Genomic DNA, 57,671 nt, shown 5'->3' with positions numbered 1-57,671 from the left:
CACAGATCGTCGACCGGCTCGGGGTGACGCTCTGGCTGGTGCTGTTCGGGATGTTGATGGCCATCGTGGTGGCGGTGCCGCTCGGCACCGCCGCCGCGGTACGCCACCGCAGCGTCGGCGGACTGCTCCTGTCCGGGCTCAGCCAGCTCGGCGTGGCCGTGCCGGCCTTCCTCGCCGGCATCCTGTTGGTGTTCCTGTTCGCCGTCACCTGGCAGGCGCTTCCCTCCGGCGGCTACACCCCGCTGCGGGAGGACCCCGGCGCCTGGTTCCAGCAGCTGCTGCTGCCGTCCCTGTCCCTCGGCCTGGTGCAGGGTGCGGTGCTCAGCCGATACGTCCGCTCCGCGGTCCTGGACGTCATGCGGGAGGACTACATCCGCACGGCCCGCGCCAAGGGCCTCGGGCTCTACCGGGCGCTGTGGAAGCACGGCGCGCGTAACGCCGCGATTCCGGTGGTGACCGTGCTGGGTCTGCAACTGGCCACGCTGCTCATCGGCGCCGTCGTGGTGGAGCGGGTCTTCACCCTGCCTGGCCTGGGCAGCCTCCTGCTCGACGGGGTGGCCAACCGGGACCTGCTGCTCGTGCAGGGCACCGTCATGGTGCTCGTCGTCGCGGTACTCGGCATCAACTTCCTGGTCGACGTCCTGTACGCCCTGCTCGACCCGAGACTGCGGGGGGCCCGATGACCGCACTGGACAACCTTCCGGCCACGCAGCGCGGCCGGCGCCGCCGGCGACGCGTCAACCCCAGCATGATGGTCGGCGCCACCCTGGTGACGCTGGTGGTGCTGGCCGCCCTCACCTCGTTCATCTGGACGCCGCACGACGCGCTGCACGTCGACGCGGCCCACCGGCTGGCACCAGCGTTCAGCGACAGCTTCGTCCTCGGCACCGACAAGTTCGGCCGCGACGTGGCAAGCCAGCTGATGGTGGGAGCCCGCACGACCCTCTTCGTCGGGATCGTGGCGGTGGGCGTCGCCGCGATAATCGGCACCCCGCTCGGCGTCCTCGCCGGCATGGCCGGCGGCTGGCTGAGCGAGGTGGTCATGCGGGCCAACGACCTGCTCTTCGCCTTCCCCGCGCTGCTGCTCGCGATCATGCTCGGCGCGGTCTTCGGCGCGAGCACCCTCACCGCGATGATCGCGATCGGCGTCGCGACGATCCCCGCGTTCGCCCGCGTCGCCCGCGGCCAGACCCTCGGCGTCATGCACACCGAGTACGTCCTCGCCGCCCGCGCCGCCGGCCGGTCCAGACTCGCGATCGCGCTGCGCCACGTGCTGCCGAACATCGCCAGCATCCTCATCGTTCAGGCATCGGTGTCGTTCGCCATCGCCATCCTGGCCGAGGCCGCGCTGTCCTTCCTGGGCTTCGGCACCCGACCACCCACCCCCTCCTGGGGCCGCATGCTCCAGGAGTCGCAGGAACTCCTCTTCTCCACGCCCCGGCTGGCGTTCCTGCCCGGGCTCGCGATCGCCCTCGCCGTCCTCGGCTTCAACCTGCTCGGCGACGGGCTCCGCGACTGGCTCGACCCCAAGCTGCGGGAGCACCGATGACGGCCGCGGCGCAGGCACCTGGCACGGGAACCGCGACGGACGCGGTGCTGACGGTCGACGACCTGGGCATCGAGGTCGGCCCTGTCCCGCTGGTGGAGGACGTGACCTTCAGCATCGGTGCCGGCGAGCGGGTGGGCCTGATCGGCGAGTCCGGGTCCGGTAAGTCCCTGACCGCGCTGGCGCTGATGGGCCTGCTGCCCGAGGGCCTGCGGGCCACCGGGTCGATCCGCCTGCAGGCAGTGCCCGACAACCTGCTCCGGGCCGGCGAGCGTCAACTGGCGAAGGTCCGCGGCAGGGCCGTCTCGATGGTGTTCCAGGAGCCGATGACGGCGTTGAACCCGGTGATGCGCGTCGGCGACCAGGTCGCGGAAGTGATGCTCCTGCACGGCACCCGGGCCAACCGGGCCGAGGCGGCAGCGGCGGCGGTCGAGCTGCTCGACCGGGTACGCCTGCCCGAGCCGAGGGCGACCGCCCGGGCCTACCCGCATCAACTCTCCGGCGGCCAGCGCCAACGGGTCATGCTCGCGATCGCCCTGGCCAACGATCCCGCCCTGCTGATCTGCGACGAACCCACCACGGCCCTCGACGTCACCGTGCAGGCGCAGATGCTCGACCTGATCCTGGAGTTGGCCGCGGAGCGGAACACCGCACTGCTGTTCATCACCCACGACCTGGCGGTGGTGGCCACCGTGTGCCAGCGCGTCCTGGTCATGTACGGGGGCCGGGTGGTCGAGACCGGAGAGGTGTACGAGGTGTTCACGGCACCTCGACACCGCTACACGGAAGGGTTGATCGCCGCCTCCGACCTCACCGTCGTCGACGAACGGGGACGTCTGAGGACGATCCCGGGAGCGGTGCCCAGCGGCGGTGAGTTTCCGGACGGATGCGTCTTCCGCACCCGGTGCCCCCGGCGGACCGCCCAGTGCGAGCGGACACCGGAGTGGTCCGGCACACCCGCGCGCGGCTACGCCTGCTGGCACCCGGTAGGGGAGGAGCGATGACCGAGACCCCGCACGTCGGCACAGTCAGTCCGGACCATCTCCCGGGGAACCCGGCGCCGGCACCCGCGAGCACCGGAGCCGACCTGGTGATCAGCGCCCGGCAGGTGGTCCGCCGCTACCGGCGTCCCCGCCGGTCACTGACCCGGCCCGGTCCGGTGGTGGAGGCGCTACGTGGCGTCGATCTCGACATCGCTTACGGGCAGCGGGTCGGCATCGTAGGTGAATCGGGCTCGGGCAAGTCCACCCTCATCCGACTTCTCGCCGGCCTGGACCGCCCGACCTCCGGCTCCATTCGCTTCGCCGGACGGGACATCACCCGGCTGCCGGACCGGTCACTGAAGTTCCTCCGCCGGGACCTGCAGATGGTCTTCCAGGACCCGATGGGTTCACTCGACCCCAGGATGACGGTCCGCGACATCATCAGTGAGCCCCTCGTGGCGCTCGGCCACCACAACCCGAAGGCGCGGGTCGCGGAACTGCTCGACGCCGTCGGGCTGCCCGCCGCCGCCGCGAACCGTTACCCGCATCAGTTCTCCGGCGGCCAACGGCAGCGAATCTCCATCGCCCGAGCCCTCTCCCCACACCCGAAGGTCCTCGTCGCCGACGAGCCGGTCAGCGCACTGGACGTCTCGGTCCGGGCGCAGATCCTCAACCTGCTCATGGACCTCGTCGACGACTTCTCACTGACGCTGGTCTTCGTCTCCCACGACCTCTCGGTCGTGCGGCACCTCTGCGACACCGTCGTCGTGATGCACAACGGCGAAATCGTCGAACGCGGCCCCACCACAACCGTGTACGAGCGCCCGACCCACCCCTACACCCAGGCGCTGCTCGCTGCCGCGCCCACCCTGCAGAAAGCCCTCGCCGCCCACGCGGCGAACAGAGACCGGAAGGAGCCGCAGCAACCATGAGCGTCTCGTCCCAGGTTGACACCATCCACATCGACGAGGAGGCCGTGGTCGCCTTCACCCAGGCTCTGGTGCGCATCCCCAGCGTCAACGATCCCGCCAACGGCCGGTCCGAGCAGCCCGCCGCCGAACTCGTCGCCGCCAAGATGCGCGAATTCGGGTGGGAGCCGCACATCTCCGAAGCCGCCCCGGGCCGTCCCAACGTGGTAGCCGTCGTGGACGGCGGCGGCGGTGCGGGACCCACCCTCATGTTCGAAGGCCACACCGACGTCGTCACCGAGGGTGCCCTCGACACCTGGACCGTCGACCCGTACGGGGCGGAGATCCGCGACGGGCGGCTCTACGGCCGTGGCTCGGCGGACATGAAGGCGGGCGTGGCCGCCATGCTGTACGCGGTGCGCGCCCTGCAGCTCGCCGGGCCGTTCCCCGGCCGGATCAAGGTGTGCGCACTGGCCGACGAGGAAGGGCTGATGCTCGGCGTCCATCACTTCGTGGACTCCGGGCTCGCCGCGGACGTCGACGCGGCGATCGTGTGCGAGCCGGAGGCCGGCGAAATCTGCCCGGTGTCCAAGGGCGCCATCCGCTTCCGGGTGGACTTCCACGGCCGGATGGCACACGGCGCCATGCCACAACACGCCCGCAACCCGATCCGCACGGCCGGAGCCTTCGTGCTGGCACTGACCGAACTGGAACGCGAACTCCAGTCCCGGCACGGCGTACATCCCCACCTGGGCCTGCCGTACATCACGCCGACGGTGGCCACCGCCGGCGACCTCGACCAGATCAACGTGATCCCGGCGTACGCGACCGTGGCGGTCGACGTCCGCACCGTACCCGGCGTGGACCACCCGTCCCTGATCGAGCGCGTCCGCGGCATCGCGGCAGCACTCGGCACCGACGAGGAGGTGCGCGCCGAGGTCGGTGTACTGGTCGACCGACCGCCGGTGGACACGCCCGTCGACGCCCCGGTGGTCGCCGCGCTCGCCGCGGCGCACACCGCGGTGACGGGGGAGGAGCCGACGTACGGGGGCGTGCCGGGCACCACCGACGGCACCATCCTCACCGCCCGTGGCGGCGTGCCGAGCGTCGTCTACGGCCCCGGCGGCAAGTGGATCGCCCACCAGGCCGACGAGTACGTCGAACTCGCCGAGATCGCCCAGTGCGCCAGGGTCTACGCCGAGGCGGCCCGCCGCTTCCTGCACGCACCCCACCTGGCCGGTACGCGGTGACCTCACCGGTTCGACCCGGGCCGCGCAACACCCTGACCGACGTCACCGGTCTCCGCGTCGGGCACCATCAGCGCACCGGCGGCGGCTGGCTCACCGGCACGACCGTCGTGGTGGCACCACCCGGCGGCGCGGTCGCGGGAGTCGACGTCCGGGGCGGCGGCCCGGGCACCCACGAGACCGACGTGCTCGATCCGCGCAACCTCGTCGAACGGGTGCACGCCATCGTGCTCGGCGGAGGCAGCGCCTACGGGTTGGCCGCCGTTCCCGGCGTCATGGACCGCCTGGCGGACGCCGGGATCGGTTTCCCCGTGGGCACCGAGCCCGGCCAGGTGGTACCGATCGTTCCCGCAGCGGTCCTGTTCGACCTCGGACGCGGCGGCGACTTCCGAGCCACCCCGGGCCCGGACTTCGGCGCCGCCGCCTACGACGCCGCGACCGAAGCCCCGGTCACGCTGGGCACGATCGGGGCGGGCACCGGGGCGGTGGCCGGCGGAATCAAGGGCGGCGTCGGCTCGGCCAGCGCGGTCGTGGCGGGCGTGACGGTCGGCGCGCTGGCCGTGGTGAACGCGGTCGGCTCGACGCTCGACCCCACCACCGGGGAACTGTACGGCACCCGGTTCGGCCTGGCCGGCGAGTTCGCCGGCCTGCGCCCGCCGGACCAGCGGGAGTGGGCCGCCGCCCTGGAGGCAGCCCAGGCGCCCGCCGCAGCCGGCCGCGGTGTCGTGGAGTCGTTCCACACCACGATCGGTGTGCTGGCCACCGATGCGACGCTGACCAAGGCCCAGTGCCAGAAACTGGCCGGCATCGGGCACGACGGCATGGCACGCGCCATCCGGCCGGTGCACTCGATGTTCGACGGCGACACCGTCTTCGCCCTGGCCTCCTGTGCCGGCCCCAGCCTCGACCCGCCGGCCTTCAACGCGGTGCTCGCCGCCGCCGCGGACGCGTTCACCCGGGCAGTGGCCCACGGCATCCTCGCCGCGGACAGCGCCGGGGGACACCACGCGTACGCCGACCTCTGCCCCAGTGCCGTCCAGCAATGGAGGAGACGATGACCGTGTTCGAGGCACCGTTCCCGGCCGGCCTGCCGATCGGTGACGGTTGGGCGCCGGCGCCGACCGCGCCCGTACGGTTCCCGTACGACGGGTCGCACATCGCCGAGGCGCCCGTCGGTGACGCCCAACTTGCCCGGACCGCGCTCGACGTCGCGGTGGCCGCCGCCGACACCGTGGCGCGTCTTCCCTCACACGTCCGCCGAGCGGCGCTGCTGAACACCCGCGACATGCTGGCCGCGCGGCGCGCCGAGTTTGAGCGGCTCCTGGTGCTGGAGACCGGAAAGCCGCTGGTCGACTGCCGGACGGAGGTTGCCCGCACCCTCGTCACGCTGGAGACCGCGGCCGAGGAGGTGGCCCGGCTGCACGGTGAGACGGTGCCGCTGGACCTGCTGCCGTCCGGCGAGGGACTGATGGGGTTCTGGACGCGCCGGCCGATCGGAGTGGTGGTCGGCATCGCGGGGTTCAACTACCCGCTGCTGCTCGCCACGCACAAGATCGCACCGGCGCTCGCGGCCGGCTGCCCGGTGGTGTGCAAGCCCGCGCCGCAGACGCCCCTGGCCACGCTCTGGCTGGTACACCTGCTGCGTGAGGCCGGCGGGCCGGTCGGGCTGCCGCCGGAGGCGGTGCAGCTCGTCACCGGTGGCGTGGACGTGGGGGAGACGTTGGTGACCGACCGGCGGGTGGGTGCCGTCTCGTTCACCGGATCCGCCGCCGTGGGCCACACCATCGCCCGTTCTGCCGCGCCCACCAAAGTCCTGCTGGAACTCGGCTCCAACGCGGCCCTCGTGGTGGCCGCCGATGCGGACCTGGCCGCCGCCGCCGACGCCGTGGTACGAGGCGGCTACTACGCCTCCGGCCAGGCGTGCATCTCCGTCCAGCGGGTGCTGGTGGAGGCGCCGGTGGCCGAGGAGTTTCTCGGGCTGCTGACGGACCGGGTCTCCGCGGTGGCCGTGGGCGACCCGCGTGACGAAGCCACCCGGGTCGCGGCGCTGATCGACCCGCAGTCGACCCGGCGGGTCCGGGACTGGATCGCCGAGGCGGTAGCGGCGGGCGCGAAGATCGTGGCCGGCGGTGACAGCGACGGAGGGGTACTTCGGCCAACCGTCCTCGCCGACGTGCCCGACGGCCTGCCCGCGTGGGACGAGGAGATCTTCGGCCCGGTGGTCTGCGTCCGCACGGTCGCGGACATCGACACGGCGTTCGATCTGGTGAACCGATCCCGATACGGCCTGCACGCGAGCGTCTACACCAGGTCCCTGTCGACCGCTTTCGCCGCGGTGGAGCGGCTGCAGGTGGGTGGGGTCGTGGTGAACGAGGTGCCGGGATTCCGCGCCGACAACATGCCCTACGGCGGGGTGAAGGACTCCGGCATCGGCCGCGAAGGCCCCCGTTTCGCCGTGGAGGAACTGACCGTGACCCGGATGGCGATCATCCGGCCGGCCTGAACCTCCGGTCGGCGCCTGATCCGCGCCGGCGGACCAGATGAGCAGATGCGGCAAAGATGAGGAGTTTGAGTGATGTCCGGGTACGACAAGCTGTTCCGGCTCGACGGCCGACGGGCTGTGGTGGTGGGTGCCGGCGGCGGCATCGGCCGCGAGTGCGCCCGGGCGTTGGCGGCGCACGGTGCCGAGGTCATCTGCGCCGACCGCGACGCGGAAGCCGCCGCCCTCACCGCCCAACTGGCCGACGGCTCCCCGTACACCCTCGACGTGCTGGATGCTCCCGCCGTCCCCCGGGCCGCGGCTGAGCTGGGTGACGTGGACGTCCTGGTCTTCACGGCCGCGACGAACGTCCGTAAGCGGCTGCTGGACTACTCCCAGGAGGAGTTCGACCGGGTGGTCGGCCTCAACCTTGCCGCCTCATTCGGGCTGGTTCGGGCATTCGGCGCGGGGATGGCAGCGCGGGGGACGGGCAGCATCATCGGCTTCTCCTCCATTCGCGCCTTCACGGTCGAGCCGGGCCAGGGCGTCTACGCGGCGACAAAGTCCGGTCTGGTGCAGTTGCTGCGGACCGCCGCCGCCGAGCTCGGGCCACGCAAGGTGCGGGTCAACGCGGTCGCCCCCGGTGTCGTGGAGACGCCCCTGACGGCCCAGATCAAGGCCAACCCGGAGTGGTACGACGCGTACGCCGCCAAGAGCGCGCTCGGGCGCTGGGCGCGGCCGGAGGAGATGGCGGGTGCGGTGGTCTATCTGGCCAGCGATGCCGCGAGCTTCGTGACCGGTACCTGCCTGGTGGTGGACGGCGGCTGGACCGCGGTCGACGGCCGTTTCGAGCCCCCCAACTAACCCGTTGACGCGGCCCCACCCGGTCAATGGCGGCTCGCCTCACCAGCGGGTCTTCCGTTCACTGCGGCTCGGGGCGCGTGTGGCTGGGCATGCCGTGCGAGGGCCACCGCAGCGGTGACCGCGAGCACGAAGCCCAGCGTCGCCACCGGCGCGAACCCGGGCCGGACCCGGTCGCCGAGCAGCACCAGACCGACCACCGCCGGGGCCACGGTCTGTCCCACGATGGCCGACGCGGAGGCGACCGTCACCGACCCGCGTTGCAGGGCTGCCGCATACAGCAGCAGCCCGTTCAAACCGGCGATCACCAGCACGTAGCTGGTCGGGTTGGTCACCACGGCGCCGATCGTGTCGACCCGGCCGAGCAGCCGGGCGCCAAGAGCCGCGGAACCGAAGGACAGCCCGGCCAGCATCCCCGGCAATGCGGGACCACGCATCCGAGGGCTGCCTAGATAACTGCCAACGGCCAACATGATCACGGCCCCGAGCAGGCACCAACCGGCCACCCTCGGCACCTGCGACGGCGGCCCCGTGACAGCCGAGATCACCAGCAGCACCAGTCCGATGATCACCCCGCCGATCGCGACCGCGTCCTGCGCCGACAATCGGACCCGCAGTACCAGCATGGCCAGGACCGCGACGATGCTGAGGTTCGCCGCCCCCACCGCCTGGACCGCGAAGAGCGGTACGGTCCGCAGCGCGGTGAAGGTGAGCCCGGACGATGCTCCGTCCAACGCCAGGCCCGCGGCGTACGGCCCGGTTCGCACCAACCGCCACAGCAGCCGAGGATCAAGGTGCTCGGTGGCCGCGATCCGGCGCGCCCCGATCGACTGCAGGGTCGCGGCGGTGGCACTGCACAACGCGGCGCCGAGCGCCAGCACGAAGCCAAAACCCATGATCGGCCCCCCGGGTCGTCGGTGCCGGAAACAGCCGGCGGGAGACCTGGGCGTACCCGCCTACGCGCCGGAATCGCGGGGAGGGGGCGACGGTCTCATCGGTCCCGAGTGCCACTGTCCCCGGAACTGGTCGTCAGCGGGGTATGGGTGCTGCTGGTCGCTTTGTGGCTGGCCGGCACCTTACGGCCCGGATCGTCAGCCGACGGTGAGCCGCGCGTCGGCGCGCGCCCGGCAGTACTGCACGTTGCCGATCTTGTTGATCGGGCTGTACTCCACCGAGTACCGGTCGATGCGTTCGTCGGAGAACGTCAGACCGTCGACGCCGTGCTGGCGTACGTAGCGTGCCACGCCGTCGTCACCGGTCCTCGCCTGGCCGACCACCCGCCCGACCGTCTGCTCGCCCTGCCGGCCGACCGCGATGAAGTAGGCGAGCTCGGCTCCCGCCAGCGGCCTGCCGTTCGCGGTCACCGTCGCGGTCAGCGTCAGTGGCGCGAGCGGGTCGGTGACCCGCACGTCCGGGATCGAAATGGCCATCACGGTGCAGGACCGCGACCCCGGCTCGGACCCGCACCCGGCCAACCCGGACACGACGAGCGTCACCACCAGCAGCCGTTCGCTCAATGCCATCTGGTCAGCATCCACCAGTCGACCAGACGTCGCCGGCGCGGTCCACCGACAGTGATCACAGGTTGGCGATCACGTCCTTGCCGTACGCGGACAGGGTTTTCTCCTTGTCGTCGTGCATCAGGTAGAGGGCGAAGTTGCTCACCCCGATCTCCTTGAGTTCCTGCAGCCGGTCGACGTGGGCCGACTCGGGCCCGAGCAGGCAGAACCGGTCGACGATCTCATCCGGCACGAAATCGGTGGACGGGTTGCCGGCCCGGCCGTGGTGCGCGTAGTCGTAGCCCGCACGGCCCCTGATGTAGTCGGTCAGCGCGGTCGGCACCACGCCGGAGTCGCCGTAGCGGGCGACCAGATCGGCCACGTGGTTGCCGACCATCCCGCCGAACCAGCGCAGCTGGTCCCGCTGATGGGCGAGGTCGGTGCCGACGTACGCGGGCGCGGCCACGCACATGGTGATCGAGTCGGGGTTCCGGCCGGCGGCGGTGGCCGCGTCGCGTACCGAGCCGATGGTCCAGCGGGCGATGTCGGGGTCGGCGGTCTGCAAGATGAAACCGTCGGCCTGCTCACCGACCAACCGCAACGCCTTCGGGCCGTACGCGGCCATCCAGATCTCCAGCCGGCCGTCCCGTACCCACGGGATGCGCACCGGCGTGCCGTGGTGTTCGACCTCCCGGCCCTCGGCCAGCTCCTTGATCACGTGCATCGCCTGGCGCAGCGTGGCAAGGCTCGCCGGCGGCTGGCCGATGACCCGCCGAGCGGAGTCACCGCGCCCGATGCCGCACACCGTGCGGTTGCCGAACATCTCGTTGAGGGTGGCGAACAGGGACGCGGTGACCGACCAGTCGCGGGTGCTCGGGTTGGTCACCATCGGTCCGACGATCAGGTGCTTGGTCGCGGCGAGGACCTGCGAGTAGATGACGAACGGCTCCTGCCACAGCACGCAGGAGTCGAACGTCCACCCGTAGCGGAACCCGTTGTCCTCGGCGGCGGTGAGCCCGGCCACGACGTCGCGGGCGGGCGGGTCGGTCTGGAGTACGACACCGAAGTCCACAGCTCCTCCTTGTCACACCAGGTACTGGCAGAGGTCCCGCTTGAGGAACCGGCCGTGCCCGGCCGCGCCGTGGAAGGCGTCGCCGTCGACGACGACCCGACCGCGCGACAGCACGGTGGCGACCTTCCCGGTCAGCTCCATGCCCTCGTACGCGGAATAGTCCACGTTCATGTGGTGCGTGCGGGCGGAGATGGTCTGCCGGGCCGTCGGGTCGTAGACCGTGATGTCCGCGTCCGCGCCCGGCGCGATGACGCCCTTGCGCGGGTAGAGACCGAACATCCGGGCGGGCGTGGTGGAGCTGATCTCCACCCAACGCGGCAGGGTGATCTCGCCGCGCACGACGCCCTGGTACAGCAGGTCCATCCGGTGCTCGACCCCCGGCATCCCGTTCGGAATCTTGGAGAAGTCGCCTCGGCCCAGTTCCTTCTGGTCCTTGAAGCAGAACGGGCAGTGGTCGGTGGACACCAGCGACAGGTCGTTGGTACGCAGGCCCCGCCACAGCTCCGCCTGATGCTCCTTCAGGCGCAGCGGGGGAGAGGCGACGTACTTCGCGCCCTCGAAGTCGGGCCTGCCCAGATCGTCCAGGGACAGGAACAGGTACTGCGGGCAGGTCTCCGCGAACACGTTCTGCCCGGTGTCCCGGGCGCGGGTGACCGCGTCGAGGGCGTGCGCGGCGGACAGGTGCACGATGTACAGCGGAGCGCCGGTGACCTTGGCCAGGGTGATCGCCCGCGAGGTGGCTTCGCCCTCCAACTCGGGCGGCCGGGTCAGCCCGTGCTGCACCGGGTCGGTGTGCCCACTGGCCAACGCCTGCGCAACGAGCTGGTCGATGGCGATGCCGTTCTCCGCGTGCATCATGATCATCGAGCCGGTGTCGCGGGCCTTCTGCATCGCCCGCAGGATCTCCCCGTCGGTGGCATAGAAGACCCCCGGGTACGCCATGAACATCTTGAAGGTGTTGACGCCCGCGTCGATGCAGGCCTCCATCTCCTTCAGCGAGGTGTCGTTGACGTCCGAGACGATCATGTGGAACGCGTAGTCGACCGCGCAGTTGCCGTCGGCCTTGCCGTGCCACTTGTCCAGCGCGGACAGCAGGGAGGTGCCCTTGGCCTGCACGGCGAAGTCGACGATCGTCGTCGTGCCGCCCCAGGCCGCCGCGACCGTGCCGGTCTCGAACGTGTCCGCCGAGAACGTGCCGCCGAACGGCATCTCCATGTGGGTGTGCCCGTCGATTCCGCCCGGCACCACGTACTTCCCGGCGGCGTCGATCACCCGCTCGGCGCCGGACGCCCACTGCTGCGCCAGCTCCGTGTCCGGCGCGGCGAGCGCCGCGATCCGCTCGCCCTCCACCAGCACGTCCGCCGGGTACGCCCCGGTGGCGTTGACGACTGTCCCGTTGCGGATCACGATGCTCACGGCGTCACCAGCGATTCGTAGGTCTCGGGCCGGCGGTCGCGGTAGAACGCCCACAGGTCGCGTACCTCGGCCAGCTTGTCCATGTCCAGGTCGCGGACGACGACCTCCTCCTCGGTGTCCGACGCGGCATCGCCGACCAGTTGCCCACGCGGGTCGACGAAGTAGGACTGGCCGTAGAAGTCGTTGTCGCCCAACGGCTCCACCCCGACCCGGTTGATCGTCCCGACGTAGTACTCGTTGGCGACCGCGGCGGCCGGCTGCTCCAGCCGCCACAGGTACTCCGACAGGCCCCGGCTGGTGGCGGAGGGGTTGAACACGATCTTCGCGCCGGCCAGCCCCAGGGCGCGCCAACCCTCCGGGAAGTGCCGCTCGTAACAGATGTAGACGCCGATGCGGCCCACGGCGGTGTCGAACACCGGATAGCCGAGGTTGCCAGGCCGGAAGTAGAACTTCTCCCAGAAGCCCTTCACCTGCGGAATGTGGTTCTTCCGGTGCTTGCCGAGGTAGGTGCCGTCGGCGTCGATCACCGCGGCGGTGTTGTAGTAGACCCCCGGCTGCTCCTGCTCGTACATCGGCACGATCAGCACCACGCCGTGCTGCTCGGCGACCTCCCGCATCAGCGCGGTGGTCGGCCCGTCCGGGATCGCCTCGGTGTACGAGTAGTAGTCGGCGTCCTGGACCTGGCAGAAGTACGGGCCGTAGAACAGTTCCTGCAGGCAGACCACCTGCGCGCCCTGCGACGCGGCGCGGCGGATCGCCTCCACCGCGTTCGCGATCATGGACTCCTTGTCACCGGTCCACTTCTGCTGCACCAGCCCGGCTCGAACGATGCTGCTCATCCAACCTCCCCCTTGACATGGCTGCCGCGCGGTGCCGACAGCGCCAGATAGACGACGAACGCGCCGACCAGACCGGCGACCCAGCTGTAGTCGTAGAGCGGCTTGAGGAACGGGATCAGCCCGTCGGACGGGAACGGGCCCTTGCCGGGCGCGGAGTAGGCGCCGCCCACGGCGAGGAGCGCGCCGACGACGGTCGCCACCAGCGCCCTCCAGCTCCAGCCGCCGGCGAACCAGTACCGGCCCTCGGGGCGGTACAGGGCGGGCAACTGCAGGCGGGTGTGGTGGCGGACCCAGTAACCGGCGATGAGCACGCCGGCGACCGCGCCGAGCAGGCCGCCGTAGAACCCGAGCCACACGAAGATGTAGATGTTCGGGTCCTGCACCAGCCGCCACGGCTGGATCAGGATGCCGAGCACCCCGGTGATCAGGCCGCCGGTCCGGAAGCTGATCAGTCGCGGCAGGGCGTTGGAGAAGTCGTACGCCGGGCTGACCGTGTTGGCCGCCACGTTCACCGACAGCGTGGCCACCACCACCGTGAACAGGCCGAGCGCCACGACCAGTGGGTTCTCGAACTTCGCGGCCAGCTGGATGGGGTCCCAGATCGCCTCGCCGTAGATCACCGCCGTGCCCGAGGTGATCACGATCGACAGGATGGCGAAGAACGACATCGTGGTGGGTAGGCCCAGGATCTGGCCGTACACCTGCTGCCGCTGGCTGCCGCCGAACCGGGTGAAGTCCGGGATGTTCAGCGACAGGGTCGCCCAGAACGCGATCATCGCCATCAGCGACGGCGCGAACAGCTTCCAGAAGTCGGCCCCCCAACCCAGCTTGGACGGCTGGGACAGGATCGGGCCGGGCCCGCCCGCCTCGACCAGCACCCAGATCAGCAGCGCGACGGCGACCACGATGACGAACGGCGCGGCCCAGTTCTCGAAGCGGCGCAGGGTGTCCATACCGCGCCAGATGATCGCCATCTCGATCGCCCAGAACAGCAGGAACGAGGCCCACAGCGTCCACGGATGGTCCATGACCTTCGCCGCGTCGACCCACCAGGAACCCAGCAGCTTGCCGGCGATCGCGTAGATCGCCTCGCCGCCGATCCAGGTCTGGATGCCGAACCAGCCGCAGGCGATGAAGGCGCGCAGCAGGGCCGCGAGGTTGGCGCCGCGTACGCCGTAGAACGCGCGGGCGAAGACCGGGAACGGGATCCCGTACTTCGTGCCCGCGTGGCTGTTGAGCAGCATCGGGATCAGGACGAGCAGGTTGCCCAGGGTGATCGTGAGGAACGCCTGAGCCCAGTTCATCCCGAGCTGGATGAGCCCCGCGGCGAGCAGATAGCTGGGGATGTTGTGCGCCATCCCGATCCACAGCGCCGCGAAGTTGTACGTGTTCCAGGTGCGCTTCTCGATGGGCACCGGGGCGAGTTCCTCGTTGAAGTACGGGCTGTCGGCGATGGTGGAGAAGTCGCGCAGCTCGACTCGGCCATCGGGATGGGTGATCTGGGTGCCCGGCTCGACCGTGGTGGCTTCGGGGGGCAGGGGTTCAACGGCCATCGGTGTCACCTCCCTGTTGCGCTGCCGCAACAGGCGCCGGGCAACCGGCGCGCGTGCTGCGGATGGGGGCGGAACAGCACGATCTCTATTTCGGAATGGTGAGTGCCACCGACCCGCCACCGGCAGTGGCAAAGTGTCCACCCTTGCCATGATCAGAGCGCACTGTGTCCACCGGCACGGCCGCGCCGATCATGTCAATCCGCGTGCCGGACGAATTCCGACCGCCTACCGGGTTCACCGTCCCGTCAGGCGTCGTCGAGGTCGTGCACCAGCAGCGCGACGTACAGCGACAGCACCGACTCCGGGTCCTCCAGCGACACCCCGAGCACCTGCGCGATCCGCCCCAGCTGCTGGTAGTACGCCGTCCGCGACACGTGCGCGGCGGCAGCCGCCGCCGACTTGTTCCCACCCTGCTCGCAGAAGCAGCGCAGCAGTTCCACCAGCCGGCTGTGGTGGTTGGCGTCCCGCGCCAGCAGCGGCCCCAGCTCGCGGTCCGCGAACGCCCGGACCCGCTCGTCGTCGCGCAACAGATGCAGCAGACCGCGCAGGCGCACATTGTCCAGCCGGTGGTAGAGCTGCGTGCCGGGACTGCGCAGGGCCGCCCCCGCCACGTGGGCGGCCTCGCCCAGGCTGCGGCCCACCTCGGCGACGTGCGACACGGTGGTGCCGACCGCCACCAGCACCGGACCGGCCGCGGAGCGGTGCACCTCCCGGGCCAACCGGCGCAGCACCGCGTCGACCCCGGCCTGGGCGGGCAATGACAACAACGCGCGCACCGTCGTGTCGTCCACGACCCCCACCAGGGCGGGTACCGGCACCCGCCGGGCCGCCGACGCGGTCGCCTCCGCGAGATCCCGCAACACCTCCTGGGTGGCCAGCGCGGGAGCCCGGGGCGCCACCGTCGCCGGCCGGATCGCCATCCCGACCAGCTGCCGCCGCTCGAGGCCGACCCCCAGGGCCGCCGCCCGGGCGGCCAGATCCGGCGGCGGTACGGCCTGACCGAGCAGCTGCGCGAGCAGCATGCGGTGCGTCTGCCGCTCCAGGCTGTCCCGGTCCCGCGCCACGAGCCGGTGCACCGCCAGCGCCGACGCGGCCCGCTCGGCGACCACCACGTCCCGGTGCGGCGGCGGGTCCGGCGACACCAGGACCAGCCGCCCCCAGTCGGCGCCCTGCGCGCCGACCATGGTGACCAGCCACCCGGCCTCCTCGTCGTACGCGGTCCGCTCCGGCGCGGCCACGGACCGGGACCGCCGCGCCCAGTCGGTCAGCAGCTCCGTGGGATCCCGGCCGGCCGCGTCGTACGCGAGCACCTCGTGCCCCAGCGTCTCCAGCACCACCGGCAGTCCCGAGATCCGGGCCACCTCGCGCAGCACCTCCGCCGGCTCCGCACCGGCCACCGTCAGCGAGGTGAACGTCTCGTGCACCTGCTCGGCCGCCCGCAGTTCGGCGAGCTGGGCGTCGACGATCAACGCCACCACCGCCTCGGTGACGGACACGAACGGCGTCTCCCGCGCCAGCGTGATCAGCGGCAGCCGGTGCCGGTTGGCCGCCGCCACCAGCGCCTCCGGCAGCTGGTCACGCCACCGTCGGACCAGCTCGATCACCAGCCCCGCCGCGTGCACCGCGGCCAGGTCGTCCACGTACCTCGTCAGCGCCGCGGCCTCCTCCGGCAGCGCGATGCCGGTGGTCAGGACCAGTTCCCCGCCGCGCAGCAGGTGCGCGATGTCGGACACCTCCGCGACGTGGATCCAGCGCACCCGGCCCTGCATTCCGGCCGACCCGGCCACCACCTGCGGTTTCCCGCGCCGGATCACCGGCAGTGCGATGGCGTCTGCGACGGAGGGATACATCGCGCCTCCTACGGAGGGACTGCACACAACGTAATGCCGACGTGACCAGAGCGGCACAACTTGTGCATAGCGGTTGCACAACGATTGCCGCCACACTCGCCCTGGGGACGAGTTACGGGAGGACGCGATGGCCCACCGCGAGCTGCTGGCCCGACACCGATCCGTGATGCCGAACTGGCTGGCGTTGTACTACGAGCAGCCCATCGAGATCGCCAGCGCGCACGGCCGCCGGGTGACCGACCGCGAGGGGCGAACCTACCTCGACTTCTTCGCCGGCATCCTCACCAACGCCATCGGCTACGACATCGCCGAGATCAGCGACGCGATCCGGGCGCAGGTCGACACCGGAGTGCTGCACTCGTCCACGCTGTACTTGATCAAATCGCAGGTCGAACTCGCCGAGAAGATCGCGAAGCTGTCCGGCATCCCCGACGCCAAGGTGTTCTTCACCAACTCGGGCACCGAGGCGAACGAGACGGCGCTCATGCTCGCCACCCAGCACCGCCGCAGCGAACAGGTGCTCGCCCTGCGCAACTCGTACCACGGTCGGGCGTTCGCCACGGTCGGGATCACCGGCATCCGCGGCTGGTCGGCCAGCGCGCTCAGCCCGGTCAAGGTGAGTTGGGTGCACGGCGGCTACCGCTACCGCAGCCCGTTCCGGGAGCTGTCCGACGCGGACTACATCCGGGCGTGTGTGGCCGACCTGCGCGAGGTCATCGAGACGACCACGGCCGGGGACGTCGCCTGCATGATCGTCGAGCCGATCCAGGGGGTCGGCGGCTTCGCCTCCCCACCGGACGGATTGTTCGGGGAGTTCAAGAAGGTGCTCGACGAGTACGGCGTCCTCCTCGTCTCCGACGAGGTGCAGACCGGCTGGGGCCGCACCGGCGAGCACTTCTGGGGCATCCAGGCCCACGACGTCGTACCCGACGCGATCACCTTCGCCAAGGGCCTCGGCAACGGCCTCGCGATCGGCGGCGTGATCGCCCGCGCCGACCTGATGGACTGCCTGCGAGCCAACTCGATCTCCACCTTCGGCGGCAACCCGCTGGCCACAGCCGGCGCGCTGGCGTCGCTGACCTACCTGCTGGAGCACGACCTGCAGGCCAACGCCGCGCAGCTCGGCGGCCGCCTGCTCGACGGCCTGCGCGCGGTCGCCGCGGCGCATCCCGTGGTCGGCGACGTGCGCGGCAAGGGCCTGATGATCGCGCTGGAGTTCGTCGGACCCGACGGCGAGCCCCACCCGGCGGCCGCGACCGCCCTACTGGAGGAGACCCGGGAGCGCGGCCTGCTCGTCGGCAAGGGCGGCCTGTACGGCAACGTCATCCGCCTTGCGCCACCGATGACCCTGACCGGGGCCGAGGCGGAGGAGGCTCTGGAGATCCTCACCCAGTCGATTGAGGCGGTGGCCAAGGAGGTGCAGCTGCGATGAGGACCACCCACTGGATCGGCGGCAAGCCGTGGCACGGTGTCGCCGAGCGCGCCGGGGACGTCTACGACCCCGCCACCGGCCGGGTTGCCGGACAGGTTGACTTCGCCACCGCCGCGGTCGTCGACGAGGCGGTCGCCGCCGCGCGCGAGGCGTTCACCCGATGGCGTACCGCGTCCCTCGCCCAGCGCACCAGCGTGCTGTTCGCCTTCCGGGAGCTGCTCCACGCCCGCCGGGCCGACCTCGCCGCCATCATCACGGCCGAGCACGGCAAGGTCCTCTCCGACGCGGCGGGGGAGATCCAGCGCGGGCTGGAGAACGTCGAGTTCGCCTGCGGCATCCCGCAGCAGCTCAAGGGCGGATACAGCGAGAACGCCTCCACCCAGGTCGACGTGTACGCCATCCGGCAGCCGCTCGGCGTGGTCGGCGTGATCACCCCGTTCAACTTCCCGGCCATGGTGCCGTTGTGGTTCGTGCCGAACGCCATCGCGTGCGGCAACACCGTCGTGCTCAAGCCGAGCGAGAAGGACCCGTCCGCCTCGAACTTCCTCGCGGAGCTGTTCGCGGAGGCCGGGCTGCCGGAGGGCGTCCTCAACGTCGTGCACGGCGACAAGGAGGCCGTCGATCGGATCCTCGAGCATCCGCACGTCAAGGCCGTCTCGTTCGTCGGCTCCACTCCGATCGCCCGCTACGTCTACGAGACCGGCACCCGCCACGGGAAGCGGGTGCAGGCGCTCGGCGGCGCGAAGAACCACATGGTCGTACTCCCCGACGCCGACCTGGACCTCGCCGCCGACGCCGCCGTCTCGGCCGGCTTCGGCTCCGCCGGCGAACGCTGCATGGCCATCTCCGCCGTCGTGGCCGTCGACCCGGTCGGCGACGAACTCGTTGCCAGGATCAGCGAGCGGGTGGCCGCCCTGCACGTCGGCGACGGCCGCCGCCCGGGCTGCGAGATGGGACCGCTGGTCACCGGCGCCCACCGGGACCGGGTGACGTCCTACCTGGACGCCGGCCAGGCCGCTGGGGCCACGCTGGTGGTGGACGGGCGCCGCCACCCGATCGACGGCGAACCCGCCGGCTTCTGGCTCGGACCGACCCTGTTCGACCACGTCGACACCGACATGTCGATCTACACCGACGAGATCTTCGGGCCGGTTCTGTCGGTGCTGCGGGTGCCCAGCTACGACGCGGCCGTCGAGCTGGTCAACGCCAACCCGTGGGGCAACGGCACCGTCATCTTCACCAACGACGGCGGCGCGGCCCGCCGGTACCAGAACGAGATCGAGGTCGGCATGGTCGGGGTGAACGTCCCGATCCCGGTTCCGGTGTCGTACTACTCGTTCGGTGGCTGGAAGGACTCGCTGTTCGGCGACGCCCACGCGTACGGGCCGGAGGGGGTGAACTTCTTTGTCAGGTCCAAGGTGGTCACGAGCCGCTGGCTCGACCCGTCACACGGCGGGGTGAACCTTGGCTTCCCCCAGGCCAGCTGACCACCGCACCCGCGTCGTCCGGCCGCCCGCACGGTTCACGATCTCCAGGGTCACGGCGGCAGAGGTAGAGCGTCGAGCCGTGATCCACACATGAATTCCCCCGGCCCGGGCGGTGACCGTCACGGGGCCGGCGACCATGGCGGCGATGCCGGCGCTACCTCCACGTGCGTTGCTCGTTGTGTTGTTCTTTCCGGCGCAGAGCCTCGCTGAGGTCGATGCCGTAGCGATTGGCGACGGCGCAGAGGAAGATGAGGACGTCAGCCAGCTCCTCGTCGACCGTGCCGACGATGGACGTGCTGCCGATGGGAAGCTGTTGATGCTTGCGGACTGCCTTGAACAGCTCACCGACCTCTTCGCCAAGCATGAGGCATTGGTCCAGCACCGTGCGGTCGGTGAAGCCGCGCTGCTTTTCCATGTCGGCGACATAGCGCTGAAGGTCGGGCAGCGTGGCGGTGCGGGGGATTGATTGCATCGGTCAGCCTCGCGAGGACGGTCAGGGTGTCGTGGACGCTACCAGGCGTGCAGGTTGCCGGTCAGCGTACGAGTGGCGTGTCGCTCGGCTGTCATCGTCGTAGCCTTGGCGCAGTGCGGCGGTGACGCATTGGGCTGCGCGGCGGATACCTGCCCGGTCTGCTGGGCTTGTGTGGCCGCGGACGAGGGTGAGGCCGACGGCCCGGATGCGGGTGTCCCAGCTCCATGTGCCTACGACGCGGCCGGCGAGAACGATTGTGGGTAGGGCCTCGCCGATCTGGTTGAAGGCAACTCGCTGGTCGAGCATGCCCAGGTATCGGGTGCGTGTCTCCGCGTAGGCCTTGAGGGCGACATCCTCGTGGGCGAGCAGGACCGGTTCGGCCGTTGGCGGTTCCCCAGCGCTGACCTGCTCGAATTCCTTGAAGCGGTTGCAGAACATGTACAGCGGTGCTGGGGACCACGGGGTGTGCAGCGCGATGAGTGGCTGTCCGATCCGGTCGAGAGCCGCGAGCACCCCCGTGCGGGACAATCCAGACCACCAGGTGACGTCGCGCAGCGAGGCTGGGCCGTAGCGATCGAAGTACGCAGCGACGAGCCGCTCGGTGGCTGTTGCCCGGTCGAGGTTCATGTCGAGGTCGGGGTGGGCGGCGGCGGTGAGTGCGAACGTGCGAAGTTCCCGGTTCCAACTGGAACTCCGGTTGCGGTAGGTGAACAAGCCGCGCTCCCAGCCGAGCTTGAGGGCCAGGCGGACCGCGACAACGGTGGTGACGCCGGTAGCGAGGCGCTCCTCGATATGGCGCGGGGCGAGGCGACCGTGCTCGGCGAGCAGTGCTTGGACAGCCGCGGTGGTGCGTGCGACGAGCTGAGTGGACAGGCCAGCGTTGCGGACTTGCCGCAGGGCGTCGCGCTCTCGGTAGTGCAGGGTCGCCCCGTGCGCCGCCGCCGCCAGATCGAGCGGGAGAGTGTGAAGCGTCTTCCGCATGCACCGGACCGTGGTGACAAGCTGATGGGTGGCCGGGTGCCACAGGCGCAACGCAACCTCTGGCGTGCGGGCCCGCGCCAACACTGTGGCAAAAGGAGACGACAATCGGGCGGCATGCAGCCCCAGGGCGGCCTCGGCGATCTCCGCCACGGTGGCGTATCGGTCGGCGGACCCTACGCCTTGGCGGCGTAGCAGCCACTGCCAGAGTCGGCCGGCCTCCTGCGAGTCGAGGCGATGGGTGGCCATGACTGCCGGTGGCACCTCACGCACCCACCGAAGCTAACACGGGCCTGCCCGCACAGGGGGTCAGGCTTGCCGCCCCCAGCGCTGCTCGACGAAGTCGCGCAGTAGCTCGTACGATCGCTGGGTCTCTTCCCATTGCGCGTTGGTTCCCCACCAGTGCCGGTCGTTGTGGTGGATGTGGAACTTCACCCACTCGCCGTCCCAGCCGGGCTGCAGATGGGTGCCGCGTATGTTGTGGGCGGCGGCTTGGTCATACACCTGTGTCCCTGGCAACGGCACGAATCGGAACAGCGACACCCGGGACAGCGCTGGTTCCAGTTCAGTCAGCAAGGAAATGGTTTCCTCGGTGCTGGCCAGGGTTTCTCCCGGATAGCCGTGGATGACGAAAACCTTGGCGGCTATTCCTGCCTCAACAGTCGCATGGACTGCCCGGCGGATCTGCTCACGGGTGGTGTTCTTCCGCATTGCCTCGAGGAGGGTTTCGCTGCCGGACTCCATGCCGTACTTGATCTCGATGCACCCGGCAGCGGCCATCTTGGCCAGCAGTGGACCGTCAACGGTGTCGACGCGGGACAGCGCGGACCAGCGCAGGCCCAGGTCGGCGATGGAGTCGCAGATGCCGCCCACCTTGCGCTTGTTGACAACAAAGTTGTCATCCACGATCGCGAACCCCTGAATTCCGTATGCCTCGATGAGGTGGGTCAACTCGCGCCGGGCGCTGGCCCCGCTGCGGTACTGGATTCGCGTCTGGCCCGCCGCGCAGAAAGAACACGGGAAAGGGCACCCCCGGCTGAACATCACGTGTGCCATCCGCAAATCGGTGCCGGCCAGCCGGTCGGTGAGGATCAGATCGTCGGCTGGCAGCAGGGACCGGGCCGGCAGCGGCAACTGATCGATGTCGCGCAGCAGGGGTCGGACGGGCTCCCGCCGCACCTCGTCGCCATCGCGCCACAGCACACCCGCTACCCCGTCGAAGCGCCTGTCCGGTGCGCGGGAGAGCACCTCGAGGATGCTCTCCTCCGACTCGCCTATGGCGGCAACGTCGGCTCGGAAGTCCGTCAGACTCATCTCTGGGTAGAAGTTGCAGTGCACACCGCCGACCATGACCAGCGTGTCGGCTCGGATGTGAGCAGCATCGCGGGCCGCCAGCATCATCCCGTACGTTGCGGACGAGGCGAGCGAAAAGCCGACGGCATCGCAGTCGGACAGGTCGGGACCAGTGTCTTCCGGCGTGACTTTGACAACGCGCACGCTGTGCCCTGCCTCTTGCACGACGGCGGCCAAGTAGAGCACGCCAAATGGCGGGAACTCCTTGCGCCCCTCTCGGAAGCGCGCCATGTCATACACCTCTGGATAGAGCAGTCCGACGTTCACCGCCCACGCTCCTCGTGCTCAAGAATCAGCTCAACCAAGTCGTCGGCCACGGCCGCGGCCTCAGCTCTGCCCACTTCGTGTGCGATCGCTGTGCACCCACTGCGCCGCAGGTCCTCTACGACCGCCTCGTACGCGGCGCGCTCGCGGTCATTGGCCCGCGAGTCGGGTGTGTGGAAACGGCTGTAAAGACCGCGGGCCGTGGCCCTCGCGGCGCACACCTCTGGATCACCAAGTAAGACGACCGTCAGGCCAGCCGGCGGCAAACCCTTGTAGATCGCCCGCACCTGATCGAGCGCCACACTGTCGTAAGGATCCAACACCAGCGAAGACGCCAGATACCGGTCACAGACCACAATGGCGCCGTGAGCTATGGCCGGACGGACTACGGTGCGTTCGTGGTGGTAGCGATCAGCTGCCACCAGCAGGGTGAGTTCCAGCCCTCGAAAATCGGACGTCCCGCCACGGGCCAAGGTGCCGATCTTGGATGTGGACGGGGTCCGGGTGAGCAATGTTTGCCGACCGAGGCGCTGAAGCCTGTCGCACACGAGCCGAGCGACGGTGCTCTTGCCGACTCCGCTCTGGCCTTCGAGGGCGACGACGAACCCTGACCGGACACCCATGCACCAAGAGTCACTCCTTCAATACCCTTTGTGAAGGTGGCTCAGGGTTTCGAAGTGTCCATCAGCTGACAGTCCGGAGCGTTCCGGTCACGGCAGCTCGTGGCGGCCTGCTCTGGGTAGGCGGATGACGAGCGTGTCCACGGGAATGCCCAAGCGGCATTCCACATGCGGAGTTGGGCCGGGATCCCCGTTGTCAGTCGCGGGCGGGTGACCACCCGTCGGCGATGAGCCGGGAGGTGTCGCTGGCGTCCTCGTCGTGGAAGAGCATTCCGTCCCGGTCCGCCGCGACGATCCGGTCGACGTAGACCCCGCGGCCCTGGCCGGAGCCGTCGGTGGTGCTGCGCCACCGTAGGTGGCTCGCCTGGTCGGGCAGCTCGACGGTGACCTGCCACCAGACCCGGCCGCCGTAGCCGGTGACCGTGCCGTCGCTGCTCCACCTCCGGTCCCCGTGGTGCAGCAGCATCCGCCCCGGAGCCCAGGTGCGCCCTCCGTCGGTGGAGACCTCGAACCGGGCGGTGTCGAATCGGGGCTCGGTGTCGTACCAGAGGAGGAAGCTCGCCGTCCCGCCCCGCGCCGCCCGGCGCAGCGGTGCGGTGAGCGTGCTCGTCGCGAGGTCGCGCGGGTCGGCCCGCCAGGCCTCGCGCGACCGGGGGCGCACGGGCATCGCCTCGGCGAGGTCGCGCGCGACCGCGCGCCGGGCGACGTTGTTGCTGCCCCAGCCGCGGTCGGGGTGCACCCGGTTGCTGAGCAGGATGACGAACGAGTGGGAGAGCGGGTCGATGACGATGGACGTGCCGGTGAAGCCGGTGTGCCCGAACGCCACGGGCGAGGAGAGCCCCATCATGTACCAGTGCTTGTTCAGCTCGAAGCCGAGCCCGCGGCGGCTCTCCGGATCGGCTGACTCCAGCGGCGCGTTGTAGTTGACCAGCATCGCCCGCACGGTGTCGTCCCGCAGGATTCGTTGCCCGCGGTACGTGCCGCCGTTGAGTAGTGCCTGGCAGAGGACGGCCAGGTCCGCCGCGGTGGAGAAGACTCCGGCGTGCCCGGCGACACCGCCGAGCGACCAGGCGTTCTCGTCGTGCACCTCGCCCCAGACCATGCCGCGCCCGGCGTACGGCTGGTACTCCGTCGCGGCGATCCGCGACCGCCGCTCCGGTCCCGGGTTGTAGCCGGTGCCGGCCATGCCGAGCGGTGTGGTCACGCCGTCGCGGACCAGTTCGGCCAACGGCTGGCCGGTCACCCGCTCCACCAGTACGCCGAGTGTGATCAGGCCGAGGTCGGAGTAGACGTACCGGGTGCCGGGCGGCGCGCTGAGCGGCGTGGCGAGCGTGGCGGCGAACCGCTCGGCCGGTGTCGGGTACCTGCTCCACAGTGCCGTGAACGCGGGCAGACCCGAGGTGTGCGTGAGCAGCATGCGTACGGTGACCGCCTCCTTGCCGCCGGCCGCGAACTCCGGGACGTAGCGGGCGACCGGCGCGTCCAGGTCCACCCGCCCCCGCTCGACCTGCTGCATGGTGACGATCGTGGTGAACAGCTTCGACACCGACGCCAGGTCGAAGATCGTGTCGGGCCGCATCGGGAGTTGCTGGTCGGCGGGGAGTTCCACCCCGACCAGCCCGGGCGGCGGTCCGACGGCGGCGTACCGTACCGCCGTGCCCACGGCGGCGTGCTGCACGATCACACCGTCCTTGGCCGCCAGGACCACGGCACCCGCGTACGTGGGATGGCCGGGGTGGTCCGGGGTCGGCTGCAGGTATGCCGCCAGGTCGGCGGGGATGCGATCCACGTGGTCGGGGAGCAGGCCGACCTCGCCGGCGCTGCCTGGCCGCAGCGTGTCGTCACGGAACCGGATGTCGGCGGGGGTGACCGCCGGCGGTCCGGACTCGGCCGGGGGCGCGGCGGCGGCCACCCCGGTGGCCGGCAGTGCCGCGCACAGGAGGGCCACGGTCAGGCCGACCGCACCGGTGCGGACTTTCCTGCGCTGCATGCGTTGCCTCCTACCAGGTAAGGCCGTGGCCGTAGGGGTAGAGCAGCGTGCCCGCGCCGTCGGCCGTGGGGATCGTGACGGGCAGCCGCCCGCCGGGGGACAACTCGCCGTACAGCGCGCGGACGAGGGTGTCCATGGCCGCCCGGGTGTACGAGTAGGTCGCCAGGTAGGTGGTCACACCCGGCAGGTACGCGATGTCGTACGGGTCCCGGACAGCGACCACCACCACGGGCTTCCCGGTGTCGAGCAGTGCCGCGACGAGGCGCCGCTGGGTGCCGCGTGGGTCCGTGACGTCGGTGTCCCACGCCTTGTTCACGAGCACGACGGTGAGATCGTGCTCCGCTGCCTGGGCGGCCGTCGCGGCGATCAGCGCGTCGGACGGCAGGGTCGCGGGCCGGGCGGTCGTTCGGGCGCCGCGGGCGGTGAACCCGTCGGCGATCGTGGCGACGGGTGCGAAGGCGGCGCTGTTCCAGCCGGTGACCAGCACCGACCGGTCCGTTCGGGTCAGTGGCAGCAGCCCGACGTCGTTGCGGACCGCGGTGAGGGTCGCGTCGGTCACCCGGGTGACGGCGGCGAGGTGCTGGGGCGCCCCGACCGTCCGTACCGCCTCATCCACATCGACCTGCGACGACCGGGCCAGCCCCTGCCGGTACTTCATGGCGAGGATGCGCCGGACCGACTCGTCGATGCGCCGCTCGGTGAGCTCGCCGGTGGCGACGGCCCGCAGCACGGCGTCGCGCGCCAGCCGGAGGTCCGGCGGCATCAGAAGCTGGTCGGCGCCGGCTTTGAGCGCCAGCACGGGCACCCGGTCGTCGCCGTACTTCTTCCGCACCGCGGCCATGTTCAGCGCGTCGGTGACGATGACACCTCGGAAGCCGAGTTCACCGCGCAGCACGCCGGTGAGAATCGTCGGCGACAACGTCGCGGGATCGCCGGACGGGTCGAGCGCGGGCACCACGATGTGGGCGGTCATGATCGATTCGACGCCCGCGTCGATCGCCTGCCGGAACGGCGGTGCGTCGATGCTGTCCCACTCCGCCCGGCTGTGGTCGATCACCGGCAGGCCGGTGTGGCTGTCGTCCTCCGTGTCGCCGTGGCCCGGGAAGTGCTTCGCCACCGCGGTCACGCCGGCGCCGTCCTGGAACCCGGAGACCTGCGCGGCGGTCAGCTCGGCCACCAGGGTGGGGTCGGCGCCGAAGGACCGTACGCCGATCACCGGGTTGCCCGGGTTGACGTTGACGTCGGCGACCGGGGCGTACGGCTGGCGGATGCCGACCGCCCGCAGCTCGCGTCCGGTGATCTCCGCCGCGGTGTAGGCGGCTTCGGGCGACCGTGCGGCGCCCAGGGCCATCGACCCGGGGAACTGGGCGGCTGGGGCCGGCATTCGCAGCACCGCACCCTGTTCCTGGTCGGTGGAGATGAGCAGCGGTACGCGACCTTTCGCGCCGTCACCGAGGGCGGCTCGCTGGAGCCCGTTGGAGAGCGCGGCGATCTGGCGAGGGCTGTCCAGGTTGTGGGACCAGGAGAAGTAGCAGACGCCGCCGAGGTGATACCGGTCGATGACTTCGGCCGGCGTCTCGACGCCGAACGCGGCGCGGTTGGCGGCGCGGTCGGCGGCCGTGGGCTCGGTGGCGTCATCGCCGTAGACGTAGGTGGAGAAGAGTTGGCCGACCTTCTGCGCCAGCGTCATGTGCCGCAGTGTCGAGGTGACCCAGCCGTGCTCGCCGGAGGCGGGCGGACGCGTGGCGGCGGCGGAGGCCTGGACCGGGAGCGGCGCGATGGTGGCCGCCAAGGTGGCCAGGAGAGCGGTGGCGGTGACGAGTCGAGCCTTCATAGATGACGGCCTCTCTGTCCGAATGGCCGAAACTTAGCTACATGCCGCTTAATAGTCAAGAAGGTTGGTTACAGGAATGGGCTCGCGGTCTGCCTCGATCACCGGCATCCTGGCCGGATGGCTTCCTTCATCTCGCACACCAGCGTCGACTGCGCCGATGCGTACGCCCTGTCGTCCTGGTGGCGGGTCGTGCTGGACTACACCGAGGATCCGGACGACCCCAACGAGCCCGGCCACGAAGAGTGCATGATCATCTCTCCGGACGGGCGTCATCGGTTGCTGTTCATCGAGGTGCCGGAGCGCAAGCAGATCAAGAACCGGGTCCACTTCGACCTGCGCCCGCGAGAGGGCACGCGCGACGAGGAACTGGCCCGGCTGATCGGCCTCGGCGCCACCGAGGTCGACGATCGGCGAAACGCCGACGGGACGGGATGGGTGGTGCTGGCCGACCCGGAGGGCAACGAGTTCTGCATCCTCCGCAGCGAAGGCGAGCTTGCCGCTACGCGGACGGGCGGTTGATCCTCAGCGCGGCGTGGGTGGGACCGGGCACGGGGCAACGAGGTTGACGCCACGCGCCCGGGCCGGAATCCAGTTGCGTGATGACCGGTGGGCGTGAGTAGTGTTTGCGCCATGTCGAGCCCTGAGGCATCCAAGGTGGGGACTTTCGGTCACGCCGTCAGTCCCCTGAACCGCTGAGTTCCTAGCCCGCCTCCCAGCAGTCTTTGCTGCACGGGGCATGTGCGCGCACGCCTTGGGGCGCTGGCCGCGGTGACGAGACGTCTCCTCGTTCTCTCTCACCTCGGAGCTCTTGATGCCTCTCCCGCTGTACCTGCTTTCCGTGGCGGTCTTCGCCATGGGCACCTCGGAGTTCATGCTCGCCGGCCTGGTGCCGGACATCGCCACCAGCCTCGACGTGTCCGTCGGGGCCGCCGGGCTCCTGACCTCGGCGTTCGCTGTCGGGATGATCGTCGGCGCGCCGCTGATGGCGGCGCTTGCGCGCCGCTGGCCCGCCCGGGCCAGCCTGCTGGGCTTCGTGCTGGCTTTCGCCGTGGCCCACGTCGTGGGGGCCCTCACCGCGAGTTTCGCGGTTCTGCTTGTCACCCGGGTGATCGCCGCCCTGGCCAACGCGGGCTTCCTGGCGGTGGCGCTGAGCACGGCCGCCACGCTCGTCCCAACTGATCAGAAAGGACGCGCGCTGGCGGTGCTGCTCTCGGGCACGACGGTGGCCACCATCGCTGGAGTTCCCGGCGGTGCCGTACTCGGCACGCTGCTGAGCTGGCGGGCGACCTTCTGGGCGATCGCGCTGCTCTGCCTTCCCGCTGCCTTCGGGGTCGTGAAGGGCATCCCGGCCCGGCTCGGAAAGCACCCTCGGGGTACTCCGGCTGGCTCGTCTCTTCGGCACGAGATCGCCCAGCTCGCCATGCCCGGGCTGCTCCTGGTCATGCTGCTCGGTGCCCTGGTCAACGCTGCCACCTTCGCCACGTTCACCTTCCTGGCACCGATCGTGACCGGCACGGCCGGCCTGGGCAAGCTGTGGGTCTCGGTCGTGCTGGTGCTCTTCGGGGTCGGGTCCTTCGTCGGCGTCACCGTCGCGGGGCGGCTCTCCGATCAGCGTCCTGGCATCGTGATCGCAGTCGGTGGCCCGTTGCTGCTGCTCGGCTGGGTCGCGTTGGCGACCCTGGCTGCCCAGCCGGTGGCGCTTCTGCTCCTCGTGTTCGTGCAGGGCACGCTTTCCTTCGCGTTGGGCAGCACCCTGATCGCCAGGCTGCTCTACGCGGCAGCCGGCGCTCCCACCATGGGAGGGTCGTATGCGACTGCGGCGCTCAACATCGGTGCTGCTGGCGGCCCCGTCGTTGCCGCAGCGACCCTCGGCGCCGATGCTGGCGACCTCGGCCCGGTGTGGGTGAGCGGCCTCCTGGTCGCGGTCGCGTTGCTCATCGCCCTGCCGCTCCGGCGATTCATCACCCCCCACGCCGGTCAGGCGATCCGACGACCCACACGAACGCTCCGTTGAGCGTCGGAGGACGTCGACTGCTCGTCGAGCGCTGTCGAGCTGCGCTACGCGTGCGAGTTCAGCTCGCCGCCCTCGACGAGCCGGGCAAGGTTGGCCAACGCCATGCGCGTGCCGGTCTCGTTGTCGGCAGCCGGGATGCTGTCCGGGACGCCCTCGTGCACGACAAGCACCTCGGTGCCGCCGTCCACGTCAGTGAGCGTGGTGGTCATCGTCATGGTGCCGCGCAGCGCGGGGTCCTCGGTTTCGAACTCGAACGTCTCGACCACCTGCTCGTCCGGCACGAGCCGGAGGAAACGGCCGTGGTAGGTGTCGGTGTGGGACGTCGACTTGCCAACGCCGTCGCCCGTGTCGTAGGTGAGCGAGACGCGGAACGACCCGTTCTCGCGCGCGTCGAAGTGGTGGACGTGGCTGCTCATCCCGGCGGGAACCCGCCACCTGCTGATCGCGTCCGCGTCCACCAGCGCCCGATACACGGCCGCACGCGGAGCCTTGACATGCTGGGCGACGCGGGTCGAATACATGGGCCCAACATAGTTCGTGGTGCCCTCACCCGTAGGTCATCGGCTCCGGCACGGCCCCGGCCGTAGCTCGGGCCACCGTCCGTCTCAGCGCACACAGCGGATCGGCCAGCAGCGCCGAGAAGCCAGCACCGAGCACGATCTGCAAGCGCGCCCCTTCAGGGCCCTTCAGGGCCCTTCAGGGCCCTTCAGGGCCGAGAAGCTGACTTATCCGCAGGGCTCAATCGCCCACGGCGACCCCGCTGATCGATGGAGATCGCAGTGGGGTGCCCGGGCCGGGACACCGTCGCCCCCGTCGTGATCGCCTCGCCGGCGGGCCACGTCGAGCAACTGGTGCAGCGCTTCCCGCGACCGGCCGGCCGCGGCGGCGAGCGCCCCGAGCGGGTCGGCGTGCCCGCGATCGGTCAGGTCCTCGAAGACGGCCAGCAGGTCCGACTCGAAGCCGGCCGCGGTCGCGCCCCGGGCCTGGGCCAGCTCCGCCAGCCGGCCTTCGAGGTAGCGGGTTCCCGGACCTCGGGTGCCGCGTCGTCGGCCAGCCGGACGACGACCTCGTCCGGGCCGGTGATCCCGCCCGACCCGGCACCGGTGCGCCACCGGGCCGTGACCACGCAGCCCTCGTCCTCGCGGAACAGTTCGACGAATGGGCCGGGCCCGAGGTGATCGTGGTTCTCCTGGGACACGTGCTCCGTCCTCTCTGGTGCCTTTCTGGGCATTTGTTGCCTTGACGGCCGGCGTCCACGTGCTGTCGCGGCCCGGTCAGGGGGTCGGAGTCGCGGCGCCGAGGACACTGCCGAAGAAGACCATGACGGTGAAGGCGACCATCGGGCCGACGAAGACGTAGCCCAGGACGAGACCGGCGACCGCCATGCCGTGCCCGGACCGGGTGCCGTCCCGGGTCTCCCGCAGCGCGAGGTGGCCGAGGACGACGGCCAGGATGCAGGGCAGCCCGAACAAGCACCAGCCGCCGAGCACGCCGAGGATCCCGAGCACCAGCGACGCCGTCGCCATGCCCGACGTCAGCACCGGCCGGCTGACGACCCGCTGCACCACCTGCGGGTAGCCGCCGGGCTGATAGGGCACGGCCGACAGCGGCGGATACGGGCCGGGCGGCGCCGACATCGGCGGGTACGCCACCGACGGCACGGACACCGGCGGGTACGGCCCCGGGACGGCGGGGAGCGGCGGCTGCGGGCGGGTGGGCTCGAAGCCGGGCTGCGGGTAGGTCATCGGTCCGGTTCCGTTCTTCCGTCGAGTCTTCCGTCGAGCGTGGTGAGCAGCACACTCACCTCGGTGTGCAGGCGCCGCAGCTCGGCGGCGGTCGGCGCGAGCTCGTAACAGTGGTGGTGCGCGGCGGCCGACAGGGCCGCCCAGGCGAACGCGACCCGGCGGGCCACCCCGGTGCCCGGCCCGAGCCGGCCGCGCAGCATCAGCTGCTTCGCCCGGCCCTGCCGGCACGCGGCCACCGTCGGCTTGACCCGCCGCCAGTAGGCGTCGACGCCGCCCTCGAGCGCGAGCCGGATCAGGCAGGCGCAGGCCCGCGGCCAACACCCGGCGCTGACCGCGGCCGTGCCGAGCGGGCCGGCGCCGCGCAGCAGCTGGTCGGCCGCGGCCAGGCAGCGCCGGGGCGTTGGCGGGGTCACCCGGGCGGTCACGACAGGGCCTCCGCGAGGTGGCGGGCGTCCGCGACCAGGCCCGGCAGGTCCGCCAGGTACGCCCCGTGCACGCCCTCCCGGCACGCCTGGTACGCATCCACCGCCCGTCGCCCGTGCCGGCGGCCCAGGTAACCGAGCACGTCGCCGCCCCGGTCGGCGTCGTCGAACATCGCCAATGCGACCGTGGTGGTGAGCCGCCGGGACGCGGCCACGACGGCCGCCTCGATGTCGTCGTGCGGCACACCCCGGGCCACCCGCCGCCGCCACACGATCCGGTGGCAGGCCGCCTCGATCGCCGAGCGGCACAGCTCCGCCACCACCGGCCCGCGCACCTCGGCGGCGATCTCCTCGTTGCGCGCCAGCGCGTACGCGTCGTCCAGGTAGCGGGTCACCGGGTCGGAACCCGGCCGCAGGGTCACCACCGACCGCTCGGCGCGGGTCACCGCCACGATCCGGGCGGCACCGAGGTCGAGCCGACCGAGCGCGTCCGGCAGCCGGGTGTCGTGGGTGAACACCACCACCTGCCGCCGCTCGGCCAGCTCGGCGAGCACCCGCGCCAGCCCGTCCACCTTGGCCGGGTCCATGCTCTGCACCGGGTCGTCGACCACGATGAACCGGAACGGACTCTCCGGCGCGCAGCCACGCGGCAGGAACGTCGCCAGCCCCAGGGCGTGCATCTCACCCTGGCTCATCACCCCGAGCGCCGTACCGTTGTCGGCGCCGTCCACACTGACCGGGATCACCACCCGCCGCCGGGTATTCGCACCCTCCAGGGTCATCGCGCCCAGCTCGACGTTGCTCTCCTGGCGCAGCTGCGCCCAGATCCGCTGCGAGTGCTCCGCGAACGGCGCCACCCGCTCGTTGCGCAGCTCCGCCCCGGTCGCCCGCAACCACGCCCGCGCCGCCTTCACCCGGGCCAGGGCGCGTTCCCGCTCCGGCAGCGTCCCGGCCGCCGCGACCCAGGCCCACAGCTCACCGGCCGCCGCCTGCCAGCCGGTGTCACGCTCCCGGAGCAGATCCTTCGCGTACGCCTGCGCGGCCCGCGCCGCCGCCAGCACCGCCGGGTACCGCGCGGTCAGGTGGTCGGCCAGCTCCTCCGGCCCGCCCGGCGCCAGCCGCAGCGCCGCCGCGGCGGCGTGCAGGCCGTCGACCGGCACCCCGGCGGTGGTGCCGTCGGGCACCGCCAGGTCGTCGATCAGGTAGTGGGCCCGCTGCAGCAGCGCGGTCAGCCGGGCGGCGGCGGCCTGCGCGGCGAGCGTACGGTCACGCAGCTCCGCCAGGGACGCGGTGGCGGTGGCCCGCCAGTCGCCGTCGAGGCGGCCCGCCGTGCAGACCGGGCACGGCCCGTCACCCCGGTCGTCGTGGTGCTCAATGGCCAGCCGCAGCAGCTCGGCGCTGCGCAGCGACGCCCGCGACCGGCCGCCGTCGTGCCGGCGCGCCTCGCCGGCGGCCTCCCGCAGCTGCCCGGCGAGACTCGTCACCTCGTCGGCGTCGGGCAGCTGCATCGCCACCAGCCGCCGGCACAGCAGCACCGCCTCGTCGGCGGTCGACTCGTCCGGCTCGTCGAGGATCGCCGCCAGCGCCGCCAGGTCCGGACGCTTGTTGTTCAGCAGGTCCGCCGCCCGCCGCGCCCGGTCGTCGTCGATCCCGCTGAACGCGTCGGCCAGGGCGGCGCGCTGGGCGCGTACCTCCTTGATGGCCGCGTCGACGGGCCGCGCGGCGGCCATCAGCCGCCGGTCGGCGTCGGTGATCGCCTCCAGGCCGAGGATCGCGGAGATCGCGTCGAAGAGCTGGCTCTGCGTGCCGGCGGTCAGCCGGCCCAGCTCGGCGGCGGTGAGGAACGGCCGGTACAGCTCCAGCGGCCGGACCAACCCCAGCTCGGCGAGGTCCTTGTGGCTGCCGTGCGCGCTGGTGACACTCATTTCGGCCTCGCCCAGCTCCGCCCCGGCCGGCCACGAGCGGACCACCCGGGTCGGTGTGGCGACCCCGTCGACCCGCAGCTCGACCGCGATCCGGCACGGGTCACCGGCGTGCAGGTTGCGCCACCCGGTCCGCCACACGCTGTTCCGGTCGGCCCAGCGAGCGCTGTCCCCGGTCAAGGCCAGCTCCACCGCCTCGGCGAAGCTGGACTTGCCGGAGCCGTTGCGGCCGACCACCACCGTCAGCCCCGGGCCGGGCTCGACGGCGAGGGTGCGCTCCGGGCCGACGCCGCGGAACCCGGCGACGGTGACCGAGGAGAGCCAGATCGCCTCCCGCGGCTCGTCCGCCGCGGTGCGCTGCGGCGCGAGGACGGTCGGCACGCCAGCGAGCGCCGCGGTCAGGTCGGCCTCCCCGCTGAGCGCGGCGAGGACCACCTCGGCGGTGTCATCGGGTACGCGGTCGGCGGCGAGCCGATCGAAGATCAGCTCGACCAAGGGTTCGGTGCGGTTCATCAGGACCTCCGCGGAATGCGGGTGGGGAGGGCGTGCCTTGCCGGCGGTCCCGGCTCGCGCCGGTCCGCTGGCGGGTGCTACGTGTGCTGTGGAGCTGATGTCGTGGACGGATCGGCGGTCAGACCGCCAGCGCGCCGTGCCAGTCGCGCAGGAACGCCTCGACCAGCTCGTGTGCCCGGGCGTGCACGTCGAACGGCTCCTCGACCCGGCGGCGCGCCATGTGCGCCAGGCTGTCGGCCGCCTCGTTCAGCGGATGGTGGGCATGCGCCTTGACGTGCGCGAACGCCAGGTCCGGGCGCCGCGCGACCAGCTCGGCGAGCCGGACCAGCGTGGGCTGCAGACCCGCGTGCCGGGGGCGCAGGTCGTAGCCGGCGGGCATCGCCCCGGTCTCGCCGCCCTGCCAGCGGTGCAGGTAGTTCAGGGCCGGCAGGCTGTCCACCAGCACCGCCATGCCGGCCGGTGGCGTGTCATACGCGGTGAGCAGGAACTCGACCGCCCGCAGCTCGCTGACCAGCACCCGCGCACAGCCGGTCGGGTCGACCCGGCCGGGATGGCGGCTGCGCAGGCCGTAGTGGCCGTCGCTGGCGACGTACCCGATGCCACCGGCGCGGCCCTTCCAGCTGGCGTCAGTCGCGGCGGTCAGCCGTGCGGATGTGTCCGCCCACCGGCGGACCTGGCCGCGGCCCGGCTGGTGCTGCGGCCAGTCGGGGTGGGTCGGTCCGCCCGCCGATACGGCGGCCAGGTCGGTGCGGCAGGCGAGGTGGTGCCGGGCGGCGAGCTGCTCGGCGGTGTCGAGCAGCTGCGCCGCCGAGCCGAGCTCGTCGTAGTGCGCGGCGGTCAGCGCGAGCCGAACCGCGTCGCCGACGGCGGTGCAGCTTTCGCAGCGCCGAGGCTTCACGTCGTTGCGCAGGGCGAGGGCGCGGTCGTGCAGGGGAGCGGGGAGCCGCTCCAGGGCGCGGTGGAACTCATCGGGACGCACAACGCCTCCTGACGTCTCGTAACCGGAGAAGGGGTGAGCGGGTACCCGGCGCGGTGGCGCGCCTGGTGAGCCACGGCGCCGCTGTGCAGCTGATATCGCAAACGGATCAGGCGGGGGCGATGGTCCAGTTGCCATCCGCGGTGATCTGCACGAGCGCGGGCGCCGACAGCGGGCGTACGCCCGAGTACCCGCCGATCTCGTTGACCAGCAGGCCGCCCTCGCCCGTCTCGAGCGAGTAGGCGTAGACGACGAAGTTGGAGCTGCCCCGACGATGGGTGATCTTGGCGGCGGTGGCGTCGCCACCGAGCACCAGCACGTCATCGCCCTTGCCCGAAGCCTTTCCGGTCGGGAACTTGCTGGCCATCTGGGCGACGGTGCCGATGGTCAGCGTCCACGATCCGCTCGCTTCGATCTCGAACTGCGTGGTCAGCGAACCATCTTCCAGGTTGATCCACCGCTTGCCGCTGTACGAGCCGATCTCGTTGACCAGCAGGCCGTCACCGTCGCTCTTCAGCACCGTGTTGCTCGTGCACTTGCAGGTGAACTTCACGACGGCCAGGTCGGCCAGCTCGGGGATCCGCACCAGATCGTCGCCGCGTCCCTTGATCACCTTCGGCTTCGGGGTGGGTGCGGCGGTGGTGGGTGCCGGTTCCGTCGTCGCAGGGGCAGCCGACGTGGGCGCGGCACTGGTCGGCGCGGCGGTCGTGGGCGCGGCGGTGGTGGGCGCGGCACTGCTCGGGCTGGCCGACGTGGCGGCGATGGACTTCGGCTTTTCGTCGTCGGCCCCGTTGAGCGCGCCGATGACCGCGCCGCCGCAGCAGATAGCGAGGACGAGGGCGGTGCCGCCAACGATCAAAGCTCGGGCGTTGGAGCGCTTGGCGGGAGCGGCCGGGCTGGGCGGGCCGGCGAGCGTGGCGCCCTGGAACTGGCCGGCGGGCGGGGGAGCGCCGGCACCAGGCGGGATCGGCGGCGGCTGCTGCGATAGACCGGCCTGGTGGGCGGGCTGGTCGGGAGGCGTCGGGCTGGTCGGATCGGTCATGACGGTCTCCTCGGTGAACAGGAATTTGGGGACGGGGAAAGGCGGGGCGGGCGGTGGTGCCCGCCCCGGGTCGAGTGGCTGATCAGGTGAGGGAGACCTCGACGCCGCCGGAGAACGGCGAGTCGTGCAGCTCGAGCTTGGCGAGCTTGACCTTCTTCGGGATGTCGAAGACCAGCACCCCGGTCACCTCGTTGCCCGGGTTGATCTCGTTGAACAGGGTCTGCTGGTCCTTGTTGGCGTAGATCGCCGCCCCAGAGTCGGTCGAGTACTCGGTGCCGTCCGCGGCGTACGCCTTCTGGTTGCTGTCGGAGAGCGTCTGCGGCTCCTTGCCGATGTTCTTCACCTTGACCGTGACCAGGCAGAACTGGCCCTGCGCCTTCTCGCCCAGCATGTCGTTGCCGATCTTGGCGACGCCGCACTTGGACGACTTCACCGTGAACTCGAACTTCCCGTCCCGGGCCGGCTGGCCGATCTTCGCGGTCTTCGGCTTGTCGTCGCCCTTGGCGCCGCCGGCGTCGGCCTTGCTGCCGGTGCCCTCGTCGGTGCTGCCGGCGCCGCAGCCCAGCGCGACGAGGCCGGTGGCGATCAGGGCGAGGGTCGTGGTCTTGCGCATCGTTTTCCTCCAACTGTGAACTTGGCGGGGTCAATGAGAGCACCATCAGAGAACGCTGTCAACAAGCATGATGCTTGACGAATGTGACACACTACAAAAGTGCAGGAGACGCCGGCTATGACCGCGGCGGAGGTCGCCCGGCTCAACGGCACGGAAGTACTTGGGGCACGGGCCGACGAGCGGCTCGGCCAGGAGATCGGGCTCGCTACCGGGGACGTCGTGGTGCCGATGAACGCCCGGCAGTTCACCGCCCCAGGTCGTCACGTCGGCATGACCCTTGGTTGGGGTGGTGGGGCCGGGGGGTGGCGAGGCAGGCGAGGCGGCAGTGCCGCCGAAGCCCATGTCGGTGCCGACAACAAGAGGGGGAGACGGTCGACAAGTGACTGGCAACTGACAGTGTCCGCTCGGGTGCGGATGGGACATTGCATGGCAGGAACTCCTGAGGGAGGCGTCCATGCCGGCAGATTCCTGGCACTCTCACCTGACGCCCGCTCACCGGTGCGCCCCGCGTACCGAGCAGCCGCGACCCGACCCGGGCACGCCGCTGGTGCTCGGCCTCGCGGCCCTGCCTACCAGGGACCGCTGCGCAGACAGCCTGTCCGGGCCTACGTGGTGACCATGGGGGCCTCAGCTCAGCAGGCGATTCAGGCGGCCTACGCGCTGTTGGCGACCTGTCGGCGCCCCCAGGTGAGCCGGTCGCCAGAAATCTGGGCGCCGCGGCTCGCACAGGCGGTGGAGCTGGCGCGAAGCGTCGGCGCGCAGCAGCATCAGCAGGAGCCACTGACGCTGCTGCTCCGCATTCTGGCGACCCGGAGATCGATGTCGGGCTCGCCGAGCGAACCCGACGTGACCGCACCCTGTTTGTTCACGATCATCGAGGTGCTGGGCGATCAGGACGTACCAAGCACCCTGGACGCCGAGGTGGCGGCCGAACTCACGTCGACGGCTCGTCATCTGGGGGATGGTGCCCTCACTGACGTCGACCCCGCCTACGTCGCCGCGATGGGTCTCATCGCCGTCAAGCTCTCCGACGTGAATAATGCGCCCCTGGTTGCGCAGTTGGTTCACATCGTTCGGCGCTGGGACCAGACGCGGCGCGAGGCGCATTGGACGGGGTGTGTCACTCTCCTCACCCTGCACGGCCAGACGTTGGCAGCCTCCGGGCGACCCGATGAGGCGATCCCGGTGCTGGAGGAAGCCGTCGGAGTGCTCCGGCCGCGGGTGAGGATGTGGAGCGAGGACCCCGGTGACCTGCTCGCCCTTGCCATCAGAGAGCTGGCAGAAGCCTACCGACTGGTTGGGCGGCACTCAGCGGCAGAGGATCTGCTGTCCGGGCCGGGTTCAGAGGGTCTGTCGGAGGCGATGAAGGCCTTCGGGCCGACGACGCCAGAGGAGCTTGGGAACCGGGCCGATGATCTGATGGCCCGTGCCGAAGACGTACTTCGGCGAGGCGAGGCGGCCCAGGCCGCCGACCTGGCGGGTGACGCATTGCGGGCCCGCTACCAGTCTCGAGATGCGCGGCGCATACAGCAGGGCCACTACCGGTACGCGGATTTCCTTGTTCGTCACGAGCCGTTCGCCCCAGCCGTGCTGGCACACCTGGTCGCGTCGTGTGTGCTCGCCGGACTGCTGGACGAGCCGGTCAGGATCTCCGCCGTCGGCGCGGCATTGAAGTGGCAGGCAGGGTGGCACGACATTGGCACGGTGAAGCGCCTGAGCGAACGGGTCGACGGCCTCGCCGGTGTGCGGTTCGGCCAGATCATGGCGGAAATCCAGCTGAGCCAGCAGGTTCTGAATCAGGTACTTCGGATGGCGGTGCAGTCTGAACGGGACGCGCTTGAGGAGTTCGCGGGGTACCGGGTGATGTGGGACCCGGTGTTGGCGGCGATCATGCTGGCTCGGCAGGGGGACGCGGAAATGGCGTCCCGCGTGCGCGAGTATCTCCGGCGGTACGAGGGGACCGTCAACTGGCGCGCCCTGGCTGCGGGTCTTGCCCTCGTGCTCGACGATCGGGAAGACGACGCGTGGAACTGCGGACTCGACGGAATCGACGAGGTCTTGCTGGGCCGCTGTGTGAACGTGGTACATCGGCGGATCCACATCCCCTCTCAGCTGGCTGTCGCCATGCCGATCGCCGGCGTGTTCGGTCTGGTCTTCCGCGCGATGAAGGGTTCGCTGGAGCGGCCGGAGGATCTCGCTCCACGTCTCGCGCAGATCGAGATGTCCGGCCAGTGGGAGGGATTGGTTCCCCTGCTGCTGCGCCTTGTGGACGGTGAACGGGACCGTCGAATGGCGGTGTCCACGCCGTCACACGTCCGATCGGTCATCGACATGCTGCTCGATGCCGCAGCCCTGTCGTAGCCCGCAGTGCGGCGGCTTCCCTGCTAATTACCGCGCCGTCCGGTCCGGCCGTGCCGGATCGCCGCCGCCTTGCTGCGCCACGCGATGGAGCGGAGCAGAACGAGCGCGGCAGCGAGCTTGCGCCGTTGCGGTTCGCAGGTCCCGTACGGTAGGCGCGCGATAAGTGCGCGCGCTTCCCGTACCAGCTCCCACGCGGCCGATTCTCGGCCAGCCCGCATGGCCTCCAGAAGTCTCGTCAGGTCGGCGTCCAGGCGAGAGCGGATCTCGCCCTCATTGGTGGGCAGCGGCCTACGCGCGGCCGGGTTGCCCAGCGGACTGCGGGTAGGGCGTAGGTCCCACGTCAGTCCGCCGGACGTCAGGCGAACACGCCGCGATTTCATGGCGTTCCTTTCAAGTCATAGGTAGCGGATCGGGCCGCACGTTGGTTGCCCGATGCGGCGAAGGCGCGCCGTTGCGGCATCTGCGCTGGCTGGCATCAATGAGAACGCCGTCCGACAGCGCCGTCAACAAACATCATGCTTGACAGGTGTGACACACTGCGAAGGTGCAGGAGACACCGACCATCACGGCGGCGGAGATCGCCCGGCTTGCCGGGGTCGGTCGCGCCGCGGTCAGCAACTGGCGCAAGCGACACGTCGACTTCCCCGCCCCGGTGGGCGGCACCGCGGTCAGCCCGGAGTTCGACCTGACCCAGGTCGAGCAGTGGCTCCGTGCCCAGGGCAAGCTCCCCGAGCTGGCCACCGCCGAGCGGCTGTGGCGCCGCCTCGCCGCGGCCAGCGAATCCCCGGCCGCCGGCCTCGCCGTCGTCGGCGCACTGCTGCTGGCCCGGCAACGCGGCCAACGCCCCCGCCGACCAGCCGACCCGCACCTGAAACCGCTACTGCCCGACATCGACGCGCTCGTCGACGAACTCGGCCCGCAGGGCGCCTTCGACGAGCTGTGGCAACGCTTCTCCGCACCCGGCCCGGGCCGCCCGTTCGCCACCCCCGACGACCTCGCCGACCTCATGGTCGGGATCGCCGGCGTCGGCGGCGGCTCCGTCCTCGACCCGGCCACCGGCTCCGGCGCAATCCTGCGGGCCGCCGTCCGCGCCGGCTGCACCTCGGCGTACGGGCAGGAGCTCGACGAGGACCTCGCCCGACTCGCCGGGCTGTGGCTCGCCCTACGCGAGGTGCAGGGGGAGGTCAGCACCGGCGACTCGCTGCGCGCCGACGCGTTCCCCGGCCGCACCTTCGACGCCGTCGTCTGCCACCCACCGTTCGGCGCCACGAATTGGGGCGACGACGAACTCGGGCAGGACCCACGCTGGATCGTCGGCACCACCCCCCGTACCGAGCCGGAACTCGCCTGGGCCCAGCACGCCCTGGCCCACCTGCGGATCGGCGGGCACGCCGTACTGCTGATGCCGCCCACCGTGGCCAGCCGCCGCGCCGGCCGACGCATCCGCGCCGAGCTGCTGCGCCGCGGAGCCCTGCGCGCGGTCATCGCGCTCCCACCCGGGGCAGCCGCGCCGCACGGCGTACCGCTGCACCTGTGGGTGCTGCGCCGGTCCGCGGCCGACGCGCCGCCACCGGCGCGGGCGCTGCTGGTCGACGCCGCCGGCGGCGACCTCGCCGAGACCTATACGCGCGTCCTCGCGGTCTGGCGAGACTTCACCGCCACCCCTGACGGCGAAATCGAGGAGGCCGGCTTCGCCCGCGCGGTCCCGGTGATCGAGCTACTCGACGAGGAGGTCGACCTCACCCCCGCGCGCCGCCAACCCGCCGTCGAGGGGAAGGCGACCGGAGAGCATCTGGTACGCACCAGAGAGCGGCTGGCCGCCATCGTCGCTGATCTGCCGGCGCTGATGCCGCAGGTCGCGCCCGCGCCCGAGGGGCCGGACGGGGCGTTCCTGTCGGTGGGTGAGCTGGCCCGGGCCGGCGCGCTGCAACTGATCGGCCCGATCCGCGCCGGGTCAGCCGAGGGCGGCGAGTCGTCAGCGGGCGGGCCGCCGGTACTGACCGTGCAGGACGTGCTGAGCGGCGAGGCACCATCCAGCCGGGACGACGGCCGGCTCGGGCAGGAGATTCGGCTCGCGGTCGGGGACGTGGTGGTGCCGATGATCGCCCGGCAGCTCACCGCCCGGGTGGTGACGACCGAGGGGGTGCTGCTCGGGCGCAACCTCTATCTGCTGCGGCCCAACCCAGCGGCGCTGGACTCATGGTTCCTCGCCGGGCAGCTGCGGACGTCGGCGAACGAGAAGCAGGCGTCGAGCCTGTCCGGGACGCTGCGCTTCGACATCCGGCGCGCGCAGGTGCGGCGGCTCTCGCTCGACGAGCAGCGGGCGCACGGTGAGGCGTTTCGGCGGCTGGACAGGTTTGAGTCGGCTATCCGACAGACCGCAGCGCTCGCGGCGGAGCTCGTCCAACTGGCAGCCGACGGGCTGGCCCGCGGCGTAGTGAGTCCAAAGAGCAGCTGAGTACGCGGCTTCTGCCTGCACCCTAAAGCCGGATCGTTGCCGTTTTGGCAGGAGAACCCCTGGTCCGTGCCTATTGCGCCGACAGGGATGCTGGGTTTCTCCGTCCTTGGGACGTAGTCCAGGGGTGACTCGCACGTGGACTGAGCTCCCGGCTTTCCCTGCCGAGCGACTGACGTTCCGGTTGATCAATTCCTCCAACCGGACGACTGCAGCCCGGCATCTGACGGGCCATACTCCACGGACGGGATCGCGAGGAGCGCTCAGAAAGTGGGGTACAGAGCGGGTCCAGTGCACGGGACCGTGCCGCCCGAGTGGGTGGCCGGTATCGGTTGCTGATTGACGTTTCGCGGACCGGGTAGCGAGCGAGGGGCGTTGAGGGTGACGGGGACAAACGATTGGGTGGCGGGTAGGTTCCGCCTGCAGAGTGCCATCGGTAAGGGCAACATGGGCGAGGTCCATCGTGCCGAGGACATGTCCGTGCCGGACGGCTCGGCCGACCGGGTCGTCGCGCTCAAGCTGATCCTGCGCAGCCGGTCCGGTGCCATCATCGACACCTCCGCCGACAGCAAGGCGAGGCAGCGGTTCGAGCGCGAGATGCGCATCATGGGCCAGCTCGATCACCCCAACCTTCCGCGCATCATCGCCGGCGCTGCCGACGTCGACGAGCTGCCCTACATCGCGATGGAGCTCCTCGACGGCGAGACCCTGCGGGATCTGGTCTCCGAGCACCCGCAGCTGCCCATCTCCTGGGCCGCCGCCATCGGGGCGCAGATCGCCGCCGGCCTCTCGGCCGCGCACGCCGCGAAGATTGTCCACCGGGACCTGAAGCCGTCCAACGTGATGCTGCTTCGCACCGGGGCCATCAAGGTCCTCGACTTCGGCATGGGCCGGATAGTCGACGACAGCGACGCCGGCAGGGTGACGAGCACCGGCGTCACGGTCGGCACCGCCCGCTACATGGCCCCGGAGCAGTTCCTCGCCGCGGCGGTGACCCAGGCGGCCGACCTGTACGCGCTGGGCTGCGTGCTGTTCGAGCTGCTCACCGGTGTGCCGCCGTTCCTCAGCGAGTCCGCCCACGAGCTGGGCCAGAAGCACCGCGAAGAGCCCGTCCCGTCGATCCGGCTGCTGCGTTCGGACGTACCGGGCGACGTGGCGCGGTTGATCGAACGCCTGCTCGCCAAGGACCCGGCCGACCGCCCGGCCGACGCCGTCGAGGTCCGTGACGCCCTCCTGCCCCACGCCAAGGGTGCCGACAAGGTCTCGGGGTGGGAGGCGTTCGACCCCGTGCGGTACGTGGCGGACACGGGTGGCGTCGCCAGCGTCCCGGCGACGCCCGCCCGACCCGCCGGCGGCGCGTCGGCGGAGTCGGCTCTCGCGGGGATGGACGTCTTCGGCGTGCACGCGCAGCTCATCAGGGACTATCGGGCGTTCACCGAGGGCGGCACGATCATTCGGGACGACCGGATCGCCGCGTTCGTCGAGGACGATCTGGACGCCAAGTCGCAGTGGCCCGACCCGTGGGTCTCGCTCAACCCGTTCTTCGCCTCGGGCGGCTCTGTCCTCGAGCTCGTCAGCCAGGGCCTGCTGCACGAGGAGTGCGCCCGGATCTTCCAGGCGCGAAAGACCGAGGGCGGCAGGTCCTGCGACGGTCGCCCGCTGACGCTGCACCAGCACCAGCGGGAGGCGATCGAGAAGGCGCAGTCCGGCACGTCCTATGTGCTGACCACCGGCACCGGCTCCGGCAAGTCGCTGTCGTACATCGTGCCGATCGTCGACCGGGTGCTCAAGGCCCGCCAGCAGGAGGGGCCCAAGGCGACCAAGCGGGTCCGGGCGATCATCGTCTACCCGATGAACGCGCTGGCCAACAGCCAGCTCAAGGAGCTAGACAAGTACCTTCAGGACGGCTACGGGCCGGGCCGCGAGCCGGTCACCTACGCCCGGTACACCGGCCAGGAGAGCGACGAGCGGCGCAAGGAGATCCGAGACAGCCCGCCGGACATCCTGCTCACCAACTACGTGATGCTGGAACTGATGCTCACCCGCCCGGACGACCGGCGGTCGCTGGTCAGGATGGCCAAGGGGCTGGAGTTCCTCGTCTTCGACGAGCTGCACACCTACCGGGGCCGGCAGGGCGCCGACGTGGCGCTGCTGATCCGCCGGGTGCGCGAAGCCTGCCAGGCGGAGCAGCTCCAGTGCATCGGCACGTCCGCCACCATCTCTAGTGAAGGCACGATTGACGACCAGCGCGCCGTCGTCGCGCGGGTGGCCAGCACCCTGTTCGGCACCGAGGTCACGCCCGAGAACGTCATCGGCGAGACCCTGGTCCGGGCCACCGCGCCGGCCCCGGATGCCGTACCCGTCGAGCGGTTGCGTGCGCCCGGCGCGCCGCGCGCGTATGACGACCTGGTGAACGACCCGCTGGCCCGGTGGATCGAGACCCGATTCGGCCTCGCCGAGGACCCTACCGGGCGCCTCGTCCGGCAGCGGCCCGCAAAGATCGAGCGCGCCGCCGCCGAGCTGGCCGAGGCCACGGGGCTCACCGAGTTCGTGTGCGTCAAGGCCATCCGGGACACCCTCAAGGCCGGCTCGGAGGCACGGCACCCGGTCACCGAGCGGCCCTTGTTCGCCTTCCGGCTGCACCAGTTCCTCTCCAAGGGCGACACGGTCTACGTGACGCTGGAGGACCCCCTCACCCGCCACCACACCCGCGACTACCAGCTCGTGCTGCCCGGCCCGGAGCGCAAGATCCTGCTGCCCGTCGCGTTCTGCCGCGAGTGCGGCCAGGAATACCTGACGGTCTTCCGCAGCGAGCGGGACGGCGCCGTCGTCTACGAGCCGCGCCGGGACACCATCGCCACCGGAGGACGTGCCGGCGACGGCTACCTTTACATCGACACCGCCCGGCCATGGCCGACGACGGTGGAACGGGCGATCGAGGAGCGCCGCCTGCCGGAGTCGTGGCTGGAGTCCGACGACAGCGGCCAGGAGACGGTGCGTAGCTCCTACCGGGACCGGCTGCCGACCGCCGTCACCGTCGACCCTCAGGGCCGCGAGGGCCGCGGCGAGTTGGCCGTCGCGTTCGTCCCCTCGCCGTTCCTGTTCTGCCTGCACTGCGGCGTCAGCTACGAGCAGATTCGGGGCAAGGACTTCGCGAAGCTGGCCACCCTTGACCAGGAGGGCCGGTCCTCGGCGACCTCGCTGGTCTCCGCGTCGATTGTGCAGTCGCTGCTCAGCGCGCCCGCCGAGGCGCTGGACGAGAAAGCCCGCAAGCTGCTGACGTTCGTCGACAACCGGCAGGACGCCTCGCTCCAGGCCGGGCACTTCAACGACTTCGTGCAGATCACCCAGCTACGCGGCGCGCTCTACCAGGCGGCCGTCGAGGCCGGCGAGGACGGCATCACCCACGAGGAACTGGCCGCCCAGGTGACGGCGGCGCTCAAGCTGCGGCCCGGCGACTACGCGCGCGGCGACAACCTGCCGCCGCTGATGATGAGGAACGCCAGCAAGACGCTGCGGGACGTCGTCGCATACCGCCTCTATCTGGATCTGGAACGCGGTTGGCGGATCACCATGCCCAACCTGGAGCAGACCGGGCTGCTCATGATCGACTACCCCGACCTCAACTGGATCGCCCGCGACCAGGACCGGTGGAGCGGGACCGACAATCGGCTGCGTGACGCCGAGCCTGACCAGCGGGCCGAGATCATGCGGGTGCTGCTCAACGAGATGCGCCGCTCGCTCGCCATCGACGTGCAGTACTTCCGCGACGACTTCGACTCCCTGCAACGGGCCAGCGAAGAGCGGCTGATCGACCCGTGGGTGCTGTCTGCCAGCGACCGACCGAAGGTCGGCACCGCGTACCCGCAGGGGTCGAAGCCGGGGCTGGACCGCTCCGGGCTGTTCCTGTCCGGGCGCGGCAAGTTCGGCAAGTACCTGCGGCGGGCGCACTTCGGCACCGCCCTGACGTTCGACGACGCCCAGCGGATGATCGTGGAACTGCTCAAGGTGCTCAGCGACGGCGGCCAGGTCACCGAGGTCGCCGAGGCGCCGCAGCGCCCGGGGCGCTTCCGGCGGGTCGCCGGGGCACCGCTCACCGGCTACCGGGTGTCCGCCGCCGCGCTGGTCTGGCGGGCCGGCCGGGGCGAGACCGGCACCCACGACCCGCTGACCCGCACGTACGCCAGCGGCGACGGCCCCCGGGTGAACACCTTCTTCCGGGACCTCTACCGCAGCGCCGCCGGCACCCTGGCCGGGCTCACCGCCCGCGAGCACACCGCCCAGGTCGACCCGGCCGAACGCGAGCGGCGCGAGGAGGCGTTCCGCAAGGCGGAGCTGCGGCTGCTCTACTGCTCGCCCACCATGGAACTGGGCGTCGACATCTCGGAGCTCAACGCCGTGATGATGCGCAACGTCCCGCCCACCCCGGCCAACTACGCGCAGCGTAGCGGCCGGGCGGGGCGCTCGGGGCAGCCGGCGCTGGTGACGACCTACTGCGCCACCGGCAACAGCCACGACCAGTACTACTTCCGCCGCTCAGAGCGGATGGTCGCCGGCGCGGTCGCCGCGCCGCGCCTCGACCTGGCCAACGAGGACCTGGTGCGCTCGCACGTGCAGGCGATCTGGCTGGCGGAATCCGGCATCAAGCTGGGCCGCACCATTCCGGAGACCATCGACATCAGCTACCCGGAGGACTCCCGCCTGCCGAACCCGGCCCTGCCGCTGCACGACCACATCACCGCCGCGCTGCACGACGGCGACTCGCGGGAAAGAACGGCCCGAGCCGCCCGCCGGGTGTTCGCCGGGCTGCTGCCCGAGTACGCGCAGTCGAGCTGGTGGGACGACCGGTGGATCGAGGACACCGTCCGGACCACACCCGACCGCTTCGACCGGGCCTTCGACCGGTGGCGGGACCTGTTCCGAGCGGCGCTGGTCGACCAGGCCGAGCAGAACCGGCGCGTGCTCGACCACACCCTGTCCGAACGGGACCGCAACATCGCCGTGGGCCGCCGCAAGGAGGCCGAGACCCAGCTCAACCTGCTCAAGAACGAGAGCGTCGACAGCAAGTCGGTGCTGTCGGACTTCAACCCGTACCGCTACCTGGCCAGCGAGGGCTTCCTGCCCGGCTACTCCTTCCCCCGGCTGCCGCTGGCCGCGTACGTGCCGACGACCGGGCGCAGGTTCGGCGACGGCGACTACCTCCAGCGCCCGCGGTTCCTCGCCATCCGGGAATTCGGCCCCGGCGCGCTCATCTACCACGAGGGCGCGCGCTACCAGGTCACCCGGATCCAGCTGCCGCCGGACGCGGCAGGCGACGTCACCACCAGCGCGGCGCGCCGGTGCGCCCAGTGCGGCTACCACCATGACGCCCGGCACAAGGCCGACCGCTGTCAGATGTGCGACGTGCCACTGGGGGAGGAGACCACCGGGCTGCTGCACCTGCACACCGTCTACACCCGGCGCCGAGAGCGCATCTCCTCCGACGAGGAGGAGCGGCGCCGCGCCGGGTTCCGGCTGGTCACCTCGTACCGGTTCCATGACCACGGCGCCCGGCCCGGCCGCCGCGACGCCATCGTCGCCGACGACACCGGCGGGCTGGCCACCCTGTCGTACGGCGACTCGGCGACCGTGCGCATCAGCAACGTCGGGCGGGTCCGGGCGAAGCCCGACGAGCCGGACGGCTTCTGGCTCGACCCGGCCGACGGGCGCTGGATGAACGAGCGCGACGCCGGCGAGGCGGCCGGCGACTCCAGCGAGATGCCGGTCGTCGACGCCGACGGCAACGAGAAGCGCCGCAAGAAGCGCGTCATCCCGTACGTGGAGGACCGGCGCAACATCCTCGTCCTCAAGCTCGACGAGCCGCTGGACGAACCGGTCGCGCTGTCGCTGATGTACGCCCTGGAACGCGGCATCGAGGCAGCGTTCGAGCTGGAGGACTCGGAGCTGACCACCGAGCTCCTGCCGCCGGCGCAGGGTCCGCGCAGCCGGATGCTCTTCACCGAGGCGGCCGAGGGCGGGGCTGGCGTGCTGCGTCTGATGCAGTCCGATCCGCGCGCCCTCGCCCGGGCCGCCGCCGAGGCCCTCGCGATCTGCCACTTCACGCCCGACGGCACCGACCTCGGCGGCCCGGACAGCGACGACAAGGACCGGCGCTGCGCCATGGGCTGCTACGACTGCCTGCTCACCTACGGCAACCAGCTCAACCACCGGTTCATCGACCGGCACCTGGTGCGCGACCTGCTGCTGCGCTTCGCCGCCGCCACGGCCGCCCCCACCGGCCAGGGCGAGTCCCGCACGGAGCAGCTCCAGCGGCTGAGCGAGCAGTCGGACACCGCGCTGGAGAAGAAACTCATCACCTGGCTCAAGGAGCGCGGCCTGCGCCTGCCCGACGAGGCGCAAACCCTTGTCACCGAGGCGCTGGCCCAACCCGACTACGTCTACCGGCTGCCCGGCGTCCCGGTCGCTGTCTTCGTGGACGGCCCCGTGCACGACCACGAGACGGTCGCCCAGCGCGACCGCGACGCCGAGGAACGGCTGCACGACGCGGGCTGGGAAGTCATCCGCTTCCCGCACGACGCCGACTGGGCGGCCATCGTCGCGAAGCACCAGGACTGCTTCGGCACCAGCGCCACCCGCTGACCCCAACAGCACCAGCACACACAACCGAACACCACGACGCGCGAGGACCCCCTCATGACCACCCCCTTCAGCGCCGGCACGCTGGTCTCCGCCCGAGGCCGCGACTGGGTCGTACTGCCCGAGAGCGCCCCCGACATGCTCGTGCTCCGCCCCCTCGGCGGCGCGGACGACGACATCGCGGCCGTCTTCCCCGCCTTCGAGACCGTCAAGAGCGCCGAATTCGCACACCCGTCGCCCGCCGACCTCGGCGACGCCCAGGCCGCCGGTCTGCTCCGGTCCGCGCTGCGGATTAGCTTCCGCTCCGGTGCCGGCCCGTTCCGCTCGCTCGCCGGGATCGCCGTCGAGCCGCGCGCGTACCAGCTCGTGCCGCTGATGATGGCGCTGCGCCAGCAGACCGTCCGCATGCTCATCTCCGACGACGTCGGCATCGGCAAGACCGTCGAGGCCGGCCTCATCGCCAGCGAACTGCTTGCCCAGGGCAGCGCCCGCGGCCTGGCCGTGCTCTGCTCGCCCGCGCTGGCCGAGCAGTGGCAGGAGGAGCTGCGCACCAAGTTCGGCCTCGACGCCGAACTGGTCCTCGCCTCCACCGTCTCCCGCCTGGAACGGGGCCTGGACCTCGGGCAGTCCCTGTTCGACCGGCACCCGTACGTCATCGTCTCCACCGACTTCATCAAGTCGACCCGGCACCGCGACGACTTCGTCCGGCACTGCCCCGACCTGGTCATCGTCGACGAGGCGCACACCTGCGTGGCCGCCGACGACACCACCTCCACCCAGAACCAGCTCCGCTTCGAGTTGCTCCAGCGCGTTGCCGCCGACGCCGAGCGGCACCTGCTGCTGGTCACGGCGACCCCCCACAGCGGCAAGGAGAACGCCTTCCGCAACCTGCTCGGCCTCCTCAAGCCGGAGCTGGCCACCGTCGACCTCGCCTCGGACGCCGGCCGCCGGGCGCTCGCCCAGTACTTCGTGCACCGCAAGCGCGCCGACGTCCGCCAATATCTCACCCGCGAGGACGGGCTAGCCGACGACAGCCTCGCCGAGGAGACAGCGTTCCCCGCCGACCGGCACTTCAAGGACGAGACGTACAAGCTCTCCCCGGCGTACCGGGCGCTGCTCGACGACGCCATCGCGTATGCCAGCGAGCGGGTGACCGCCGCGGACCGCCGCGGCCGGCGGGAGGCCCGCATCGCCTGGTGGTCGGCGATCGCCCTGCTGCGCTCCCTGGTCTCCTCGCCGCGCGCCGCCGCCCAGACCCTGCGCACCCGTTCGGCGACCGCGGCGGCCGCCACCGCCGAGGAGGCCGACCGGCTCGGCGCGCCGCTGACCAGCGACTTCTCCGACTCCGATGCCCTCGAAGGCCTCGACGCCGCCCCCGGCGCGGAGGCCGCCGAGGTCGAGCACGCCGGGGCGCGGCTGGCCGAGCTGGCCGACCGGGCCGCCGCGCTGGAGGGCCCGACCGAGGACAAGAAGCTCGCCGCCCTCGTCACCCACCTCAAGGCGCTGCTCAAGGGCGGCTACCACCCGATCGTCTTCTGCCGCTACATCCCCACCGCCGAGTACGTCGCCGAACACCTCGACGGCAAGCTCGGCAAGAAGACGATCGTCCGCGCCGTGACCGGCACCCTCTCGCCGCAGCAGCGCATCGAACGCATCGAGGAACTGGCCCGCGACGCCGGCGACGACCCCGCCGCCCGGCGCGTCCTCGTCGCGACGGACTGCCTCTCCGAGGGCGTGAACCTCCAGCACCACTTCGACGCCGTCGTCCACTACGACCTCGCCTGGAACCCCACCCGCCATGACCAGCGGGAGGGCCGCGTCGACCGGTACGGCCAGAAGCGCAACGTCGTACGGGTCATCACCCTCTACGGCAGCGACAACGGCATCGACGGCAAGGTCCTCGACGTCCTCATCCGCAAGCACCGCCAGATCCGCAAGGACCTCGGCATCTCCGTTTCCGTGCCCGACGCCGCCTCCTCGGGGGTGACCGACGCGATCGTCGAGTGGCTGCTGGTGCGCGGCCGGGACGGCGAGCAGGCCAGCCTTTTCGACGTCGACGAGTACCGCGCCATCGACAAGAAGGCCGCCGCCCTGGCCGCCGACTGGCAGTCCGCCGCCGAGCGGGAGAAGACGTCCCGATCCCGGTTCGCCCAGCACTCGATCCGCCCGGAGGAGGTGGCCCGCGAGGTAGCCGCCGTCCGCGACACGCTCGGCCGCGCGCAGGAGATCCGTTCCTTCGTACGCCAGTCGCTGCGCGCCCTCGACGGCGTCCTGCGCGATGACCCGGCCCGGCCCGGCGACTTCACCGCCGAGCTGAGTGGCACGCCCGCCGGCTTGCGCGACGCCCTCGCCCCCGTCCTCGGCGGCGACGCCGTCGAGACCGGCCGTCCCGTACCGTTCCGGGCGACAGCGGCCGTCGACCGCCGCGAGGCCGCCCTGGTCCGCACCGACCCGGCGGTGGTGGCGCTCGCCGGGTACGTCCTCAACGCCGCCCTCGACGAGCAGGCCCCCGGCCCGCGCCCGGCCCGCCGCTGCGGCGTCATCCGCACCCGGGCCGTCGCCACCCGCACCACCCTGCTCGTCGTCCGCTACCGCTTCCACCTCACCCTGCCGTCCCGCACCGGGATGCGGCAGCTCGTCGCCGAGGACGCCCGGCTGCTTGCCTTCCAGGGCGCGCCCGGCAACGCCCGCTGGCTGGCCGCCGAGGACGCACTGGCGCTGCTCGACGCCACCGCCGACGCCAACACTGACCCCGGCTTCGGCGAACGCACGATGGAGCGCGTCCTCGACGACCTGCCCGCCGTCGACGACCACCTCCGGGCGTACGGGGAGGAGCTGGCTGCCGATCTGCTCACCTCCCACCGCCGGGTGCGTAGCGCCTCCGGCGAGATCGTCCGGGGCCTCACCGTCACCGTCCAGGACCGCGCCGACGTCCTCGGCGCGTACGTCTACCTGCCCCTTCCCGCCGCCGCCACCCCCACCGCCGCCGGAGGCACCGCCTGATGTCCGCCACCGCCCGCAACCAGGTCTTCACCGCCGTCCACACCATCGGCGGGTTGCTCCCCGCCGACATGCTGGTCCGCATCGCCGAGGGCCGGGACGTCAGCGGCTGCAAGCCCGCCGACTACCGGGTGGTCGGCGCCCGCTCGGTCCGCGACGACGCCGAACGCCACTGGGACTACCTCAAGGCGGTGTGGAAGGACCTGCGCGACAAACTCCCCGCCGCCCCGGAGGCCGACACCCCCGCCGACCCGACCGGCCTGGCCGTCACCCAGTGGCTCGAACCGCTCTTCACCGAGCTCGGGTTCGGCCGGCTGACCACGCTCGGGGCAACCGGCATCACCTCGGACGACGGCGGCAAGACCTTTCCGATCAGCCACCGCTGGAACCACGTCCCGGTGCACCTGGCCGCCTGGAACGCCACGCTGGACAAGCGCCCGGCCGGCGGCGGCGTGCCGCCGCAGTCGCTGGTGCAGGAGTGCCTGAACCGCTCGGAGGCGCACCTGTGGGGCGTCCTCACCAACGGCCGGCAGCTCCGGCTGCTGCGCGACTCCAACGCCCTCGCCACCGCCTCGTACGTCGAGTTCGACCTGGAGGCGATCTTCGACGGCGAGCTTTTCAGCGAGTTCGTCCTGCTGTACCGGCTCCTGCACGTCTCCCGCTTCGAGGTGGGGGAGGAGGCGGCCCCGTCGACCTGCTGGCTGGAGAAGTGGCGCACCGAGGCGATCGCCGCCGGCACCCGCGCACTCGACCAGCTCCGCAAGGGTGTGCAGGACGCGATCACCGCGCTCGGCACCGGCTTCCTGCGCCACCCCGACAACGGCGCGCTGCGGGAGAACGTCGACCCGCAGGCCCTGCACAACGCCCTGCTGCGCCTCGTCTACCGGCTGCTCTTCCTTTTCGTCGCCGAGGACCGCGACGCGCTGCACCACCCCGACGCCGACCAGAAGGCCCGCGAACGGTACGCCGCCTACCTCTCGTCCGCCCGCCTACGGACGCAGGCACGCCGCCGCCGAGGCACCACGCACAACGACCTCTACCAGGCGCTGCGGATCGTCCTGGACGCGCTCGGCAACGAGAACGGCCGCCCGGAACTGGGCCTGCCCGGCCTCGGCGGACTCTTCGACCACGACCCGGTTACGGATGAGCCGCTGAAGGGCCTGTCGTTGTCCAACGAGTACCTGCTGACGGCCGTCCGGCACCTGTCGCAGGTGCGGGACGCCAGCACCCGCCGGTGGCGGTCGGTCGACTACCGCAACTTGGACGCCGAGGAGCTGGGCTCGATCTACGAGTCCCTGCTGGAGCTGGTGCCGAAGCACAGCGCGGTGGACCGCACCTTCGAGCTGGTCGAACTTGCCGGCAATACCCGCAAGACCACCGGCTCCTACTACACGCCGTCCTCGCTGATCGAGTGTCTGCTCGACTCGGCGCTCGACCCGGTCATCGACGACGCGGTCAAGCGCGCCGAGCAGGCCGCGACCGCGGCCGGGCAGCCCGACCCGAGCGACGTCATCGTCAACGAGCTGCTGTCGCTCACCGTCTGCGACCCGGCCTGCGGCTCCGGTCACTTCCTGGTCGCCGCCGCCCGCCGGATTGCCAAGCGGATCGCCGCCGTGCGCGAACGCAACCCCGAGCCGACCGTCGACGCCGTCCGCCACGCCCTGCACGAGGTCGTTGCCCGCTGCATCTACGGCGTCGACCTCAACCCGATGGCCGTCGAGCTAGCCAAGGTGTCGCTGTGGATGGAGGCCCTGGAGCCGGGCAAGCCGCTGAGCTTCCTCGACGCGCACGTGAAGTGCGGCAACGCGCTGATCGGCGCCACGCCCGCGCTGCTGAAGCAAGGCATCCCCGACGCGGCGTTCAAGCCTATCGAGGGCGACGACAAGAAGTACGCCAAGGGCCTGGAGAAGCAGAACGCCAAGGAGCGGCAGGGACAGAGCAGCCTCTTCGACCTGAACGACGAGGCGAAGGTCGCCAACACTGTCTTCGCCCAGGGCCTGCGCCTGATCACAGCGGCCTCCGCCCACAGCCTCGGCGACGTTCGCAGGCAGGCGTCCGCCTACCAGAACTGGAAGACCTCCGCGGACTACGCCCGCGCCCTGCACGTCGCGGACGCCTGGTGCGCCGCGTTCATCTCGAAGAAGACGCCGGACGCCCCGCCCGCCGTCACCCACGGTGTCCTCCGCGCGCTGGAGGACCCCGACGCCGCAGCCGCGCCGCAGGCGACCCACGACGAGATCGTCCGGTTGCGCGGGCAGTACCAGTTCTTCCACTGGCACCTGGAGTTCCCCGAGGTCTTCGAGGTCCCCGAGTACGGCGGGGGTGTCGACCCGACGACGGGCTGGGCGGGCGGATTCGACTGCGTCCTGGGCAACCCGCCGTGGGAGCACCTTGAACTCAAGGAACAGGAGTTCTTCTCGGCGCGGGCGTCCGAGATTGCCGAAGCGGCGGGGGCGAGGCGCAAGAGGCTGATTGACGAGCTGCGCACCGCGAATCCGATGCTGCACGAGGCATATGAAACCTCGAAGCGTCAGATAGACGGAGTGCGGCACTTCGCCAGCAACTCCGGAGTCTTCCCGCTGTGTGGCCGTGGTCGGATCAAGACGGATCCGGTATTCGCCGAGCAGGGTCGCAAGTTAACGGCCCCGTTCGGTCGGATGGGAATGATCGTCCCGACAGGCATCGCAACGGACGCGACAACGCAGTTCTTCTTCAAGGACCTCGTGCTGACCGGCTCGATCGCAGCGCTCTACGACTTCGAGAACCGGAGTGGACTTTTCCCGGCTGTCGACTCGCGCATGAAGTTTGCCATTTTGTCCCTAGCCGGGCGCGCCCTCCGCGAACCGGTCGCCAAGTTCGCCTTCTTTCTTCAGGATCCGACCGAGCTAGGCGAAGCCGACAAGTCCTTCACCCTCACGCCGGAGGAGATTAGCCTCATTAACCCCAACACCGGCACCTGTCCGGTCTTCCGCTCCCGCCGCGATGCCGAGATAACCCTCGATATCTACCGTCGGATTCCGGTCCTCCTCAAGGAGGGCGACCCGAATGGCAATCCGTGGGGCGTGTCGTTCATGCAGGGTCTCTTTAACATGACCAGCGACTCGCATCTCTTTCATACTCGCGAAGAGCTCGAATCCGACGGCTGGGCCCTCAGCGGCAACGTTTTCACTAAGGGCTCAGCCAAGATGCTCCCGCTCTATGAGGCGAAGATGCTCCACCACTACGACCACCGCTGGGCCACCTACAACGACGACGGCACTACGCGTGACCTGACTCCTGAGGAGAAGCAGGAACCATCGACTGTTACCCAGCCGAGGTATTGGATCGACAAGCTAGAAATTGAAGAAGCTGTGTCAGGCAGGGGTTGGACGCGGAATTGGTTCCTGGGCTTCCGTAAAATATGCCGGGCTACAGACGAGCGAACAGCCATTTCTTACGCCTTTCCGGCAGGAGGACTGGGTGACTCTGGTAATATCATAATGCCAACCGCTAGCGAATCCCCAGCCTTGCTATATGCCAATGCGACCGCTCTCGTTCTGGACTACGTTCTCAGGCAAAAGCTTGGCGGAACCAACCTCAACTTCTTTCAATTCGAACAGCTGCCCTTCCTTAAGCCAAGGGATGTAGAGCCGCACAACAGGTTCATTGGAAGTCGTGTTCTGGAGCTCACCTATTCCGCCATTGACATGGCTCCCTTTGCTCGTGAGTTCGGCGAATCCGAAGCGCCATTCCGGTGGGATGAAGAGCGTCGGTCGGTAATCCGGGCCGAATTGGACGCATTGTTCTTTCACCTGTACGGGGTCGCTCGGGATGATGTGGACTACATCATGGAGGCGTTCCCGATTGTCAAGCGGAAGGATGAGGCGAAGTACGGAACGTACCGGACAAAGGAACTGATCCTCGCGGAGTACGACCGGATGGCGGCGGCCGGCATCAGCCTGACCAACCCGCTGGTGGACGGAGAGAACTACCAATCGGCACTCAGCCCGTCGCCTGGCCATGGTCCGCGCCACAGGGCCGCCTTGGTCTTCCCTCGACGTACCGCAGGGGAGCCCGCGATCCAAGGAGCAGGGCAAGTTCGACTTGATTAGCCGAAAGGGCCGAACGTGCGTGCTCGCGCGCATAACAGATGGGATCATCAATGTGGGATTATGACAGCTTGATCGGTAAAGCGAAGGTCTACTTCACGCGCGCCCAAGAGCATCCAAAGGCTGATGACGAAGTCATGGCGATCTGGCTGCTACTCGGGCTTGAGTTCCTTCTTCGTGCTCCGCTTGCCAAAGTAAGCCCGATTCTCCTTGCAGAACCGGAGTTTTCTCTCGACGCCGCAGGATTTCCCTCGCCGGATGGGGCTGAGCCGAGATCTGTTACGACCAAAACTGTTGTCACTCGCCTGCAGCGTATTGTCGATGGCTTCACGCCAGAGAGGTCAAAGGACGCGAATTTCTTGATTAGTATTCGCAACAAGGAGCTGCATACTGGTTCCGTTGCTGTTGGACTCGATCCTGCTACATGGCTCCCGCGGTTCATAAGGGTTTTGGATGTTATTTGTGATCATCTGTCGCTTCCGGCGGGTCATCTCGTCGGATATGAATTAGTGGAACAGGGGCAAGCGCTCGTTGACGCCGAAGACAAGCGGCTTGTCTTTGACATCAAAGGCAAGATCACGTCATGCAAAACTGTCTACGAGATTCTTCGACCGGACGAGCTGGCGGTCCGGAGGCTTGATATCCCTGATCCTCTAGGTCAGTTTGAAACGCTTCCTGGTCTTGGCCCCGGGCCGAGTTTCGATGCTTTCAAAGCATGGCAGAAGATTGTGGGAGAGACCGGCTACGAGCCCGAATTTGTGGACTGCCCGGCATGCGGCGAGCGCGCGGCGGTGCGGCTGAAGAATGTTCGAGCCGCGGGTGAGCGGCTAGAAGGCGAATCAATCTTCCGTGACATTGTATTTGTCGGGACTGGACTGACATGCGTCGTGTGCGGCTTAGCCCTTTCGAGCACTGCTGAACTCCGCGCCGCCGGGGTTAGCCAGCAGTATAAGCGTGAAGAGGAGGAGAGCCTAGAGGACCGGTTCGGTATTTCGTACGACAGCGAGGATTACGGCAGCGATTGAAACGCGTGGCATTGCACGGATGTGATCTCGGCGATTTACCTAGTCCGCTAATCGAACCGGCCGGCGGGTAAAAAGGCTGAGCTACTCTACCGTTCTCGAGATTCGGCCTGATCTCTGATCCACCGCTCCACGTCCTCGGCTCGCCAGATCCATACGACCGACAGGATGGCCACCGGATCGGGAAATGACTCCGAGTTGGTGATCTGGTAGGCACGCGTACGAGAGACGCCCAGCATCTCCTGCACTTCCTGGCTTGCCCCCAGCCGAAGCTTCCCCAATCCCTTACGGTAGGAGCACACGAACAGACAAGGAAGACGGCCTGCTGCACTGCCAGCATCCCGATCCGATTTTGTCTGACTGCTCGGGTCCCGGTTCGGCTTGGACGTCGCCCGGGTGCTATGAATCCTGTTCTGACGTATCGGCCACGAAGACACCCAGCCCTTGCCTGCCTACCAACTCGCCGGATTCGATCATGGAGTCCACCGCCCTTCGGACGGTTGCCGAGCTTGTCGAGTGCTGGTCCATCAGTTCGCGGGTAGTCGGGATCTTCTCGCCCGGCTTCAACAAGCCCGCCTTGATCCTGGCCCGCAGGTCATCACGGATGGATCTCCAGAGAGGCTGGGCGTACGGCATGTCCCGATAGGACCACCAGCCGGGGCCGGGTAGACGAGCAACCCGAACTTTGCTAGGAAGCCTAGGAAAGCGCGATATGCTGACGGCGTCGGGGCAGAGGAGGGGCATGGGCCAGCGGTGGAAGTGGTTCTTGCGGCCGGGAACGGTCGCAGTTGACCTGGTCGGGCAGGTCGTACCGGATAGCGACGTGTTGGGGCGCGACCGGCGGCCGAGCGCGCCGGACGGCGTACCCGCTGGGTTGATGACCTCGCGGTGCGGCGGCGCGCTCGTCTACGAGCGGCCGGCGCGGCGGCGGGCGGCTCTCACGCCGAACGAGCGCGCGGACCGCTACGACCCGAAGCCGCCCGGTGTCCGGCAGCGCCGAGCGGACCGAAGAGCCGAGGGGCGGGGATCGGATGCCTGAGGATCTGGGGTCGACGGTGCCGCGGAGGCAGCTCGGGCGGGCGTTGCGGGAGCTGCGGACCGAGGCGCGGATGACGTTGGACGGCGCGGCGGAGGCGTTGCAGTGCAGCCGGCAGAAGGTGTGGCGGATCGAGACGGGCCTGTGCGCGGTACGCGGGCTCGACGTGCGGGCGATGTGCGAGCTGTATGCGGCGACGCCCGAGCTGGCCGGCGCGCTGGTCGCCCTGGCCGGGGAGACGCGGGCGAAGGGCTGGTGGCACTCGTACGGCGACACGGTCCCCGACTGGTTCGAGCTGTACGTCGGCCTGGAGTCCGCCGCGTGCCGGCTGCGCGAGCACGACGACGCGCTGGTCCCCGGGCTGTTGCAGACCCGGGGATACGCGACCGCTGTCTGCCAGCACCGGCCGGGCCTGACGGGGGACGAGCGGGAGCGCCTGGTCGAGGTGCGGCTGCAGCGGCAGATCCTCCTGCGGCGGCGGCTGCCTCCGCCGCCGCGATTCGACGTGATGCTCTCCGAGGCGGTGCTGCTGCGCGGCGTCGGCGGCCCGGCGACGATGGCGGAGCAGCTACGGCACCTGGTGGAGGTGAGCCGCCTGCCGCACGTGTCGATCCGGGTCCTGCCGCTGGCCGCCGGCCTGCACTACGGCGCCGTCGCGGGCGCGTTCGTGGTGCTCGACTTCCCGCTCGTCAACCGCGTCGAGCCGGAACCGTCGGTCGTCTACAGCGAGTCGCTGACCGGCGCGCTCTACCTCGACCGGAAGGAAGAGCTTTCCGCGTACGAGGACATCTGGGCCAGCCTCGACTCGCTGGCCCTGGACCAGGAGCAGTCCCGACACCTGATCGGGAAGATCATGCAGGAGGTTCACCATGGTTGACCTGACCGGCGCGAACTGGCGCACCAGCACCCGCAGCGGCGACAACGGCGGCAACTGCGTGGAGGTCGCCGACAACCTGCCCGGCGTCGTCGCCGTACGCGACAGCAAGGATCGCACCGGCCCGGTCCTCGCCTTCGCCCCCGACTCCTGGACGGTGTTCGTCCGCGTGTTGATCTGCCGGTGAACAGGTCGGCTTGTCCCACCAACGGTGGGCGCCATGACCCTCACCGTCGTACCGACCGACACAGCCGTGTTGCGGGATCGCT

The 57,671-nt window shown here is 70.4% G+C and carries 43 protein-coding genes (1 of these 43 running past the window's edge); 21 read left to right on the top strand and 22 right to left on the bottom strand.

Annotation, left to right across the window (positions count from 1 at the left end; translation table 11 throughout):
- The 8 genes from ABZ570_RS16345 to ABZ570_RS16310 form a co-directional block, all read left to right on the top strand.
- A protein-coding gene (locus ABZ570_RS16345) for an ABC transporter permease (protein WP_358063337.1) crosses the window boundary here: on the top strand, positions 1-683 show its 3' portion. Its footprint begins 265 nt before the window's first position; the window shows 683 of its 948 coding nt (coding positions 266-948); its start codon lies beyond the left edge, outside the window; it ends in the stop codon at positions 681-683.
- Positions 680-1,549 carry an ABC transporter permease gene (locus ABZ570_RS16340; protein WP_358063334.1) on the top strand — a complete coding sequence of 290 codons (870 nt, stop codon included), beginning with the start codon at positions 680-682 and terminating at the stop codon, positions 1,547-1,549. The genes ABZ570_RS16345 and ABZ570_RS16340 overlap by 4 nt, the downstream gene beginning before the upstream one ends.
- Entirely contained in the window at positions 1,546-2,550 is a 1,005-nt protein-coding gene (locus ABZ570_RS16335; protein ID WP_358063331.1) for an ABC transporter ATP-binding protein, read from the top strand. The genes ABZ570_RS16340 and ABZ570_RS16335 overlap by 4 nt, the downstream gene beginning before the upstream one ends.
- Complete coding sequence (locus tag ABZ570_RS16330; RefSeq protein WP_358063328.1) at positions 2,547-3,461, top strand: ATP-binding cassette domain-containing protein; 915 nt, start codon at positions 2,547-2,549, stop codon at positions 3,459-3,461. The genes ABZ570_RS16335 and ABZ570_RS16330 overlap by 4 nt, the downstream gene beginning before the upstream one ends.
- On the top strand, positions 3,458-4,687 hold the full coding sequence (locus ABZ570_RS16325; protein ID WP_358063325.1) for a M20 family metallopeptidase: 1,230 nt from the start codon (positions 3,458-3,460) through the stop codon (positions 4,685-4,687). The genes ABZ570_RS16330 and ABZ570_RS16325 overlap by 4 nt, the downstream gene beginning before the upstream one ends.
- Complete coding sequence (locus tag ABZ570_RS16320; RefSeq protein ID WP_358063322.1) at positions 4,684-5,742, top strand: P1 family peptidase; 1,059 nt, start codon at positions 4,684-4,686, stop codon at positions 5,740-5,742. The genes ABZ570_RS16325 and ABZ570_RS16320 overlap by 4 nt, the downstream gene beginning before the upstream one ends.
- The gene (locus ABZ570_RS16315) at positions 5,739-7,187 is read left to right on the top strand and encodes an aldehyde dehydrogenase family protein (protein WP_358063319.1); all 1,449 of its coding nucleotides are present in this window, start codon (positions 5,739-5,741) and stop codon (positions 7,185-7,187) included. The genes ABZ570_RS16320 and ABZ570_RS16315 overlap by 4 nt, the downstream gene beginning before the upstream one ends.
- 72 nt (positions 7,188-7,259) lie before the next feature.
- Complete coding sequence (locus ABZ570_RS16310) at positions 7,260-8,027, top strand: SDR family oxidoreductase (protein ID WP_358063316.1); 768 nt, start codon at positions 7,260-7,262, stop codon at positions 8,025-8,027.
- 23 nt (positions 8,028-8,050) lie between these two features.
- On the opposite strand, the gene ABZ570_RS16305 is transcribed toward ABZ570_RS16310, so the two are convergent.
- The 7 genes from ABZ570_RS16305 to ABZ570_RS16275 all read right to left on the bottom strand — a co-directional run bounded on the left by ABZ570_RS16305 (position 8,051) and on the right by ABZ570_RS16275 (position 16,253).
- On the bottom strand, positions 8,051-8,920 hold the full coding sequence (locus tag ABZ570_RS16305) for a hypothetical protein (protein ID WP_358063313.1): 870 nt from the start codon (positions 8,918-8,920) through the stop codon (positions 8,051-8,053).
- A 195-nt stretch (positions 8,921-9,115) separates the two neighbouring features.
- Positions 9,116-9,547 carry a hypothetical protein gene (locus tag ABZ570_RS16300; RefSeq protein ID WP_358063310.1) on the bottom strand — a complete coding sequence of 144 codons (432 nt, stop codon included), beginning with the start codon at positions 9,545-9,547 and terminating at the stop codon, positions 9,116-9,118.
- Between the two features lie 55 nt (positions 9,548-9,602).
- Entirely contained in the window at positions 9,603-10,595 is a 993-nt protein-coding gene (locus ABZ570_RS16295; RefSeq protein ID WP_358063307.1) for a TIGR03842 family LLM class F420-dependent oxidoreductase, read from the bottom strand.
- A 12-nt stretch (positions 10,596-10,607) separates the two neighbouring features.
- Complete coding sequence (gene hydA, locus ABZ570_RS16290; protein ID WP_358063304.1) at positions 10,608-12,011, bottom strand: dihydropyrimidinase; 1,404 nt, start codon at positions 12,009-12,011, stop codon at positions 10,608-10,610.
- Complete coding sequence (locus ABZ570_RS16285) at positions 12,008-12,850, bottom strand: nitrilase-related carbon-nitrogen hydrolase (RefSeq protein WP_358063302.1); 843 nt, start codon at positions 12,848-12,850, stop codon at positions 12,008-12,010. Before ABZ570_RS16285 ends, hydA begins: the two co-directional genes overlap by 4 nt.
- On the bottom strand, positions 12,847-14,403 hold the full coding sequence (locus ABZ570_RS16280) for an NCS1 family nucleobase:cation symporter-1 (protein WP_358063299.1): 1,557 nt from the start codon (positions 14,401-14,403) through the stop codon (positions 12,847-12,849). Before ABZ570_RS16280 ends, ABZ570_RS16285 begins: the two co-directional genes overlap by 4 nt.
- A 245-nt stretch (positions 14,404-14,648) precedes the next feature.
- The gene (locus tag ABZ570_RS16275; protein ID WP_358063296.1) at positions 14,649-16,253 is read right to left on the bottom strand and encodes a PucR family transcriptional regulator ligand-binding domain-containing protein; all 1,605 of its coding nucleotides are present in this window, start codon (positions 16,251-16,253) and stop codon (positions 14,649-14,651) included.
- Between the two features lie 127 nt (positions 16,254-16,380).
- Here ABZ570_RS16275 and ABZ570_RS16270 point away from each other — a divergent pair, with 127 nt between their 5' ends.
- The gene (locus ABZ570_RS16270) at positions 16,381-17,685 is read left to right on the top strand and encodes an aspartate aminotransferase family protein (protein ID WP_358063293.1); all 1,305 of its coding nucleotides are present in this window, start codon (positions 16,381-16,383) and stop codon (positions 17,683-17,685) included.
- Positions 17,682-19,172 (top strand): CoA-acylating methylmalonate-semialdehyde dehydrogenase, encoded by a 1,491-nt coding sequence (locus tag ABZ570_RS16265; protein ID WP_358063290.1) that lies wholly within the window; start codon positions 17,682-17,684, stop codon positions 19,170-19,172. The genes ABZ570_RS16270 and ABZ570_RS16265 overlap by 4 nt, the downstream gene beginning before the upstream one ends.
- 154 nt (positions 19,173-19,326) lie before the next feature.
- On the opposite strand, the gene ABZ570_RS16260 is transcribed toward ABZ570_RS16265, so the two are convergent.
- The 6 genes from ABZ570_RS16260 to ABZ570_RS16235 form a co-directional block, all read right to left on the bottom strand.
- Positions 19,327-19,644: a MazG nucleotide pyrophosphohydrolase domain-containing protein gene (locus ABZ570_RS16260; protein ID WP_358063287.1), complete on the bottom strand. Its 318-nt coding sequence runs from the start codon at positions 19,642-19,644 to the stop codon at positions 19,327-19,329.
- Positions 19,645-19,665: 21 nt separating this feature from the next.
- Positions 19,666-20,895 (bottom strand): crosslink repair DNA glycosylase YcaQ family protein, encoded by a 1,230-nt coding sequence (locus ABZ570_RS16255; RefSeq protein ID WP_358063284.1) that lies wholly within the window; start codon positions 20,893-20,895, stop codon positions 19,666-19,668.
- 36 nt (positions 20,896-20,931) lie between these two features.
- Complete coding sequence (locus tag ABZ570_RS16250; RefSeq protein WP_358063281.1) at positions 20,932-22,242, bottom strand: radical SAM protein; 1,311 nt, start codon at positions 22,240-22,242, stop codon at positions 20,932-20,934.
- Positions 22,239-22,862, bottom strand: coding sequence for a dTMP kinase (locus tag ABZ570_RS16245; protein ID WP_358063278.1), 624 nt, complete (start codon positions 22,860-22,862; stop codon positions 22,239-22,241). Before ABZ570_RS16245 ends, ABZ570_RS16250 begins: the two co-directional genes overlap by 4 nt.
- Positions 22,863-23,055: 193 nt before the next feature.
- Positions 23,056-24,849 (bottom strand): serine hydrolase, encoded by a 1,794-nt coding sequence (locus ABZ570_RS16240; protein ID WP_358063275.1) that lies wholly within the window; start codon positions 24,847-24,849, stop codon positions 23,056-23,058.
- Between the two features lie 10 nt (positions 24,850-24,859).
- Entirely contained in the window at positions 24,860-26,683 is a 1,824-nt protein-coding gene (locus ABZ570_RS16235) for a glycoside hydrolase family 3 protein (RefSeq protein WP_358063272.1), read from the bottom strand.
- Positions 26,684-26,800: 117 nt separating this feature from the next.
- Between ABZ570_RS16235 and ABZ570_RS16230 the strand changes: the two genes are divergently transcribed.
- Positions 26,801-27,202 carry a VOC family protein gene (locus ABZ570_RS16230; RefSeq protein WP_358063269.1) on the top strand — a complete coding sequence of 134 codons (402 nt, stop codon included), beginning with the start codon at positions 26,801-26,803 and terminating at the stop codon, positions 27,200-27,202.
- Between the two features lie 292 nt (positions 27,203-27,494).
- On the top strand, positions 27,495-28,697 hold the full coding sequence (locus ABZ570_RS16225) for a Cmx/CmrA family chloramphenicol efflux MFS transporter (protein ID WP_358063266.1): 1,203 nt from the start codon (positions 27,495-27,497) through the stop codon (positions 28,695-28,697).
- A 44-nt stretch (positions 28,698-28,741) separates the two neighbouring features.
- Here the strand turns inward: ABZ570_RS16225 and ABZ570_RS16220 are convergent, their stop codons facing one another.
- Complete coding sequence (locus ABZ570_RS16220) at positions 28,742-29,218, bottom strand: SRPBCC domain-containing protein (protein WP_358063263.1); 477 nt, start codon at positions 29,216-29,218, stop codon at positions 28,742-28,744.
- Between the two features lie 246 nt (positions 29,219-29,464).
- Here ABZ570_RS16220 and ABZ570_RS16215 point away from each other — a divergent pair, with 246 nt between their 5' ends.
- On the top strand, positions 29,465-29,875 hold the full coding sequence (locus ABZ570_RS16215) for a hypothetical protein (protein ID WP_358063260.1): 411 nt from the start codon (positions 29,465-29,467) through the stop codon (positions 29,873-29,875).
- A 96-nt stretch (positions 29,876-29,971) separates the two neighbouring features.
- Here the strand turns inward: ABZ570_RS16215 and ABZ570_RS16210 are convergent, their stop codons facing one another.
- From ABZ570_RS16210 to ABZ570_RS16185, 6 genes are all read right to left on the bottom strand, one after another.
- Positions 29,972-30,442, bottom strand: a complete 471-nt coding sequence (locus ABZ570_RS16210; protein WP_358063257.1) for a DUF4190 domain-containing protein — start codon at positions 30,440-30,442, stop codon at positions 29,972-29,974.
- Positions 30,439-30,867: a hypothetical protein gene (locus ABZ570_RS16205; RefSeq protein WP_358063254.1), complete on the bottom strand. Its 429-nt coding sequence runs from the start codon at positions 30,865-30,867 to the stop codon at positions 30,439-30,441. The genes ABZ570_RS16210 and ABZ570_RS16205 overlap by 4 nt, the downstream gene beginning before the upstream one ends.
- On the bottom strand, positions 30,864-33,299 hold the full coding sequence (locus tag ABZ570_RS16200; RefSeq protein ID WP_358063250.1) for an AAA family ATPase: 2,436 nt from the start codon (positions 33,297-33,299) through the stop codon (positions 30,864-30,866). Before ABZ570_RS16200 ends, ABZ570_RS16205 begins: the two co-directional genes overlap by 4 nt.
- A 118-nt stretch (positions 33,300-33,417) precedes the next feature.
- Positions 33,418-34,278 (bottom strand): RNase H family protein, encoded by an 861-nt coding sequence (locus tag ABZ570_RS16195; protein WP_358063247.1) that lies wholly within the window; start codon positions 34,276-34,278, stop codon positions 33,418-33,420.
- 106 nt (positions 34,279-34,384) lie between these two features.
- A complete protein-coding gene (locus ABZ570_RS16190; protein ID WP_358063244.1) occupies positions 34,385-35,317 on the bottom strand; it encodes a hypothetical protein in 933 nt (310 codons plus the stop codon).
- 82 nt (positions 35,318-35,399) lie between these two features.
- Positions 35,400-35,930 (bottom strand): DUF4352 domain-containing protein, encoded by a 531-nt coding sequence (locus ABZ570_RS16185; protein WP_358063241.1) that lies wholly within the window; start codon positions 35,928-35,930, stop codon positions 35,400-35,402.
- A gap of 609 nt (positions 35,931-36,539) precedes the next feature.
- Here ABZ570_RS16185 and ABZ570_RS16180 point away from each other — a divergent pair.
- The 6 genes from ABZ570_RS16180 (at position 36,540) to ABZ570_RS16155 (ending at position 55,495) form a co-directional block, all read left to right on the top strand.
- Positions 36,540-38,291: a tetratricopeptide repeat protein gene (locus tag ABZ570_RS16180; RefSeq protein ID WP_358063238.1), complete on the top strand. Its 1,752-nt coding sequence runs from the start codon at positions 36,540-36,542 to the stop codon at positions 38,289-38,291.
- 544 nt (positions 38,292-38,835) lie between these two features.
- Positions 38,836-40,749, top strand: a complete 1,914-nt coding sequence (locus ABZ570_RS16175) for an N-6 DNA methylase (protein WP_358063235.1) — start codon at positions 38,836-38,838, stop codon at positions 40,747-40,749.
- Positions 40,750-41,148: 399 nt separating this feature from the next.
- Positions 41,149-47,385 carry a protein kinase gene (locus ABZ570_RS16170; RefSeq protein ID WP_358063232.1) on the top strand — a complete coding sequence of 2,079 codons (6,237 nt, stop codon included), beginning with the start codon at positions 41,149-41,151 and terminating at the stop codon, positions 47,383-47,385.
- 54 nt (positions 47,386-47,439) lie between these two features.
- Positions 47,440-50,385, top strand: a complete 2,946-nt coding sequence (locus tag ABZ570_RS16165) for a DEAD/DEAH box helicase (protein WP_358063229.1) — start codon at positions 47,440-47,442, stop codon at positions 50,383-50,385.
- On the top strand, positions 50,385-54,473 hold the full coding sequence (locus ABZ570_RS16160) for a DNA methyltransferase (protein ID WP_358063226.1): 4,089 nt from the start codon (positions 50,385-50,387) through the stop codon (positions 54,471-54,473). Before ABZ570_RS16165 ends, ABZ570_RS16160 begins: the two co-directional genes overlap by 1 nt.
- A gap of 50 nt (positions 54,474-54,523) precedes the next feature.
- The gene (locus ABZ570_RS16155; protein WP_358063223.1) at positions 54,524-55,495 is read left to right on the top strand and encodes a hypothetical protein; all 972 of its coding nucleotides are present in this window, start codon (positions 54,524-54,526) and stop codon (positions 55,493-55,495) included.
- A gap of 86 nt (positions 55,496-55,581) precedes the next feature.
- On the opposite strand, the gene ABZ570_RS16150 is transcribed toward ABZ570_RS16155, so the two are convergent.
- Both ABZ570_RS16150 and ABZ570_RS16145 read right to left on the bottom strand, forming a co-directional pair.
- Entirely contained in the window at positions 55,582-55,740 is a 159-nt protein-coding gene (locus ABZ570_RS16150) for an AlpA family phage regulatory protein (protein WP_358063348.1), read from the bottom strand.
- A 151-nt stretch (positions 55,741-55,891) separates the two neighbouring features.
- Positions 55,892-56,128 carry a GntR family transcriptional regulator gene (locus tag ABZ570_RS16145; protein ID WP_358063220.1) on the bottom strand — a complete coding sequence of 79 codons (237 nt, stop codon included), beginning with the start codon at positions 56,126-56,128 and terminating at the stop codon, positions 55,892-55,894.
- Between the two features lie 395 nt (positions 56,129-56,523).
- On the opposite strand from ABZ570_RS16145, the gene ABZ570_RS16140 reads away from it, so the two are divergent.
- Together ABZ570_RS16140 and ABZ570_RS16135 are read left to right on the top strand one after the other, a co-directional pair.
- A complete protein-coding gene (locus ABZ570_RS16140; RefSeq protein WP_358063217.1) occupies positions 56,524-57,405 on the top strand; it encodes a helix-turn-helix transcriptional regulator in 882 nt (293 codons plus the stop codon).
- Positions 57,398-57,589, top strand: a complete 192-nt coding sequence (locus tag ABZ570_RS16135; RefSeq protein ID WP_358063213.1) for a DUF397 domain-containing protein — start codon at positions 57,398-57,400, stop codon at positions 57,587-57,589. The genes ABZ570_RS16140 and ABZ570_RS16135 overlap by 8 nt, the downstream gene beginning before the upstream one ends.
- The last annotated feature ends 82 nt before the right edge of the window (positions 57,590-57,671 follow it).

The organism is Micromonospora sp. NPDC007271 (assembly GCF_040634005.1).
Taxonomy (GTDB): domain Bacteria; phylum Actinomycetota; class Actinomycetes; order Mycobacteriales; family Micromonosporaceae; genus Micromonospora.
Note: the sequence above shows the minus strand (reverse complement) of the source record. Positions and strands in the feature narration are given on the sequence as shown.

What these genes read in the sequence shown, in the direction of transcription:
- ABZ570_RS16265 (WP_358063290.1), top strand. Translation starts at nt 17,682, where the DNA reads ATGAGGACCACCCACTGGATCGGCGGCAAGCCGTGGCACGGTGTCGCC.
- ABZ570_RS16285 (WP_358063302.1), bottom strand. Translation starts at nt 12,850, where the DNA reads ATGAGCAGCATCGTTCGAGCCGGGCTGGTGCAGCAGAAGTGGACCGGT.
- ABZ570_RS16245 (WP_358063278.1), bottom strand. Translation starts at nt 22,862, where the DNA reads ATGGGTGTCCGGTCAGGGTTCGTCGTCGCCCTCGAAGGCCAGAGCGGA.
- ABZ570_RS16225 (WP_358063266.1), top strand. Translation starts at nt 27,495, where the DNA reads ATGCCTCTCCCGCTGTACCTGCTTTCCGTGGCGGTCTTCGCCATGGGC.
- ABZ570_RS16270 (WP_358063293.1), top strand. Translation starts at nt 16,381, where the DNA reads ATGGCCCACCGCGAGCTGCTGGCCCGACACCGATCCGTGATGCCGAAC.
- ABZ570_RS16230 (WP_358063269.1), top strand. Translation starts at nt 26,801, where the DNA reads ATGGCTTCCTTCATCTCGCACACCAGCGTCGACTGCGCCGATGCGTAC.
- ABZ570_RS16185 (WP_358063241.1), bottom strand. Translation starts at nt 35,930, where the DNA reads ATGCGCAAGACCACGACCCTCGCCCTGATCGCCACCGGCCTCGTCGCG.
- ABZ570_RS16335 (WP_358063331.1), top strand. Translation starts at nt 1,546, where the DNA reads ATGACGGCCGCGGCGCAGGCACCTGGCACGGGAACCGCGACGGACGCG.
- ABZ570_RS16235 (WP_358063272.1), bottom strand. Translation starts at nt 26,683, where the DNA reads ATGAAGGCTCGACTCGTCACCGCCACCGCTCTCCTGGCCACCTTGGCG.
- ABZ570_RS16260 (WP_358063287.1), bottom strand. Translation starts at nt 19,644, where the DNA reads ATGCAATCAATCCCCCGCACCGCCACGCTGCCCGACCTTCAGCGCTAT.
- ABZ570_RS16135 (WP_358063213.1), top strand. Translation starts at nt 57,398, where the DNA reads ATGGTTGACCTGACCGGCGCGAACTGGCGCACCAGCACCCGCAGCGGC.
- ABZ570_RS16280 (WP_358063299.1), bottom strand. Translation starts at nt 14,403, where the DNA reads ATGGCCGTTGAACCCCTGCCCCCCGAAGCCACCACGGTCGAGCCGGGC.
- ABZ570_RS16215 (WP_358063260.1), top strand. Translation starts at nt 29,465, where the DNA reads ATGGAGATCGCAGTGGGGTGCCCGGGCCGGGACACCGTCGCCCCCGTC.
- ABZ570_RS16200 (WP_358063250.1), bottom strand. Translation starts at nt 33,299, where the DNA reads ATGAACCGCACCGAACCCTTGGTCGAGCTGATCTTCGATCGGCTCGCC.
- ABZ570_RS16190 (WP_358063244.1), bottom strand. Translation starts at nt 35,317, where the DNA reads ATGACCGATCCGACCAGCCCGACGCCTCCCGACCAGCCCGCCCACCAG.
- ABZ570_RS16330 (WP_358063328.1), top strand. Translation starts at nt 2,547, where the DNA reads ATGACCGAGACCCCGCACGTCGGCACAGTCAGTCCGGACCATCTCCCG.
- ABZ570_RS16155 (WP_358063223.1), top strand. Translation starts at nt 54,524, where the DNA reads ATGTGGGATTATGACAGCTTGATCGGTAAAGCGAAGGTCTACTTCACG.
- ABZ570_RS16340 (WP_358063334.1), top strand. Translation starts at nt 680, where the DNA reads ATGACCGCACTGGACAACCTTCCGGCCACGCAGCGCGGCCGGCGCCGC.
- ABZ570_RS16305 (WP_358063313.1), bottom strand. Translation starts at nt 8,920, where the DNA reads ATGGGTTTTGGCTTCGTGCTGGCGCTCGGCGCCGCGTTGTGCAGTGCC.
- ABZ570_RS16210 (WP_358063257.1), bottom strand. Translation starts at nt 30,442, where the DNA reads ATGACCTACCCGCAGCCCGGCTTCGAGCCCACCCGCCCGCAGCCGCCG.
- ABZ570_RS16160 (WP_358063226.1), top strand. Translation starts at nt 50,385, where the DNA reads ATGTCCGCCACCGCCCGCAACCAGGTCTTCACCGCCGTCCACACCATC.
- ABZ570_RS16140 (WP_358063217.1), top strand. Translation starts at nt 56,524, where the DNA reads ATGCCTGAGGATCTGGGGTCGACGGTGCCGCGGAGGCAGCTCGGGCGG.
- ABZ570_RS16220 (WP_358063263.1), bottom strand. Translation starts at nt 29,218, where the DNA reads ATGTATTCGACCCGCGTCGCCCAGCATGTCAAGGCTCCGCGTGCGGCC.
- ABZ570_RS16310 (WP_358063316.1), top strand. Translation starts at nt 7,260, where the DNA reads ATGTCCGGGTACGACAAGCTGTTCCGGCTCGACGGCCGACGGGCTGTG.
- ABZ570_RS16325 (WP_358063325.1), top strand. Translation starts at nt 3,458, where the DNA reads ATGAGCGTCTCGTCCCAGGTTGACACCATCCACATCGACGAGGAGGCC.
- ABZ570_RS16315 (WP_358063319.1), top strand. Translation starts at nt 5,739, where the DNA reads ATGACCGTGTTCGAGGCACCGTTCCCGGCCGGCCTGCCGATCGGTGAC.
- ABZ570_RS16300 (WP_358063310.1), bottom strand. Translation starts at nt 9,547, where the DNA reads ATGGCATTGAGCGAACGGCTGCTGGTGGTGACGCTCGTCGTGTCCGGG.
- ABZ570_RS16165 (WP_358063229.1), top strand. Translation starts at nt 47,440, where the DNA reads ATGACCACCCCCTTCAGCGCCGGCACGCTGGTCTCCGCCCGAGGCCGC.
- ABZ570_RS16275 (WP_358063296.1), bottom strand. Translation starts at nt 16,253, where the DNA reads ATGTATCCCTCCGTCGCAGACGCCATCGCACTGCCGGTGATCCGGCGC.
- ABZ570_RS16240 (WP_358063275.1), bottom strand. Translation starts at nt 24,849, where the DNA reads ATGCAGCGCAGGAAAGTCCGCACCGGTGCGGTCGGCCTGACCGTGGCC.
- ABZ570_RS16145 (WP_358063220.1), bottom strand. Translation starts at nt 56,128, where the DNA reads ATGCCGTACGCCCAGCCTCTCTGGAGATCCATCCGTGATGACCTGCGG.